This is a genomic window from Salinimicrobium xinjiangense DSM 19287, from assembly GCF_000423585.1.
Classification (GTDB): domain Bacteria; phylum Bacteroidota; class Bacteroidia; order Flavobacteriales; family Flavobacteriaceae; genus Salinimicrobium; species Salinimicrobium xinjiangense.
The window spans coordinates 1-43,563 of sequence record NZ_AUIG01000031.1 but is presented as its reverse complement, the minus strand read 5'-3'; the positions used below and the strand labels follow the sequence as shown (position 1 = coordinate 43,563).

The following is a 43,563-nucleotide window of genomic DNA, read 5'->3' as shown; positions in this document are numbered from 1 at the left end:
CCAAAACCTTCTTTTAAAGACATCATCCCCACCAAAATCTTCACCGAAGCATTGGGACGACCGGTAGACGAAAAAAGAATAGCAAATTTTTCTTCATCAATCCTGGAAATAAAATACTTATAAAAAATATTGTACCAGGCCTTTGGATCGTTTAGCTTCTTATCTTTCTTGTCATCAAGCAATTGGCCAAAACCAGAAAAGAGATCTGATTGAGAAGAATTCTGAGTTTTTCTAAACATGATAGTGAGTTGGAAAGTGGTTTAAAGATAGTCCATTCTTAGTATTATTCGAGTAATTTTGTTTTTAGAGTGGACTCATTATTCATTATACAATCCACTAGCTTTCTTCCTCTTCTTCAAATTCTTCAAGCTCATCTTCCAGGTCGCTCACCAACACCAGGATCTCTTCGGGAGAGAGATAAAGACGGACTTTCCTTTTCTTGTATGAATCGGATAATTTAGAGTGGTTGAGAATAAAATCTTTTGTAGCAAAAATATAATTGCCCATCCCTTGATTCACGGCATAAGTATCTGCTGTGCGTTCAGCTTTCTTTATAAATCTTTCTGAAGTGATGTATCGTGTTCCAAAGGTCAGCAGCTCCATTGCTGATCTTTCGCGGTAATCCATAATATGTCCCAGTTCGTGACCCAACCAGCCAATGAGCACTTCAGAAGGAACATCGGCCATAGAGAATTCTTCGTTTTCAATGAGAAATTTACTACTCATTAGAACATAGTAGCTACGCTTCTTTTTTCCTTTGAACATATCAGCCACCTTGGGCTGTGCCTGCATGAATGCATTATTTATATTGTTCTTATATCTGAACTCGATTGCGACATCTTCAAGTTCAGGATAGTGGGATAGGGCGATCTTAGCCTCCTCTAAAATGTTTTCGGGGATTACCTTGTTGCCCAGGTGGACGATCTTTTTCTCTTCAACACTTTTATTTGCAGCACAGCTCCAGTTACCTGCGAGGAAAGGGAAAATTAAAATGAGAGCAAAAATCTTTGCTGATCTGATCACTTTTAATTTTAGTACCTCCTGAAAAAACTGGAAATATAAGAAGGGGTATTTTTTAAGACTTTTCATAAGAAGGAGCTGTTCGGTTGAATTTGAGAAAATTAAAGGATGCATATAAATCAACCAGCATGCCATTAGTTTCAATAATCAATTAACAGTGATAAATTAACATTGAAAATCATTTCTTAGATAATATTCTTTATTAATTATCATTGTTGTCCGGGAGAAGAACCTGGATCGCTCCACTTCTAGAATCTAGAACCAAGACTTGTTCTTAATAATTTGATTCTTAGCAGCATATATTTAACCTATTTTATGAAAATGGGCGCAAATCCGGTTATATTTAATCGGACTACAATAGAATCAATATACAATAGACCTTATACAATTTACAATGGATCAGCTTTCCTCTTTCTCGGCTTCTTCGAGTCTTTCTTCCAGCTCATTTACAAGTACCAGGATCTCTTCCGGAGACAGGTAAAGTCTCGCGATCCTTTCCTTATATGATTCCGATAAATGAGAGTGGTTAAGGATAAAATCCTTGGTGGCTATTATATAATCTCCCATTCCGCTGTTTACAGCATAGGTGTCGGCTGCCCGTTCAGCTTCTTTAATATATCTTGAAGAGGTAACGTATCTCATTCCAAATATCACCAGACCCATGGCAGATTTCTCCCTGTAATCCATAATATGGCCCAGTTCGTGTCCCAGCCAACCTATAAGAACATCTGAAGGAACATCGGCCATTGAAAATTCTTCTTCTTCAATGAGGAATTTGCTGCTCATGAAAATGTAATAGCTCCTGCTATCCTTACCCTTAAAAAGATTAGAAACCTTCGGCTGAGCCTGCATAAAGGATTTTTTAATGTCTTCCTTGAACCTGAATTCAATTTCTATGTCTTCTAGATCGGGATAATAGGAAAGTGCAATTTTGGCTTCATTGAGTATACTTTCAGGTATGATCTTGTTGTTCTGGTAAACGATCTTTTTTTCTTCCATATCTAATTTTGCTGCACAGCTCCAGGTTCCCGCCAGTAGGGGAGCAATAAGGAGAAATATATAAATTCTTTTCTTCAAAATTCTTTGATGTATCTGTACGCTAAAAAAGATAAGGTTTCCTGCAAAAGATTATTTGAAACTTTTCTTAAATTATCGTGTAGCAGGTTGATTTTAATTAATTTGAAGGAAACTGATTAAAACACAGACTATGCCAGAACTACCTGAAATTAGCCTTTTCCGTGATTACGTAAAAGAAACATCTCTGCAAAAAACCATTAAAAAGCTCGAATTTCCTGATGCTTCCCTGCTACAATCTCCCGCCTCGAAGTTCGAGAAGGCTCTCAAAGGAGAAAAATTTGATTCGGCAGTAAGACTGGGGAAATATCTGGGGATCTCAACAAGCGGAGGTACCTGGCTTATTTTTCACTTCGGAATGACGGGAAAGCTGGAGTATTATACCAATCAGGACCTGCCGAAGTATTCTAAAATGGTGATTTTCTTTGATGATGATTACCGCCTGGCTTATACCTGCCGAAGAAAACTCGGAAAGATATTTTTAGCAGAAAGCCTTCAGAAATTTCAGGAGGAAAATGAGCTGGGAAATGATGCGCTGGAGCTTTCCGAAAAATATTTTCTGAAGTTGCTGGAAGATAAAACCGGAAGCATCAAAGGTGTACTCATGGATCAACATGTGATGGCAGGAATAGGGAATGTATATTCAGACGAGATGCTGTATCAGGCAAAAATTCATCCAAAGAGAAAAACAAATAATTTATCGATTTCCGAAAGGAAACAATTATTTAAGAAGATGAGATCTGTTTTGGAGATGGCGATCAGGAAAGAAGGAGTGCGAAAGGATTTTCTCAAGTCTTACTTGATAAGTCATCGCGAGGAGGGAGCAGACTGCCCGAAATGCGACGGGAAAGTGAAACAGATTAAAGTATCAGGCAGGAGCACCTATTTTTGCCCTTCCTGTCAAAAAGAGGAGAAATGAAGGTGCACATTGGATGTTCCGGATATAATTATAAGGAATGGCGGGGAGCATTTTATCCGGAGAAAATGGCGCAACGAAAATGGCTGGAATATTACGCTTCAATTTTTGACACGGTAGAGATAAATAACACCTTCTACAGGTTTCCGCGGGAGGAGAATCTTCATAAATGGGCTGAAACTGTGGGGGATGATTTTCAATTTACCCTTAAAGGCCACCGGTTCATCACCCACCGCAAAAAACTGAAGGAAGCCGCACGCCCAATCAGGGATTTTGAAATTTTAGCGAAATTACTGCAGAAGAATCTGGGTTGCATACTCTGGCAATTGCCTCCCAATCTGCATCGTAACGATGAAAAACTGGATAATTTTTGCGAAACCCTGGACCCTTCGTTTAAAAATGTGCTGGAATTTCGTCATGAATCCTGGTATGACAAAGAGGTCTACAAAATATTGAAGAAGCACAAGATCATTATTTCTTCGATCTCAAGTCCGGAGTTTCCGGAGGAACTTATCACAACAGGAAAAACCGGTTATCTGCGCTTTCACGGAACAGGTAAAGACTGGTACGACCACCTTTACTCTAAAGGCGAGCTTAAGGAGTGGCATAAACAGATCATTGATAGCGGATTGGAAGAGATCTATATCTATTTCAATAATGACATCCATGCCCACGCACCCAGAAATGCACAGGAATTATTGGAACTTTTTGGATAGAACTAGATTTCAAGCTCCATCCCGTCATGAGCCGGAATTAATTGCACATCATCTTCCAAAGATTTGATTTTCGCTTTACTTTTTTCAGGGGCATTTTCGAAGAACCATTCTCCATAGTGACAAAATGCGATCTTTTGCGTGTGCGGACTCAGTAGCCGGATAAGGTTCGGCACTCCTGTATGTCCAAAGATGCGATCTTTTTTCCGGTTTATTCTGCCGCCTTTGTTGATAAAAGATGCCTCGGTGATCACGAGGTCAAGTTTAGGAATTTCAGCCAGGTTTGCCTTTTCTATCCAGGCCACATCTCCTGTAATAAAGATCTTTTTTTGTCCTTTTTGAATAATATAACCGAGAGATTTCAGCTTTAAGGCATGAATCACCGGAATAGGAGTGAAGCTGTATTCTCCAATCCTAAATTCTCCATTGATCACTTTTAGCTCCGGTATCAACTCATGAGCTTCGGGGCCAAAAAGGGGAATTTTGGGAGTGAATTTTTGTTTTTCAGGTACAAAGAAAGCGTGGTCCGGGTGAAAATGAGTGAACACCACAGCTTCGGGACGATACTTCATATATTCCGGCTCCCCAATATCGATGAGGATCCTGTCATCGAGCAGAAAGCCGGTATGATTTACATGATCTTCAGCTTTGGGTTCAATTTTTCCGCGGGTACCGAATATCCTAATCTTCATAGCTTCAGATTAAATTCCGAAAGGATATGTTTCGGGAGTTTTACTTCCGTCGGGTTTGAGATGCAGCGGATGAAGACCCTGAGTCTTGTCAATGTAAAGAAAAGCATCATATCTTTTTGCCATTTTTGAGGGTACATAATTGCCTCTTTCCCGGTGAGGGTCGTAGACTACACCTACGGCTCGATGCCCAATCTTATCCTTTAGCTTCTTGTATAATTCTGAACCTTCTTCAAACAGGAGTAACTTATTTTCTGCTCCCATGGTGTGCAGGACTTTTTCTATGCTTCCCTCAATAGCTTTTGGGAGTTCCATATTTTGCATTGGGGCACCCCAAAATTCTCCTGCCATAACAGATCCTTCATAAGATCCAAAACCTACCAGGACTACCCCATCCTTTTTGTGCTGCTGGCGCACCAGTTGCCCTACATTATGTAAACCTGAGGCTGCCATATCTGTGGCGCGGGCGTCTCCAATGTGCGTATTGTGCTCCCAAACAATAACTTTTGAATCTTCACCGTGATAATCCATTAAAGTGTTTAAGGTTTCAACCATATGGCTGTCCCTTACGTTCCAGGAGGAATGGTCAAACAGCGCCATTGCCTCATAATATTTTTCAGCATTTTGGAGTACCAGGGAATTTAATTCGGCATTGAGACCCGCTTCAGGTTCATTCTCGTACTGATCTGTTCTTTGGCGGACTTCCTTAAGCAGCTGAACTACCTCATTACGACATTTCTGTTTAAGTCCGCGATAGGCCGTTACATAGGAGTCGTTTTTTCTGTATGGCTCGAAACATTCGGCGGCCTGTCGAGCAAGAGCAGCAGTTGCCGGATCTTCCTTTTCCAGATATTTAACTATAGTTTCCATAGATTCCCAAAGGCTGTAAACGTCGAGACCATAGAATCCAACTTTCTTTTTAAAATCTAGTTTGCTGTTGTGGTTCTTTAGCCATTCTGCAAAAGCGGCGATTTCCCAGTTAGCCCACATCCAGGTTGGCCAGCGACTGAATTCCTGCAGTACTTCAGAAATACCCTGCGGTGTTCCCGGAAGATCCTTGATCCAGCGGTTGATCTTAAAGCAGTCCGGCCAATCTCCCTCTACCGCTACAAATGAGAATCCTTTTTCTTCAATAAGACGTTTAGAGATCTCTGCCCTCCAGGTGTAATATTCATGAGTGCCATGACTGGCTTCTCCAAGTAGAACATATTTTGAATCTCCAATCTTCTCCAAAAGCGGATCCAGGTCTTTTGCATTCTGAAGGGGTTTTATATAATCCCTGTCTTTTTCTTTTTCCATGTTCATAATCAGCTTTTTTTTGGTGTATTATAATGTACAAAAATCAAAGGCTGAAAAGGAAATTTTGAGCTGAAGCTTTAGAAAAGTTTAAGTTGATATTAGAAATTTTTAAGGAGCTTTTAATTAATTTAGAATTTATGCAGACGGTTCAAATAATTTTAGGTCTTACTATAATTGTCCTAATCTTTCTTGATTTTTTTCACACCACACTTTCCGGGAATGGTTTTGGGATTTTCTCAAGAATTTTAAATCAACTTCTCAACCGTCTCATTTTACAAAACAGGAACAGGAGTATCTTCTTATATTCCGGAACCATACATCTGCTGATAACGACTTGTATATGGTTACTTCTTCTTTTCCTAGGAGCTTTCATTGTCTTTAGCGCAGACGATGATATGGTTATACATGGAGCTACAGGATTACTCGGAAGTAATGTGGATATATTTTATTTTACTTCTTATGTGCTTTCAACATTGGGGATAGGGGATTTTGTTCCAGGCAATGATACTTCCCGTGTCCTTACCGGAATTCTTTCCTTCTCCGGATTTATATTGATCACAACAGGTCTTACATATCTTCTGAGTGTTATAAATGCTGTTTTGTCTAAAAAGGAGCTTTCCTTCTTTATTTCTTCAATCGGGGAAGATGTAGAAGAGATTTATGATTATTTTACAAATCAGGATGCACTTTCTGCTTTCATTTCCGACGCCGGAGAATTGAGGCAGCAAATTCTCAAAAATGCAAGCAGTTACCTGGCCTTTCCAATGGTGAGTTATTTTTTAACTAAGAATGAGAAAGCTGCGTTGATTCTCCAGCTGGCCCGTTTATATGAAGTTCTAATGGTTATTCGCCAGGATTGGGAAACGCAGAGCATTCAGTATAATAAACTTAGCTCTACAATATGTGCCATAGAAAAGTATCTTGAATTGGGACTTGAAGAGCCTGAAGCGGGAGATTATCATCCAGATAAACTCTTAACCCTGCGAAGTTACTGGAAGAAGTATGGTTATAATTACGAGGAGAAAAAGTTTACAGATAAACAGTTTACCTCGAGTCTGCAATACGCTGGTTGGGACTGGAAAGAAGTATACAAATTGAAGATAAAATCCTGAGATCAGAAATTCAGCTGAAAATCCTTTTCAAAATTTAATAATATTTTATTACTCTTTCCTTCTCTTTTATATAATTTGATGTGGGACGAAAATTCCGGCGTCGTGTGAAATGTTTCACCTGTTTATTTCAAATAATAATCCGATAAAAATCTTCCATCTTTGGGATCTCCAATAAGAGCTTTTCTGAGAGACATAGGGAAACTCCTGCACATTCCTGCAGGTTTGGCTGTTTTATCTCTCCCGGTTATAATTTATTTTTCGGAATGGTTTGCCATTTGGCCTTTTGCAGGAATGGCATTGATTAGCCTTATCACCGGACAGATATTTTATCATGTTTTCAAAGGAGCTGAAGAGACGAACAAAGGCCTTTCTGTAATATTGGTTGCGCTTGCGTGGTTATTAATTTCTCTTTTCGGCACAATTCCTTTTTATGGAATTGCACTTACAGCACCCCAGGGAATGTTTGCAGAACTTCCGGTCTTTTTCATTCTGGAAAACAGTATTTTTGAATCTATTTCGGGCTTTACCGGCACCGGTCTCACCATGCTGGAGGATCCATCTCAAATTCCGCATACTCTGCAATGGTGGCGTACTTTTTCAGAATGGATTGGAGGAATAGGAGTGATCATGCTTGCTTCCTTACTATTAAAACTTAATCACGATGATAAACGCTTATATGAAGCTGAAACCCGTAACTGGCAAATAGATGACGCACCTCTCAGTGCTACTATTCATAAGATCTGGTGGATATACATTGGCTATACGCTCATATCAATTTTGCTTTATTTCCTGGCGGGGATGCCTTTTTGGCAAGCTCTTAATCACGGTATGACGGCTTTGGGTACCGGAGGTTTTTCAATAACTCCCAACAGTTTTACAGATTATAATACTAACATAAAAGCACTTACTGTTGGCATAATGATAGCCGGAGCTATTGCTTTTAAGATACATTATATTCTAATCTTTAAAATTGACCTCAGACGATTTTTAAAGCAAACGCAGCTGCACTACTTTTTTTTCTTTCTGATTGCTGGATTTTTTCTGCTATTCTGGATTTATCCACAAGTGAATTTTATTGATCTTCTTTTCCAGGCTACTTCAGCCCTTGCCACCTGCGGATTAAATACTGAAGATCTTAGTACCTGGCCAATGTCTCCTGTTTTTGTACTGATTATTCTCATGCTTTTAGGAGCTAATGGCGGATCAACGGGAGGCGGTATAAAAACTATAAGATTCGCATGGTTTACCAAAGGAATCTGGAGGAGTATAAAGCAAGTCTGGAATCCGGAAGAAAAGGAAGCTACCGTAACTTTCAACGGGAAACCCAAGGATGCCAGAGAGGTAAGAAATCACATTCAGCAGGCTGCCAATATTTTGTTCCTATGGGTTATTACATTGGTTATAGGAACTTTCCTTCTCACAGTAATGGTTGGAGAACAGTATACTTTTTACCAGATCCTGTTTGATACTGCCTCCGCCTTAAGTAACGTAGGACTCAGCACCGGAGTTACGGGATCGGATATGCCCCGAAATGCAAAGTATCTCCTTTCACTATTGATGTGGCTGGGAAGGCTGGAGATTATGGCTGTGGTGATCACCCTGATATCTCCTTTCTACCTGGCCCAAAACCGGCTTAAAGCAATAGCAACTTGAAAAATGGCTAAACGGGTAGATTAAGCTCCACCTGAAGCTGTCCTCTTGTGATATCTTCAAAAGTTTCCCTTTCTCTAATCAGATATGCCTCTCCCTGATACCATAATACTTCCGGGGGTCTAAACCTTGAATTAAAATTGCTGGACATTGAGAAGCAATAGGCTCCTGCATTATCAAAAGCCAGAATATCACCTTCTTTTATTTCAGTGATCCTGCGGTTGCCCGCAAAGGTGTCGGTTTCACAAATGTATCCTACTACAGAATAGAATCTCTCTTTCCCTTCAGGATTAGAAATATTGTGGATCTCATGCCGGGAACCATAGAACATTGGCCTGATTAGGTGGTTGAATCCGCTGTCTACCTGGGCGAAAACAGTGGAAGTCGTTTGCTTGATCACATTTACTTTGACCAGGAATTTTCCGGCTTCACTTACCAGGAATTTTCCCGGTTCAAAGGCCAGGGTTAGATCCCGTCCATATTCCTTGCAGAAGGAATTAAATTTTTTCGTCAGTTTTTCTCCCAGTTCTTCTATGTTAGTTTCTATATCACCTTCTTTATAAGGAACTTTAAATCCGCTTCCAAAGTCGATAAACTCCAGTTCTTTAAAATGACGGGCCGTATCAAAAAGAATTTCAGAAGCATACAGGAAAACTTCGATATCAAGAATATCACTTCCGGTGTGCATATGGATCCCGTTAATGTTCATGCCTGTATTTTCGACTATTCTAAGAACATGAGGAATCTGGTGAATGGAAATGCCGAATTTTGAATCAATATGTCCTACAGATATATTTGTATTTCCTCCCGCCATCACGTGTGGGTTTATTCTGATGCACACAGGAACCTGTGGATGTTTGGTCCCAAATTGCTCCAGAATGGAAAGATTGTCAATATTGATCTGCACTCCCATTTCTGCCACCTTTTCTATTTCTTCTAGAGAAACACCGTTAGGAGTATAGATGATCTGTGAAGGATCTACGCCGGCTTTTAAACCGAGTTTTACTTCCTGAATTGAAACTGTATCAAGACCGGCACCGAGGTTTTTAAAAAGACTTAGGATTGAAATATTGGACAAGGCTTTTACGGCATAATGTATACGCAAATTTTTTACCTTACTAAAAGCCCCGGTTAACCGCTTGTATTGCGAAATAATTTTTTCGGCATCATATACATAAACGGGGCTTCCGAATTTTTCTGCTATTGTCAATAGGTCCTGATTGTTCATTTCTTGTTCAGATTAAAAGGGCAAAAGTAATAGGGAATTTCCAATTTCAGGCAGTGCAGTAGAGAAAATAACGAATTGTAACAAATTGTTATTTCTGTAAATGAGCAGGGGCAGAAATTTAAGAAAGGAAAATGTAGCAGATAAAGTTTATTTTGTAATTTAACACTGTCAATCAATCACTTATGAGCTCCCGGTTGCCTTTATTTCCATTACAAACTGTAGTTTTTCCAGGAGAACAACTGCCGCTGCACATTTTTGAAGAGCGATATAAGCAGTTGATCCAGGACTGTGAAACAACGGGAGCTACCTTCGGGATTCCGGTATATATGGAAAGCCGTCTCGATTATGGAACCGAAATGGAACTGCTCGAAGTAAGAAGAAATTATAATTCGGGTGCAAAGGATATCATTTGCAAAGGTCTTCGGGTTTTCAGGATCAGGGAATTTGAACACAATGAAAAAGGAAAGATGTATGCCGCAGGGGATGTAAGATTTTTGCAGGACAGGGATGATGCGACAGAGACCTTAAAAAATCAGCTTCTGGAGCTCATTTTTGAGTTGTATTTTCACCTGGAGGTGCCCCCTCCCAAACTTGACATACCTTCCTTCAGGAGCTTTACGCTCGCGCATAAGATCGGGCTTTCCCTTCAACAGGAGTACGCCCTGTTGAAGCTGATTTCAGAAAAAGCACGGCAGGAATATCTCGTCAATCATCTGCTTATTACTATTCCAATAGTTCAGGAAATGAACCGTACTAAACAGGTTATTGAACTAAACGGACATTTCAGAAATTTTGATCCGCTCGATTTCCGGGAATTCAGGTTAAAGAGCAAAAAGTGAGGAATTTGTGAAACAGGCCTTCATTGCTAAAAAAGATTGGCAGAATCCTATTACATTTGTTACTTTTGTGGACCATAACTAATACTGAAGAAACACCTTATTATGAACATACACGAATATCAGGGAAAAGAGATTTTAAGCAGTTTTGGAGTGCGCATTCAGCGTGGGATCGTAGCCCAGGATGCTAAAGAAGCAGTAGAAGCTGCAAAAAAACTTACTGAACAAACCGGCACCGGATGGCATGTTATTAAGGCCCAGGTTCATGCCGGGGGGCGTGGAAAAGGTGGAGGAGTAAAACTTGCTAAAAATCTTCAGGAAGTAGAAGATCTTGCAGGACAAATTATAGGTATGAACCTGGTAACCCCACAGACCTCTGCGGAAGGTAAAAAAGTTCATCAGGTACTTATCGCCGAAGACGTTTACTATCCGGGAGATAGTGAACCTGAAGAATACTACATGTCTGTTCTTCTTAATCGTGGTACAGGTAGAAATATGATCATGTATTCAACAGAAGGTGGTGTGGATATAGAGACTGTAGCCGAAGAAACTCCGCATTTGATCTTTAACGAAGAAATTGATCCTGCAGTTGGTTTATTGCCGTTCCAGGCGCGTAGAATTGCTTTCAACCTTGGATTGAGCGGGAATGCTTTTAAGGAAATGACAAAATTTGTTATGGCTTTATATGAAGCCTTTACAAAATCTGATTCTTCCCTGTTCGAGATCAACCCGGTATTAAAAACCAGTGATGATAAGATACTCGCAGTAGATGCAAAGGTAACTCTTGATGATAACGCTCTTTTTCGTCATAAAGATTATGCGGAAATGAGGGATGTTCGTGAGGAAAGTCCCGTAGAAGTTGAAGCTCGTGAGGTAGGTCTTAACTATGTTGATCTTGACGGAAACGTTGGATGTATGGTGAACGGTGCAGGTCTTGCCATGGCGACTATGGACCTTATCAAACAGGCAGGGGGTGAACCCGCAAACTTCCTTGATGTTGGAGGTACTGCCGATGCTAAAAGAGTTGAAGAGGCCTTCCGTCTCATTTTAAAGGATGATAAGGTAAAGGCTATTCTTGTCAATATCTTTGGAGGTATTGTACGTTGTGATCGTGTAGCCCAGGGAATTGTTGATGCTTATAAAAATATGGGTAACATCCATGTTCCTATTATTGTTCGTTTGCAGGGAACCAATGCAGATATTGCAAAAGAAATAATTGATAACAGCGGACTCGACGTTTATAGTGCAGTAGAATTTCAGGAAGCTGCAGATAAAGTTCAGGAAGTACTTTCTTAGACTAAAATTATATTTTAATGACAGACCCCGGAGCGATCCGGGGTTTTTTATTTTCTTCTCCGGTCATTTGATTTCCTTGCTTCTTCTCCAGAAGGATCGGAATAAACTTTTTTAGGGTTGAAATTTCACAAGGCGCACAAGTCCTTCTGTAGCAGTTGATAATCAAGACGTTTTCTGAGTTACCGGCAAGGCTGGAGACACCTGCTGAAAACTTTTCTGTAAACGAAGGATGTTAAAATCCTGTTATTGGAAAATGTTTACTGTAACAAAAAATCTTCCGTGACAGTCTTTAGGGTAGAACATCAATCAATAATCATTAATTTAAAACGAACCATCATGAAAAAATTCAGACTTATCTTAGCCGCTTTTGCCCTTGTATTGACAAGCTCAACTTTTGCAAACTCTAATGCCGGTTATCCCGCCGCAAATGAACCAATTCCTGTTGAAATTGAGAAGATGCTAAAGGATTCAAATCTTATTATCGAAGACAGTTTTACTGTGACAGTAATTTTTAAAGTCACAGCAGATAAAAGAATTGAAATTCAAAACGTAAGTTCTCCCAATGAAGAGGTAAATACATTTTTGGAGAGAAGATTAGACAACCAGAAACTACATGGAAAAAACTGGTTCTCCAATAAAATTTATGAATTACCAGTAAAGGTAGAATCCAGGAAATAAATTTTTATTTTCTATAGAAACCCGGCTCATCACCGGGTTTTTTTATCCTTACAATTTAAATCATAATAAAAAGTTAATTTTCCTCTATACCTGTAACAACTACTTCTTTCAGAAGTCTTTAAAGTAAATCATCAATAATCAAATCGCATTAATTAATTTAAAAACGAACATCATGAAAAATCTAAAATTGTTGCTAGTAGGATTTACAATTATCCTTTCCTCAGCTGTAAAAGCTGAAACTTTTAAGACTCCAGATTCAGTTTCTGTGGAGATTGAGAGAATGTTGACAGATATAAAGGTCTGCGATAACAAAGATGTCGAAGTAACTGTATTCTTTTCGATTTCTGAAGATCAAAAAATCCAGAACTTATCTGTAGCTTCTTCTAACCGGGAAGTGGGTGAATACATCCAGAACCGGCTTGAGAACAGGAGACTGCCTGCAGATTGGATGAAAGGTAAGATTTACGAACTTACTGTAATTAAGAAAGTGGGTTAAGAAGAATGTCTTTACAAATCAAAATCCGGAACTCATCACTCCGGATTTTTTTTATTTTAAAGATGTAGTCCGCATTCTGTTTTTGGATTATTGTTCCAGCGGCCGCTGCGCTCATCGCCTGCTACAGTACAATGGGAGCAGCCAATTGAATTATAACCTTTTGCAACTAGGGGATGAAAAGGTAATTTATGAGTTTTTATATATTCATCTCTTTCCTCTCTGCTCACATCCAGTAGCGGGTAAAATTTCAGGATCTCACCCCGGTTTTCAAAAATATTTAGGGAGGCTCTGTGATCACTTTGCCACTCCATCAAACCACTTACCCATACCGTGTATTTCGCTTTGATCACATCAAGAGGTTTTACTTTGTTGATGTGGCAGCAAAAATCAGGATTTTTCTTCCAGGTCTCATCCTTTGTAGTGAATTCATGTTCTTCTTTAACCGCGCTAATTGATTTCACCTTCAGGCCATAAAGATCTGTAAGGCGCTGCCGGTATTCCATGGTTTCTTCAAAATGGTATCCTGTATCAATGAAATAAACCAGTTGATCCCTGTTAACATCCGAGAATAACTTGAGAAGAAAAGCGGAGGTGGCAGCGAAGGAGCTGGTAAGCATAATTTCTGCCTGATTAAAGTCTGTGTAAATTTCAGCTATCCTTTCAGATAAACTAAGATTCTTATATTTTTCATTTAACCGGACTACTTCTGCAGCTGTGACCTCTCGTTTTTCAGCAATGATCTCCATCAGCTACTTTTTCTCTTCTTTTTTGGGCATAGGTCCTCTTTTGTAAATGACCAGCCCGTTGAGAAAATTCCGAAGAAACTGATCTCCGCATTCCATGTACTTTGGGTGATCTTCACTGCGGAATATTGCACCGATCTCACTTTTGGTGACCTTGAAATCTACAAGAGAACAGATGTGTACGATATCCTCATCGCGTAGTTTAAGTGCTACCCGGAGCTTTTTGAAAATATCATTATTTGATAATGGCATATTTTGGTTTGAAAGGCTAAAAATAAACAATCATAAGGAATAAAAGAATTCCAGGTCTTAAAACTAACCCGGGGATTTAAAATATTTCTTCAGAATGACATCTTGGCGGTTGTTTTAGATAAATTAATGTCAAAAAGTCTTGAAATTGGGAGTGGTATTTAATTTGACTAGGTTTTTTAGAAAAATAAAATGTTTAACCCAAAATATTATAGCTATGAACCTTGTGAAGAGAAACACAGACAACTGGCTTCCATCCATTTTTGATGATATGTTTAAAACCGACTGGATGGACAATGGGAATTCAGGAATGAATCGTATTGGAACCTCTGTTCCCGCGGTAAACATCTCCGAAAATGATGATGCTTTTCACCTGGAAGTTGCCGCTCCGGGAAAAACAAAAAAAGATTTTAATCTGGAACTTGACAACGGAGTTCTGACTATTTCTTCTGAAGAAAAGAGAGAAGAAGAAAAAAAAGATAACAATGGAAGATTTACCCGTCGTGAATTTAGTTACAGCAGCTTCAAGAGAGCCTTTAGTCTGCCGGATAGTGTAGACAGCGAAAAAATCTCAGCTGAATACAAAGACGGAGTGCTTAAGATCGATCTTCCTAAAAGAGAAGATGCCAAAATACAGGCGAAAAAAATGATCGATATTAAATAATCTTTTACAAAGGAGATTTTTAAAGACGCGCCCTTCGGGGCGTTTTTTTTTAGAAGACCTGTACCCGAAAATATTCCTTACACATTTTTCAAAATTTACTTTTAGAAACATATTTAACTACTGCTGTTACCTAATCTCAGACAATGCCGACCTGTGCTGTTGATAGCAATTGGGCATGACCTAGATCATACTTTTTTTGTGCCGAACCTTTTAATTTGGTTGCACAACTACAACGTTTTAAGGGATGGTTGGGAAGATCGAACCATTGCCTCATACGCATATCAAATTTAAACAGATGAAAAGTTTATTATTAGGTAATGAAGCACTTGCTCAGGGTAGTATCGATGCGGGATTGTCCGGAGTATATGCCTATCCCGGCACCCCTTCAACTGAAATTACCGAATACATTCAAAGGTCAAAACTTGCAAAGGAGCTAAAGATACATACCACATGGTCTGTTAATGAAAAAACGGCCATGGAAGCGGCTTTAGGCATGTCTTATGTCGGCAAGAGAGCAATGGTAGTTATGAAGCATGTGGGATTAAATGTAGCTTCAGATGTTTTTATGAATATGGCTGTTTCCGGAGTGAACGGCGGACTTGTAGTTGTAGTAGCAGATGACCCTTCAATGCACTCTTCCCAGAACGAACAGGATTCCCGCTACTATGGGAAATTTGCAATGATCCCAATCCTTGAACCATCAAATCAACAGGAGGCTTATGATATGATGTTTTACGCCTTTGATCTTTCAGAAGAGTTGAAATTGCCGGTGTTATTAAGAATGGTAACCCGTTTATCCCATTCCCGGGCAGGTATAGTGGTAAAAGAAAGACGTGATCCAAATGAAATCAACTTACCATCAGATACCTCTCGATTTGCTTTACTTCCCATGAATGCCAGAAAGCAGTTTGATCTGTTAATCGGTAAACAGGATGCTTTAATAGATCATTCCGAAAATTCGTTCTTAAACAACCTGACTTTAGGGAAAAATAAAAATATTGGGATTATAGCATGTGGGATAGCCTATAATTATGTGATGGAAAATATTGGAGAAGATGAAAGTTCGTATTCAGTTTTGAAAGTGTCTCAATATCCTTTGCCCAGGGAAAAGGTGAAAATATTGCACCAACATTGCGAAAAGATCCTGGTTGTAGAAGACGGTTATCCTTTAGTAGAGGAGTTGCTGCACAATTATTTTGATTCAAATGACAAAATAAAAGGAAAATTATCAGGGGATCTTCCAAGAACAGGAGAACAGAACCCTAATATAGTGGGAAAATCCCTGGGGCTTTTCGGTAATAAGATAGAACCTGTTCCATCTATAGTTACTCCCAGGCCGCCACAACTATGTGAAGGTTGTGGTCATACAGATCTTTTTAATACTATAAATGAGTTAATTCCTGAGATAGGAAACAAGAACATTTTTGGAGATATTGGCTGTTATGCCCTGGGTGCTTTACCACCTTTGAATACTATCAATACCCTTATAGATATGGGAGCATCCATAACGATGGCAAAAGGAGCTGCAGATGCGGGAATGGAGAATGCTATTGCGGTTATTGGCGATTCAACTTTCACCCATTCCGGTATGACAGGACTTTTGGACGCCGTATCTGAGAATACTCCAATTACGATCATAATCTCAGATAACTCTGCTGTTGCGATGACCGGCGCCCAGGAATCGACTGCAGTAGGAAGATTAAAAAAGATCTGTTTAGGAATCGGTGTTGATCCCGATCATCTGAAAACTATAGTGCCTCTTAAAAAGAACCATGAAGAAAACGTAGAAGTACTGCGAAAGGAACTTAAATATAAAGGGGTTTCAGTCATTATTTCTGAAAGACCTTGTGTAAGATTATCCAGGGATCAAAAAGAAGAGATAAAAGCCAGGATTGCGGCATTGAATTAGGATTCGAGACCTTTTAAGAACAGGAAAATTAAATAAGATGACAACAAATATTATTTTATCAGGTGTTGGTGGCCAGGGGATTCTAACCATTGCTGCGGTCCTGGATACAGCTGCTCTAAACCAGAATTTTTTCATTAAACAATCAGAAGTTCATGGGATGAGCCAACGCGGCGGTGCCGTGCAATCACATGTAAGGATATCTGATAAACAAATATTCTCTGATCTCATTCCGGAGGGAAAAGCTGATTTGATCTTATCGGTAGAACCTATGGAATTGTTGCGATATATTCCCTTTTTGAAAAAGGATGGCTGGCTGGTGACAGATTCAGAATCTTTCATAAATACCCCTAATTATCCCAAAAAAGATGATCTGATTGAGGAAATCAAAAAGCATCCGAATCACGTGATTGTAAATGCTACAGAAATTGCCAAAAGCATTGGGAATTCAAAAGTTGCGAATATGGTATTGTTGGGAGCGGCATCTGCAATTATTCCTTTATCGGAAGAAAGCCTGGTCCAGGCGATTAAGACATTGTTTCAGCATAAAAGTGAAAAGATCATAAGGTTAAACCTGGAAGCTTTTTCTGAAGGTAAAAAAGTAGGTGAAGCCATAATCCCTCTTCCTGCCGAAAAATGATCCGGAAAAAAATGGAATATTGGAACACAACTTTTAATTCATTTTCAACCTTTTTCTGAAAGGAGCATTTCAGAATCCTGAAGTACCTTTTTTATTGCTTCAGACAAGATCATGACCCCTTTTTCAATTTGGGCCTTTGGCATATTGGAATAGGACAATCGTAATCTGTCATCCTTTTTACCGGCGGGATCAAAGGTTCGACCCGTTACGAATACAACTCCTTTAGTGACACTTTTATTGAATATATCAGTGGACTTAATATGAGGCGGTAATTTAAGCCAGATATAGAAACCTCCTTTGGGTTCATTCCAGGTGATTTCCTTTGGCATATAGGTATTCAAATATTTCTGAAGCAAATCCCGGCGTTCCTGATATTCACTTCTCAAAAATGTCAAATAAGGCTCCAGTTTATTTTGTACCAGAAATTCATTTGCCAGTATTTGCATAAAACTGGAGGTACAGGCATCCAGGGCTTGTTTAACAGATTCCGCTTTTTCAAAGATCTCTTCCGAAGAAAGCATGTATCCCAATCTAAATCCCGGACCCAGGATCTTTGAAAATGATCCTGTATAAATTATTTCCACATCCTCAACTCCATAAGATTTCATGGCTTTTGTCAGGTATTTTTCCTCTTCACTGAAATACAGGTCACTGTAGGCATCATCTTCGAGCAGAATTATTCCTGTACCGGATAAAACTTCCAGAAGTTCCTTCTTTCTTTCAGGGGAGTAAATAATTCCCGCGGGATTATGGTAATTGGGCGTAACGTACAAGAATTTAGGTGTTCTGTCTAAAGAATCAATTTTCCTTTTTAAGGCTTGAATATCTATACCATCTTTATCAATTGGTATGCTGTGGATTTCGGCTCCAAAAGTCTCAAAAACTGAAAGGGCTCCCACAAAACAGGGATTCTCTGTTAATATGATATCTCCTTCATTTACAAATTCCTGGGTAATAATGGAAATGGCTTGTAGGGAACCGGTAGTGATCAGGATCTTATTGTTGCCAACAGTCAAGCCTTTTTGTTCCAATAAGCTTCGAAGGGAATTCACCAGAGGAGGGTAACCGGAAGTGGGCCCATATTGAAAACATAATTTTTTAATGTCATCAGGCAAAGAATTATAGATCTCATCAATCTGGTTTACCGGAAAGAGATCATTATTGGGCATACCTCCGGCAAAAGAGATGAGGTTCTTTCCGGAAGCCTGTTTCATTAATTTTTTAACGTCCTCTGAATGCATGGAATTGACTGCTCTCGAAAATGCATACATAGTCTAAGAAGTTTTGACTGTTTTATCAAAATAACAAAGAGAAAATCAAATATATCGTGATGAATATCAGCTAAACTCCTATTTTAAATTTCTTCCTTTACATTCATTATAATTCCTTATTTCTTATGCTTCACTCCAAATTAATTCAACCTGAAAGTATTGTCGTTGTTGGAGGATCTGATAATATCCATAGTCCCGGGGGCAGAGTATTGAAAAATCTGATCCACCATAATTTTCCGGGACGATTATTTATTGTCAACCCCAGGCAGGACATTATACAGGGGATGAAATCTTATACCGACATTAATGATTTACCCGATGTAGATCTGGCGATAATTGCCATTGCTGCAAAATATGTTGTTGAAACTGTCAAAGTTCTTGCGCAACAAAAGAATACAAAAGGGTTTATCATTTTCTCGGCAGGTTTTAGTGAAAAGGATGAAGCCGGTGCAAAGCTGGAAAGGGAAATTGTTGAACTGATCACTGACGCAGGCGGTAGTTTATTAGGTCCTAATAATATTGGATTGATCAATAAGAATTATGCCGGAGTTTTTACGACACCCGTTCCTAAGCTGGACGAAAAAGGAGTGGAATTCATATCAGGTTCAGGCGCAACAGCAGTTTTCGTAGTTGAAGCTGCAAAAAGTTTTGGTCTCAGGTTTTCGGGTATTTATACCGTGGGAAACTCTGCCCAGATAGGAGTGGAGGAGATCCTGGAATATCTGGATGAGTTTTTTGAAAAGGAAACAAGTTCAAAAGTGAAACTTCTTTATATCGAAAGCATTAAAGATCCGCTGAAGTTTTTAAAACATACAGCTTCGTTGATCCGGAAAGGCTGCAAAATTGCGGCTATAAAGGCCGGTAGTTCAGAAGCAGGAAACCGCGCGGCTTCATCACATACAGGGGCTATAGCCAATTCAGATGTTTTTGTAGATACACTATTTGAAAAAGCGGGAATACTCCGCTGCTATGGCAGAGAGGAGCTTATTACTGTTGCCGGTATACTTCAGCAGAAAGAATCTGAAGGTAAAAATATTGCCATCATCACGCATGCCGGAGGCCCGGCTGTAATGCTGACGGATGTTTTATCAAAGAACGGATTAAAAATTCCTCGGCTTGAGGGAAGAAAAAGTGAAATTTTATTAAGCAAGTTATTCGACGGATCATCAGTATCCAACCCTATCGATTTTTTAGCAACAGGCAACGCTCAGCAATTAGGCGACATTATCGATTATTGCGAAATCTCTCCTGAAATTGATGCAATGGCTGTCATTTTTGGAAGTCCCGGTTTAACCGAAGTGGATGATGTGTATGACGTGCTGGATGAAAAGATCACAACTTCTAAAAAACCCATTTATGCTATTTTACCTTCAGTGGTTAATGTGAAGACAGAAATTGATGATTTTATACATAAAGGTAATATTGCATTTCATGATGAAGTTTTATTCGGAAATGCCTTAGCCAAAGTTTATAATCATAAGCTGGTGTATCAAAAAACCGGAAATTCTGACACCAGGAGTCCCCGAGAAATCCGGAAATTGATAGAAACCCTTCCAAATGGATATATGCCCACAGCAGCGGCCATTTCCTTACTGGAATATGCCGGAGTAAAGTTTGCAACTCCATACTACATTAAAGATGAGGTAGAACTAAAAAATGTTTCGAAGTCTGTTACTTATCCTGTAGTCCTTAAGGTTGAGGGACCTTTGCACAAATCTGATGTGGGTGGGGTGCTTCTGAATATTTCTAATGTCGGCGATCTGACTGAAGCTTTCCATAAACTAATGCAGATCGAAGGAGCAACTTCTGTTCTGGTTCAGCCAATGATCAAAGGAATGGAACTGTTTATAGGGGCAAAGAAGGAAACCAATTTTCCTCACGTGATCTTATGCGGATTGGGAGGGATCTTTGTGGAAGTACTAAAAGATATTAAGGCTTCTATGATTCCTGTTTCATACGAAACGGCTTTATCCATGATCAAAGACCTAAAGGCCGCTCCGATTCTAAAAGGTATAAGAGGTCAGAGTGGTATAAACATCCCATTGTTTGCTGAAACTATCGTAAAAATTTCTGATCTCCTGATGATGGTTCCCGAAATTGCAGAACTGGACCTCAATCCTCTTATGGCAACTGAAAAAGATCTTATAGCTGTGGATGTAAGAATTCGGTTGGAAAAATCATTTAAGAAGCTACAGACTAGCGCGACCTTTCATCTGGGTTGAGGATTTACAAAAAAATAGGAAAGACAGCCTTTTAATCTTAAGCCTAAGACCCGGTGGGAAGATAAATGGATCAAGATGAATTGGCTCCGGATTTATCCGGAGGTTTAAAAGATTTGTACAAAAACAGGGCTTTAGCCCAACAATACTCAAAATACCATTTTTTTACCCTTTTATTTATCCAGCAGGATCCATCTGTTTCCGGCACTTTGAATAAGATACTTGGTTCCGGGATTGATTTCTGTAACGGTGGAATTTGTTGTAATATCAAAAAGGTCATTATTGTTCAGGAATTCTAAGGTCTTTACGGAGTTTCCGGGCCAATTGATGAGATAAAGAATTCTTCCTTTGTTAGTAGCGGCATCAGGGAGAATAATGCTGCTCACCTGGTTATTTATTCGCAAAGTATAGGTGTCATCGGCAATAGGAAATGCGCCGGTAGAGGAAGTGGTGGAGGAGTAGGTCTGAAAATTCGGATATTTCCAGTTCACAATACCTGCTGCATCTGTTACCAGTACCTGGTCTGCAGTTCCCCGGGTGGCCGGCAGAATGTAATCATTACCGGCAGTTCCAATTCCTACTCTACCTGCAAAGTAGCCGGCAAATACCTTTTTTGGATCATTTCCCAATGCCGTGCTGTAAATCCCATAGACAAAACCGGTCCCTGCTGTCGTACCTATTTCGTTGTAAATTCCATAATGATTTTTAGTAGAGCCAAAGGTCTTTCCTACGTCATTATAAATCCCATAGATCTCTTCATTGGTGTTTTGGTTCACTTCATTAAAAATACCGTAGTGTATTCCTGTGCCGTGGGCACTGACGGAATTTTTTATGCCGTATTTTTTATCTGCCGTAGCTGTATTGTTACTACTTAAAATTCCATAGGTGACATTTTTGGTAGTGGAACTTGAATTCACAACTTCCAGTCCGGTACGGGTAGTGTGCTCTTCCTGTCCATCAATCATTACTTTTAGCTTAACATTTGAAGAGGAACCTCCAATATTAACATTCCCCCGGCGGAAGATGATATCCTCAGTATTACCTGCCGGTGCTGTGGTTCCAACTTTATAAAAGTCAGATGCAGCTTTGCCTCCCAAACCGTCCCAGGATTGAGTAGAAGAATTCCACCAGTAAAATCCGGGTGAAAAATCCCCTTTTTGAGAGGTAAGGAAAACCAGCATTCCATGTTGATCAACACCGGGATTGGCGACAGGAAAATTTAAAATCCGGGGAATAAGGATGCCATCTGTGGGTTCCGGTGCCGCAGGATTTATAATGTTGACATCCAGCTGGGCCTTTGGATCTGTGGTATTAATTCCAACTTGCCCGAAGGTTGTCGTTATGACAAAAACAATCATTGTCCCGGTTATGAGAAGCTTATTCACATTTTAAAATTTAGGGGAGGGCACTGATGAATTTGAATAAATATAGATAATTTATCCTGCTGATGTACAGTCTCCTATGTAAATTTTAACACTTTAAGAAGCTTCCTTGACCCTTTCCTGCAGCATCTTTATTTCATCACGCAATTTGGCCGCGGTCATAAAATCCAGCTCTTTTGCAGCCGCTTCCATAGCTTTTCGCTTTTCTCTTATTCGCTTTTCGAGCTGAGGTTTACTGAAGTATTCGGTTTCAGCTTCAGCAGCTTTTAGATCAGGCGCTACTTCGTAGGTGTATGGCTCCGGTTTTTTGCGCACCAGCATGTTCTCGAATGATTTTTTTAGGGCAGTAGGAGTGATGTTGTTAACTTCGTTATACTTCAGTTGCTTTTCTCTCCTGTACTCTGTTTCGTCAATGGTCTTCTGCATACTGTCTGTGATCTTATCGGCATACATAATGGCCTTTCCTTCCAGGTGGCGGGCGGCCCTACCAATCGTCTGGGTCAGGGAACGGTTACTTCTCAAAAATCCTTCTTTGTCGGCATCGAGAATGGCAACTAAAGAAACTTCTGGTAGATCGAGTCCTTCCCTCAATAGGTTAACACCCACCAGTACGTCAAAAAGACCTTTTCGAAGGTCCTGCATGATCTCCACCCGTTCCAATGTATCCACGTCACTGTGGATGTAGCGGCAGCGAATATCTATTCTGGTAAGGTATTTTGTAAGCTCCTCTGCCATCCTTTTGGTTAAAGTGGTCACCAGGATTCGTTGGTCCTTATCGATGCGCTGCTGCATTTCTTCAATGAGATCATCGATCTGGTTAAGACTGGGTCTCACCTCAATAACCGGATCAAGTAAGCCTGTGGGACGAATAACCTGCTCGATATACAAGCCTTCTGTCTTCTGAAGTTCATAATCTGCCGGGGTAGCACTTACGTAGATCACCTGATTCTGAAGTGCTTCAAATTCCTCAAACTTTAAGGGTCGGTTGTCCATAGCTGCCGGAAGCCTGAAGCCATATTCTACCAAAGTTTCTTTCCGCGAGCGGTCCCCACCATACATGGCATGTACCTGCGGAATGGTCACATGACTTTCATCCACTACCATTAGATAATCATCCGGAAAATAATCCAGCAGGCAGAAAGGCCTGGTTCCCGGAAGCCGGCCGTCAAGATAACGGGAATAATTTTCAATTCCGGAGCAATAACCCAGCTCCCGAATCATTTCAAGGTCAAAATTTGTGCGCTCATCCAGGCGTTTCGCTTCCAGGTGTTTTCCTATATCCTGAAAATAATCTACCTGCTTTACGAGATCATCCTGTATTTCCCTTATAGCTCCCTGCAACACATCCGGAGAAGTAACAAACATGTTTGCCGGATAGATATTCAGGCGGTCGTATTTTTCTATAACTTCATTTGTAGCGGGATCAAAGGCTTCTATCTCTTCGATCTCATCTCCAAAAAAGTGAACTCTGTATGCATTATCGGCATAACTCGGGTAAATATCCACTGTATCCCCTTTAATGCGGAAGTTTCCGTGGCTGAACTCGGCCTCGGTCCGGGAATATAAACTCTGCACCAACCTGTGAAGCAGCTGGGTGCGGGAGATGACCATATCCTTCTGGATGGAAACCACATTCTTCTTAAATTCGACCGGATTCCCAATACCGTACAAACAGGAAACGGAAGCCACCACAATAATATCCCTTCTACCCGAGAGTAGGGAAGAGGTGGTGCTTAACCTCAACTTTTCCAGCTCTTCGTTTATAGACAAATCCTTTTCTATATATGTTCCTGAAGTTGGAATAAAAGCTTCCGGCTGATAATAATCGTAGTAACTCACGAAGTACTCCACCGCATTATCCGGAAAGAACTGCTTAAATTCCGAATAGAGCTGGGCGGCAAGTGTTTTATTGTGAGCCAGGACAAGAGTAGGTTTCTGCACCTCTTCGATCACATTGGCTACCGTAAAGGTTTTTCCCGATCCCGTAACCCCGAGCAGGGTTTGGTACCGGTCATTATTTCTGATTCCCTTTACCAGCTGATCTATAGCCTGAGGCTGATCTCCGGTAGGTTTAAAATCAGATTTTACTGTGAATTTCATAGCTTTTTTTCTGACCTGCAAAAGTAGCTAATTCTATGGTTTTCGGCAAATTATGCCGACTTCAAAAAAACTGATCAGAGTTCTTACAGATCGCGTTTTTTAAGAAGGAAATAGGAGAGGTACACAAAAATGGCTATCCATGCCATCACAATTAATAGCTGGTACCAATAAACCCCGTAATCCTTGGAAAATTCAGATCCCAGTTGTGTAGCTGCAGACTGGATGATGTTGAGACGCGAAAATGGTTCCTTAACCAATAGACTCATGGACTCCAGCGGGAAAAATTGTGCTATATTTTCTGCAATGTTGGAATCTCTAAAGAGTTTGTATTCCATAACTCCCCTTGCTATGCTTTCCAGGATCCACCAAACAAAAAGAAAGCCGAGGGCGAATGCAGACCGTTTCACCAAAATTCCCAGAAACATACAAAAGGCAAAGAATCCGGTAAGTTTAATAAAATAAGCCAGCAGGTATTCAAGATCAGAAAAAATAATAGAGAATTCTGTATAATCTGAAAAAGAAAGTCCGAGGATCAAAGAAACAACAAACAGGAAAATCGTGGAAAAGAAAGCAAAGGAAACAACGGTAAGGAATTTGGAAAAAATAAATTCTTTTTTACTAAGTCCGTCGATGAGATTTTGTTTTATCGTGCGGTTGCTATATTCATTCGACACCATCGAGACGATGACAATGGCAAGGAATAATTTGAGAATTGCAGCAATATAGCTGTTAAAATGCCAGATGTAAGGGAAATTGAATATTCCCTGGTCTGCTACGCGAAACTGAACTCCTCCAAATTTAAATTCTATGGAAGCAATCAGTGCAATAAAAGTGATAAGGATGAAATAAGTTGCTATCAGGACCTTCGAGGATTTGCTGTATCGCAGTTTGTGGTATTCGATATTTAGTAGACGTAGCATTAGACAGACATTTCGTTGGTTAGCAGTAAAAATTGTTCCTCAAGGCTTTCTTTGCGCTTCACTAGCTGGGACAGCGTAAGACCCTTTTCGAAGAGGTAAGTATTAAGAGCTTCAGGCTCGAGGGGTTCTTCCAAAAAAGCAGTGATTATTTCCCCTTTTTGAATCACCTTTCCAAATGCGGGATGAGCATGCAAAAGTGCCAGGAGTTTTTCTTCATTGGCAGCCTTTAATTCGAAGAATCCGAAGCTTGCATTCATTTGATCTACGGGGCCGCTATACAATTTTTCTCCTTTTCTAATGATCACTACATGTGTGCATACTTTTTCCACTTCATCCAGCAGGTGAGAAGCCAGCAGAATAGTTGTTCCATCTGCCGCGATCCTGGTGATAATCTCCCTGATCTGGTGAATTCCCTGTGGATCCAGACCATTGGTTGGTTCGTCCAAAATGAGGATTTCGGGATCGTTTAGCAGGGCCGAACCTATCGCCAGCCGCTGTTTCATACCTAAGGAGAAAGTCCGAAATTTGCTATCCTTCCTGTCCAGTAGACCTACAAGGTCCAGTTTTTCATCAATCTTATCTGGTGATACATTTTTGATCTTGCAAACAAGCTTAAGGTTCTGGGCTGCGGTCATGTAAGGATAAAAGTTAGGACGCTCTATTATGGCGCCTACTTTTTTCAATGCTTCATGAGTACTTTGTGTCCCGTCAAACCACTGGAAGTCTCCACTGGTCTTATTCACTACATTGAGAACAATTCCTAGGGTGGTGGATTTACCACTGCCGTTAGGACCCAGGATACCGTAAACATTTCCTTTTTCTATAGAAAAAGAGAGGTCTTTGACTGCGGTGACAGGACCAAACTTTTTGGTGAGATTATTTAAACGAAGTATCGTATTCAAAATTAACCGGTTTTAACATACGACGCCTAAGTTAACGTTTTGTTACAGGCCGAAATAAAAAGAAGTCTTATTTTTGAGGAAAATCAAGGTATGCAGGAAAAATTAATGTCAAAAAAGAAACCGTCTTTTCCGGTTAATGAACGCTTTCATAAATACCTTGCAAAATATAATCGCAACACAAAAATTCCTGTTTTTTATGATGACCTGCTGAGGTTTTCAGGTTCTATCGTGGTCTATGATCAGCATGAAGAGGACACCTATTGGGTAAGATGTTATTATCCAGATTATGAAAGGGATGATATTGATAACAGCCTGAAACAGGTTTATACCATCCTGCATTCCGACGGAAGTGATGATTCTCTGGAATTCCTTAATGTTGATGCCATTGACTACTGTACCTTCGGAAACTCCAAACCTTTTAGGATAAAGATCCGGAACATTCTGAATGATAGTTTCACCTACTTTTATGTGAAGAAAGCAGATGCTTCCCGAATCTATGGTCTGGAGTTCGAACATATACTTTCTCCGCACAGGATCAATTTCCTGGTTTACCGTGACACGCTAATTGAAGAACATATCGCCGGCATTCCGGGTGATGTATTTATAGATGATGAATTGCCTTTATGCGATAACCGGGCAAAGACGCAAATCGCGAAACAGTTTGTAAAATTCAATGAACGCTGCACTATCCGGTTATTAGGTGATATGCGTTCTTATAACTACGTCATCATTCCTACGCACGATTTCGACCATGTGGAATACCAGATAAGAGCAATAGATTTCGATCAGCAGTGTTTTGAGGGAAATCTGAAGGTGTACCGCCCTCAGTTCTTTAAGGAGAACTATAAAATGGTACAGTTGGTTGCCGAAAAACTGCAGGAGTCTTCCATTGAGCAATATCGCAGGGAAGAACGATCCCTGTTGGCGAAAAGGATCATTAATGCCCAATCACGCTATAAGGAACTTATGCGATGTATTCTTAATGACCAGATTTCCAATGAGAATAATGTGAGGCAATTAAGGAAGGAACTTTATGAATTCTCCAATGACATGAAATTCAAAAGAGCCCGCTCTATGGGACAGATCCTGCGAACAGCTCTGGAATTTGTAAAGCGGAATTATGAGGACGTGAATATGAAAAGACTTATATAAATGAATAAGGTGTAAGGAATAAGGAATAATAAAGAAGGAGCCTCAAAAAGGTCATTTTTGAGGCTCCTTTTTGGCTTTAAACCTTGAACATTAAACTTTGAACCAGCGTTAGCGTTAGCTTTTTTGTTCCTTATTAAAGTACACCAGGTAATAGTACATCTGCTTTTCCTCATCCCAGCCTTTTTCCACAAATTTTGCAGCCGACTCAGGATTGATGAAATCCATTTTGATCTGGATGTTGGTGTCGAGGTTGATAGTGTTCTTAATTGATTTTCTGGCTGCAGTTACCGCAGTGTTTGAAATAGGAAAGCTCGTTAGATCTTCGATCTTATATTTAGGAGCTTTTTCAGTTTTATAGTTCTGGAATTCCGGAATAAGATTAGGATTGTCAATTACCGAATTTAAAAAAGCACTTTCTTCGAAATCGTCGTTCTTGGCAAAATAATCCACACTTCTGTTCATGAACATAACTTCTTCTTTCTTGTCTTCCGCAGGAAGAACCACATCTTTGGCGAAGTTCTGGCAAAACTTCAGGTATTTTTTGGTGTGGAAATTCTCATCGGCCAAAACATCAACTCCCAGGAAATTCTCCAGCCAGTATTTTGTGTCGTATTTATTGGAATCTACAGAAAGGATCTTGTAGCCTTCTTCACGATTCTTATTAAAGATGATTGCCCCTTTATCTAATTTATTGAGGTTGATTCCCTGCTGAATGATCATTTCCAGAATACTTTCCTTTTCCCTGAATTGAAGGAAATCATGCTTTAGTTCAGATTTAAAGATCCCAATGGCATTGGTCTTCTCATTGTCCAGCATCATGTTGTCAAAGTAAACAACATACACTTCCCCGCTTTTGATGTGTGGATGTGCAGATTGTTCAAAAAGGAGCGTAGTGATCTTCTTTGATTGCTCATGAATGTTCTGTGGGTTGTCAAAGATCTTGTTGGCGATCTCGTAAAGAGGATTGAATTCCACATCTACCTCATTGGCAAACTGAAAGTAATTTTCCTCCTTGTCCCGAAAAGGTTTAAGAAAATACTCCTTGATTAACGGGGTGATTTCATCATTCAGCTGGAAAGGCTGGGCAGAAAGAAAGATGTTTTCATTGCGGCTTTTGTTTCCAACTCTGTGAATAGAAAGCGACTCAATGTGAGCATTATATAGGTTGATCATATTGAAAGGGTGCGGTTAAGTTACCGGATTAATTAAAAGCGAAAAGTAGGGAAATTTGACTTAGTTCCAGTTCTCGTCGAAAGAAAGATCGTCATAATCATCCACGTCGAAATCATCGTCGAATTCTGGACCCAAATCATCTGTTTCTGCCTGGAAGTCCTTTTCAGGTGCGGTGAGTGGCAGCTGTCCGTGAACGAACATTAGATTCGGGTAATCCATTCCCGGCTCGGGTTCTGCAACTTCGGCCAGCTCCACAAGGAAGGTCCACATATTCAGGAAATCATAAACGTAAATTAATTTCGTCTGACTTTCAGAAACGACATCATCAATAGCGGTCTCATTCATCAATCTTACTGATCCTGTACCTTCGGTTATATCAAACTGAGAAATTTCTTCCCCCTGGTTCCAGTCATCATCAGAAATATAAAAAGAGGCCATTTCGGTTCCGTCAAAGCCAAAAGACTGCAGGATAGTGTTGTGCAGGTCTTCAAGGGTATCATCGGCCATGATCTCTATATCACGGAAAACATCTTCTTCGGCATCAAGTATTATTCGGAATCTGTAAAGCATAACTTCAAAAAATTGGATTGCAAAGATACATTTTTAGATGACAATTCCAGTTTATCTGCTAAATCTGTGGAGGGTAAAAGTCATTGCTGTAAGCAGGAAAAATGCCCCCACCTGGTGTGCAACTCCCAGCCATAAAGGCACCGCATAGATAAGGGTAAGCACTCCTAAAATAAATTGAAGAAACACTAATCCCACCAGCCATTGGAGTCCTCTTTGCTGCGGAAGGGTAAGCTGAAGGTTTCTTGACCTGTACCACATGTAAAGGATAATGGCTACAACCACATATGCGAGATAACGATGTACAAACTGAACTCCACTTTTTCCTTCTATGAAATTTCTCCATAGTGGCTCCTGCTCTATGTATACCGTCTCATGTACCCATTCACCTCCGGTCATTTGAGGCCAGAAATTGTGAATCCAGCCGGCGTCAAGTCCGGCGACAAAAGCGCCCCAGATGATTTGCAACATCAAAACGATCATTCCTACCCAAACAAGATTTCTGAAGCTTTTATTGATCTCTTTTTTCTTGGGATATTCCAGGTCCATTGCCACCCAAAAGCAGTAGGCAAAAGTTATAAATGCTGTGGTAAGATGTGCGGCAAGACGGTAGTGACTTACTGCAGGCATGTCAACCAAACCGCTCTTCACCATGTACCAGCCCAGAAAACCCTGAAAGCCGCCAAGGAAAAGCAGCACCAGAGATTTATAAATAGTAGGTTTGGTAAGTTGTTTGGTAATAAGGAAGTAGAGAAATGGTATGATAAATACCAGGCCTATAAGTCGGCCAATAACCCTGTGAAGCCATTCCCAGAAATAAATACCTTTAAAGTCTTCCAGGGTGAAGTGGTAATGCAACTTCTGATATTCGGGAAATTGCTTATAGAATTCAAATTCTTCGATCCATTGTTCCTCAGTCAAAGGAGGAATGGTGCCGGTAATCAGTTTGTAATCTGAAATAGATAATCCGGAATTGGTGAGGCGGGTAATTCCCCCGACCACAACCATAATAAATATTAAAAAACAGCCGGTATACAGCCAGTACACTACTTTCTTATTGTCTTTCATGGGGGTAAATGTGAAGGTGTAGCATAATTTATTGAGGAGTTAAACCAATCTCCTTTCCTTTTCGAAGCATGAATTCTCTTGCTGCCTCGTATTCATTCGGGATCACTCCCTCCAGAATAGCTTCTTTGATAGCATCTTTTATAATTCCTATCTCCCGGGATGGCTTCAGATTAAAAGTATCCATTATCTCCTCTCCGGAAACAGGAGGTTGAAAATTCCGCACATGGTCCCGTTCTTCAACTTCTTTGATCTTTTGCCGAACTACCTGGAAGTTGTTGTGGTATTTTTTATATCTGCGGGGATTCTTTGTTGTAATATCCGCCTCGCAAAGGGTCATGAGATCTTCAATGTCGTCACCCGCATCAAAGATGAGCCGTCTTACGGCCGAATCTGTAACGTCCTGGGAAAGCACAATAGGTCTGGAACTCATGTACACCAGCTTCTGAACGAATTTCATCTTTTCGTTCAGTGGCATCTTGAGGCGCTTAAAGATCTTATAGACCATTTTGGCACCAACAAATTCGTGGCCATGGAAGGTCCAGCCAATATTTTCATCAAATTTTTTGGTTGGTTCTTTTCCAATATCATGGAGCAGGGCAGCCCAGCGCAACCAAAGATCATCTGTATTTTCAGAGATATTATCAACTACTTCCAGCGTGTGCCAGAAATTGTCCTTGTGTCGCTGACCTTCAATTTCGTCTATGCCTTCCAGAGCAGTCAATTCCGGCAGGATAAGCCGAAGCATCCCGGTTTTGTGCAGAAGGCTGAATCCTACCGAAGGTTTTTTAGACAACAGGATCTTGTTTATTTCATCCACTATGCGTTCCCGGGAAATAATTTTAATCCGGTTTCTATTGCGGGTTATTGCCTGCAGGGAATCCTTTTCAATTCGGAACTCTAATTGTGAAGCAAACCTGATTGCCCTTAACATTCGCAAAGGATCGTCAGAATAGGTGATATCCGGGTCAAGCGGGGTCCTAATGAGTCCGGTGTTTAGATCCTGAAGACCGTTGAATGGATCGAGCAGGTCTCCATAAGTATCCTCATTTAAACTTAAAGCCAGGGCATTAATGGTGAAATCACGCCGGTTTTGATCGTCTTCCAGAGTTCCCTGTTCTACAGCAGGATTTCTGCTTTCTTCGGAATAACTCTCTTTCCTGGCACCAACAAATTCCACCTCCATGTCATAAGCTCGTAGCATGGCAGTGCCATAGGTTTTGAAAACCTGCACCTTAGGCTTATGGGGTAAAAGCTCAGCAACCTTTCTCGCCAGTTCAATTCCGCTGCCAACAGCCACTACATCTATGTCTTTATGATCTCCTCTTTGAAGTATATAATCCCGCACAAAGCCGCCAATGACATAGCTTTCCAGCTGCAGTTCTTCTGTCGCAAGAGAAATTACTTTAAAGATGTTATTGGTGAGGGCCTGTTTGTAGTTATTCACTTTTATTATTTCTTATTGGGTGTTTTCTTCCATGAATATGCGAATTTCTTCTGACTGAAAACCCGACTAAAGACCTCACAGGTTTTCAAAACCTGTGAGGTCTAATTTTATTTTTTATTTCCGAATCACCTTAACTTTCCCATCGTTACTTAGCTTAATAATAGCTGAAGGTTTCGGGGTTTTTATTGACTGTTGCAAATTTACCACATAGTCCACACCTTTTAAAATTTGAGGAGAGATTTGGGCGAAAGATTCAGGAGTAGGTTCCAGGCTGATATTGGCAGAGGTCGAGACCAAAGGACGTTTCAATTTCTTGAGGAGTCTTTGACAAAATTCATCCTTGGTCACCCGGATGCCGAGAGTATTATCCTTTCCTACCAGATTTTCTGCCACCCTAATAGGTTTATCATAAATAATGGTAGTAGGCTTGGCAGCATACTTCAGGATGTCGTAAGCTACTTCGGGCACTTCTTCTACAAATTGGTTGAGCATCTTAAAGTCTGAAACCAGGCAAATAAGAGCTTTTTCTTCGCTCCTCTTCTTTAGTGCGTATATTTTGTCAATGGCGTCGGCATTGGTGGCATCACAGCCAATTCCCCAAACCGTGTCTGTTGGATATAAGATTATTCCCCCTCTTTTTAGAGCAGCGTACGCATTATTTACTTCTTCAGTGATATCTACCATTTGTCGCTTTTTTATATTCTTTCAGGGTTTTTTCTGCCATAATTTTGCTTGTGAAATGTTTAAATAGCTTTTCCCTGGAAATTTTTGCAAAGTTCGGGATTACCTGCGGATTTTCAATTAAAAAGAGCAGGTTTTCGCCTATGCCTTTATGATCGTAAGCTTCGCTTAATAATCCATTTATCTTATTTTCGATGACTTCAGGAATTCCGCCTACGTTTGTACTCACCACAGGAATGTTATAGTAAAAGGATTCATAGATCACCTGCGGAATTCCCTCATTTTCGGAAGTGATAAGCATGATATCGAACTGCGGAATAAAAGCTGAAGCCTCCGGAATATAGCCGGTGAAGGAAAGATGCTTCTCCAGATTGTATTCTTTAACCATCTCTAACAATGCTGCCGTTCTTTTACTGAAATTCCCTATTTGCAGAAAATAAAAATCTTTCCGCTGTTTTACATTAACCAGCTGGTGCGCGGTTTTTATAAAGGTTTCCAGATGTTTAGCCTCAATGTGATTGCCAATATTGCCAATTAGAACTGCCTCCTTGGGAATATTATATCTATTCCTAAGTGAAAAAGGCGATTTTTCAGACTTGTTATCCAAACGTGTTCCGTGGTAGATCACTTTAAGTCGTTCATTCCGGCTAAGGGTTTTAGAGCTAATTTGTTTTGTCGCTTCTGAAACACAGAGAATGCTCCTGATCTTCGGATAATTGTATTTGAATAAGGTTCGCCGTCTTGGCCGAATAGGGAAAGAAGTTTTCTTGCTGAGGATAAAGGTCGGGAGGTCCGTAAAATGATCAGCCATTACCGCCAGCGTCAGGGCCGTGCTATCGTGAATGTGCAATAGATCAAACTGCTCTTTTTTACAGATCCTGGAGAGTTTAAGAAAGAACCGGGGATCCATTTTATTGGCAAGAGGCGCAGGGATAACCCGCACTTCTTTTTCTTTTAATCTTTCATGCAGCATCCCACCGGCGACACAAAAGACTGTATTTTCTATCTCTTCTTTCAATTCATGGCACAGGTTCTCCAGATGGTTTTCACCACCTCCCCATTTTTGCGCCGCAGAAAGATGAAGGATTTTCATTTTAAATATCTATAACAGGTAATAAATTTGAGATCTTTCTATCTTTTGCCCGTCCAGTGGGTGATTTTCCGAACAGAGTTCATATAGTAAAGCTCCTCTTCTGAAGGTGCATTTGAATCAATATACCAGGGGAGATGCCGGCATTCAAAAGGGGCACCAATCCTTAAAATTTCGTCACTTCCATCGCGCTTGCCTCTTCGTGCAAAGGGTCTGTAAAGTGCAAAGGTGGTATCAATTGGGGCAATAAATACATTTTCTTCCTTTTCTTTTAAATAGAATTTCGATTCCCAATCATAAACTTCCTGCTTCCGGTAATAATGATCTGGCAGATCATCAATTTTCAGGGAGAAACCGACTTTAAAAACTTCAGGATATTTTTTGAGAAGCTTATAAAAGACTTCCAAAAAATTATCGGGACATTCCGGCACTATGGAAAGATCTGAATCTGTATAACAATAATATCCTCTAATGAATTTATACCATAATCCACTTTTCCACAAAGCCTTGAAGCCGATATTCTTCTTTAATCTGTGAACTTTATATTCACAGGTTTCATAGAATTCCAAAAGTGGGGGATAAGCGGAGTTATTATCAATGATGTGGATGTTGTAATAACCACGGCTTTCCAGGTCTGAGATCAATTGCTTTAAGGTGGTTAACCTGTTGTAGTTGTTTATGATGATCGGAATCTTTTTAAAATCTGAGGGTTCCTTCCCCAGTGCCGATTCCAAAAAGCGCCTGAATTTATTTTTAAAAGGAGTGGCCATGATTAATCTGTTTTCCGGAATTCCCGTTCAATTATTGGTTCCCAGAAATTTTTAACCTTGGGTTTGTCTATTCCGTGACATCCAAAAGGAAGCTGATTATTATTTAATTTCAAAGCTAATTCCGGCTTTCTATCTATGGCAAAACCCACTGCTTCCTCATACCCCGGAATTTTGAATTCCGGAAAGAATTCAGGCACCTTTAAAGACCAGAAGACATCTTCAATGGAATAGATCTCATCCTGCTTTTCATCAAGCTGCTCTTTTATTTCCTGTTTCAGCTTTTCAGAAATTTCGTAAAAGGCTTTTGTTTTTCTGAGTGAAAATCCACCATTACCTACTTTATAAAAGATAGGCTCTCTTTTCTTCAGACTTTTAGATTTAAAAGGTCTTAGAAGAGAAGAGGTGAGATTTCTTGTGGCAATCCAGGGAGCACCTATATAATCATAGCCCTTTTGACACCAGGATCTCAATTCATCCCTAAAAACAAAAGCGTCAAGTTGATAGATCAGGACATAGTCGTAACCAAGAAAGCGTTTATAAAAATCAGAGGTCAGCATGAGTTTATTATAGCCCGAAATATTTTTGAAATATTCTTTGTCAAACTCCTCTGTCTTTATGAAAGAAGGCTTCTGCTTTACTTCAAGACCTTCAGGAATTGCAAATATCACCTTGTAATCCTTAAGAACCTTGAGGCATTGATTGAGAGAACGTTCTTCAAGTGCATTAAGTTCATTTTTATAACAGGGGATTACAACGGCAATGCGCATTTACTTGTTCATGATTAGGTTACAAATATAATATTAAATTTGTGGAAGAATTCCCGCTAATGAAATTAACCAGGACCAAAATGCATCAACTCCCAACTGGAAAAACAAGCTTCAAACCGGTCAACCTTATAAAGGAACTTTGGTGGGAAAACATCAAATTTGATATGGCTTTCTCTTCCCCACCAATATGCAGTACGGTTCAGGCAAAAAGTATCCGGAAGTAAAATGAAAATAGTAATCTCAGAAAATTTCCAAAACTCAAAAGAGGAGATCCTGGAACTCGTAAGGCATTTCGAAGAGGGGGGAACCCTGTTGGGACCAGGGAAACGTAACAAGATAAAGCTGTTTGAACTGCAGGGAATCACCGTTAATGTTAAGGCCTTCAAGATGCCCAATTTGATCAACCGGATTGTATATCGGTTTTTCAGGAGATCCAAGGCCGAACGTTCCTACACTTATGCGCAAAAACTCCTTGTAAAGGGTATAGGAACCCCGAGACCGATCGCTTATCTTGAAGAAACAGGTGCCACAACATTTAGAAAGAGTTATTATATCAGTGAACAATTAGGTTATGATCTCACTTACCGGGAGCTGGTGCAGCAGGCTGACTATCCCCACCACGAGGAGATACTCAGGGCATTTACCAGGTTTACTTTCAGGCTGCATGAAGAAGGGGTGGAATTTCTGGATCATTCTCCGGGCAATACCCTTATACAGCTTAACAGTGGAGATTACAGATTCTTTCTGGTTGATCTTAATCGTATGAATTTTAAAAAGCTTTCACTGGAGGAACGTATGAGAAACTTCTCCCGTCTTACTCCACGCAAGGATATGGTGAAAGTGATGGCATCTGAATATGCTAAATTAATTTCTATGCCCGAAGAACTGGTCTTTCAGAAAATGTGGGGCTATACCAGTGATTTTCAAAGAGATTTTCAGCGGAAAAAAGCACTTAAGAAAAAAGTGAAATTCTGGAAAAAATAGGTGTCAAAAATGTCATTTTCCGGACCTCTTTCTGCGAAACATCCTGTTCATTTTGCGCTTTCTCAGGAAAGGTAATTTTCTTCTTTCAGGAACCCCGTTTTCTTCAATATAATCTTTAACAGCCGCCACCATTCTTTCTGCACTGCGGCCGTCATCATAGGGATGATATTCTTCTATGACCACCTTTCGCTCGTCCCGGAATGGATCCTGTTCGAGGTTTCTTCTTACTTTTCTGGAAAGTCCGGTATATTCTGTGGCATTGTCCCAAACCTTTACTTCAGAACTGCTTTTAAATGTGATCACTGGTTTATCGAGTAACAGGAATTCATAGACCACAGAAGAGGTGTCGCTTATCATAAGATCTGCCATCAACAGGTATTTTACAATATTCGGTTCCTCTTCCAGAAGGATGTTTGGCGTATTAGCGGCAAGTTTCCGGTAATCTTCTACGACTTCAGGAGCCATGAGGTCGTGGAATTTGACCTGGATAAGGTAGTTCTCATCTTTGGCAAGATCCTTTATTTCCTTCAGTAAATGCGGGGCCGAGGTTAGGGAAGGAGAAAAAGTTGGAGCATATAAAATGAGATTTTCTGCATGATGTTCTTTTAGCAAAGCTTCTTTTTCGGCATCATACTTATTACGATCATTGGCATAAACATCGAGTTTTGGCCAGCCGGTCTCTACTACTTCAAAATTCTTATGTCTGCGTTTGGAGCGCCTGAATTTCCTGGTGAAATAAGGACCCTGGGTAAGATACAGGTCGAAATAATGCCTTATCCTGAAATGTCCTTTTTTTTCACCTGCCAGTCCGTGAAAGACCTGAACCTTTACACCCCGCAGGTAATGAGGAACTTCATTTCCGGGACAAAATATGACGTCGCTTTGCCAGGCCACCAATTCTTCCAGATCATAAGTGTAAGGCTCCTTTTCAAAGGGGAATTTCCCTCTCAGTCTTTCGGTAAGAAACCATAGATATTCCTCGTTTTGATCTTTCAGAACCTGCATGATAGGTTCTAATATTCCAAAAGCGTAAGGGTTTTGGCAAAACAAGACGAATTTCATGCTTTAAAAATTTTATTAGCTGCTTCCAGGTCTTCCTTGAAATCTACTTCCATACAGCGAAATTGAGAAATATCTACAGCTTTAACATTCATTCCCGATTCCTGAATTGCGGTTTCGATTCCCCTCTCAAAGTAGTCATTCTCACCGCATTTTTCAAGGTGCTCTATTAACAGGCCTACATCATTCTGAGATACATAATTGATGCCCACTGCTTCTCCCAGTCCATTTTCCACGGTTTTAGAAAGTTCGTGAATACTTCCATTTTTAAGACTGTATTTCACTTCTTCTTCAGCCACCCTGTTAGTGTTAACTGATACGAAGGAATTCTTTTGCCGGATTTCCTCCTTTAGAACATCCAAAATTGCAGGTTCATAGATCACATCCCCATTCAACCAAAGTACATCCTCCTTCTGATTTTTCTTTAGAGCCTTTAAAAGACTTTTTGAGGTATTTGTTGCATCAAAATACTGGTTGTAGATATAGGTAAGATCGGGAAATCGTTCCATTATGAGATCTTTCTTGAATCCTACCACTATGGAAATATCATGTACAGAAAACGCTTCAGAAAGGCTTTCTACCTGTCGTTCCATTATGCTTTTTCCGTCTTTTAAAGGGGTAAGGGGTTTGGGGAAAGGATTGCCAAGGCGGGAACCTATCCCTGCCGCAAGAATAATGATCTTCATGTATTAATTTTTTGATGCTAAAGCTTCATTCATGAAATGCTCCAGCTTTGCGAAGATAAGGTTTGGAGGCAGCAGTTCATAAAATTGTACCGGATTTTTTGCAATCTCACGTCCTGTGTGCCCTTCTAATTCCTGAAAATTGAAGTCTGCAACATGCACAGAAATATTAGTCGTACCATTCTCGTACAAGCTCCAGTTTTCCTTTTTTATTTGTGGGGAAAAAATAGCAAAAGTGGGAATATCCAAAGCCTTGGCCATATTTACTGCTCCTCCCTCATTACCCAGGAGTCCGTCACAATGAGAAGTGATGGACATAAAGTCCCGAAGAGAGGTTCCAAAAATGTCAAAAAAGACCTGTTTTTGAGTTTCAGGTTTGCAAAGGTCATACAGCTTTCCGGCTTCTTCTACCTGTTTTGGGATGTAATTGAAGAGTAACTGTGCCCCTGTTTTCTTCACTACAAAATCCAGAATTTTTGCCATATAGGGCAGGGGATATGTCTTGGCTTCTGAACTTCCCAGGATTCCGCACATAAAAAGTGGTTTTTCCAAATTGATCCCATCAGCCAGCAGGCGCTGTTTAGCTGCCCCGGTTTCTTCTGAAGTCAGATATATTTTCGGCTTGATCTCCACCGGGAATTCGGGAGAGATCGCTTTTAACAGCTGCATCCGGTTTTCAATGGCGAAACCTGCGTTAGTGTCCAAATGCTGTTTGTTTTGAAAAGTGTGGGTGTAGGCTTTTTGGGTATACCATTTATGGTAGGAACTGCGGATCCTGGCACCGGACCAGGCTGAGATGATAGCAGTATTAATTTTTGAATAGACATCGATCACGATATCATAGTGCTGCTTCTTTATTGTTTGTAAAAACCTGAAAAAATTCAGTGGCTTTTCATCCACTTTTGGATCGAAGAGTATAAATTCATCAATATAAGGATTATGGGCCACTACCGGAGCCGTGTGCCGGTGAATAAGAAAGTGCATTTGTGCAGCAGGAAATTTCTCTTTTAGAGCTTCAAAGAGTATAGAGGATGTGAGTACATCCCCTATCATTTTCTGCTGAATTACCAATATCTTCATATCCCGAAAGCCTTCCTGAAAGGAAAGGACTTTTTATTTAGATCTTTCCTAACGGATTAGATTGCCACATTGTGCTCTCTTAAAGCCTCATTTAAGGAAGTTTTCTTATTGGTACTTTCCTTTCTTTTCCCAATGATTAAAGCACATGGAACCTGGTATTCACCGGCGGGAAACTTCTTGGTGTAACTCCCGGGAATTACCACCGAACGGGCAGGAACAATGCCTTTCATTTCAACAGGTTCGTCACCAGTTACGTCAATGATCTTAGTAGAAGCCGTAAGTACAACATTGGCTCCAAGAACAGCTTCTTTTTCCACTTTTACTCCTTCCACAACTATGCTTCGGGAGCCAAGGAAAGCATTGTCCTCAATGATCACCGGTGCAGCCTGCAGGGGTTCCAAGACACCGCCAATACCTACACCACCACTAAGGTGAACATTCTTACCAATTTGAGCACAGCTACCAACGGTTGCCCAGGTATCGACCATGGTTCCTTCATCGACATATGCACCAATATTCACATAGCTTGGCATCAGAATGACTCCGCTGGAAATATAAGCGCCATGACGGGCAACTGCGTTGGGAACCACTCTGATCCCTTTTTCCTTATATCCGGTTTTCAGCGGAATTTTATCATGATATTCGAATATCCCTGCCTCGAGTGTCTCCATTTTCTGAATTGGAAAATAAAGCACCACGGCTTTCTTCACCCACTCATTGACCTGCCAGCCATCGGCTACAGGTTCGGCTACTCTTAATTTTCCGCTATCCAGAAGGTCAACCACCTCTCGAATTGCCGATGTGAATTTCTCTTCCTTTAAAAAATCCCTGTTTTCCCAGGCTTCCTCAATTAATTCTCTTAAATCCTGCATTTGTTATTCTTATTTTCTTTAATGATGAAAAAGGCAAAGTTAAATGTTGTGCTTCATTTTGAACACTAAAAGTGAATAAATAAAATAGCTTAAGCCCAGCATTTCAAGCAGCTCTTCAATTGTAGAAAGTATAAAGGCATCGGGAATGACCAGGAGGCGGGTAAGGTCGAGTTGGTAATATTCGATATACCAGCCAGTAAACATTTCTACTCCTACAGCTCCGGATAAAAATAACAGTGCAGATAAAAGAAAACTCCTGATTGTTCCCTTATCCAGGGAAAAGAGGGGTTTGAAGATGATTACCGCAATAATAATCGCTGCTATTCCGTAGGGAATAACCCAGGAGAATAAAAATATACTTGAGGTCTCAATAGTATGAGAAATTGACTTACCCATTTTTTCATGAAGACGAAGAATTTCATCTAAACCGGTAAAAAGAAAAAGAAAACTTAGGAAGAACCAAAAAGATTTATTCCGTACCACCTTTCGGCCAATGAGCAAAAGTAGAATTGAGGAGGCAAAATGCAGGATGCCCGAAAAAATAGAAGGGAGATTTTTTTCCATGTTGAAATTGGTCTTTCTAAAAAAGAAATCTTCGGGATGACCATTTTCGAAATAGAGAATTAAATAACTCGCGATGTTAAGAAGTAGAAGAAAAAATATAATCGAAAGAAGAGTTATAAAAACTTTTCCCGGTTTTATATGGAACATGCTAATAAGTATGGTAGTAATTGTAAGGTACAAAGAAAGGCAATTTTATTGATGAACTCCAGATGGATTTTTTTGTAAACCGGACAAACCTTTGTCAAATTTCAGTTTTCCGCTAATAAAACTATCTTTGCCAACACAGTATGGGAAGAATATTAGCATTAGATTACGGAACAAAACGTACAGGGATTGCAGTGACAGATGAGCTGCAGATCATAGCTTCGGGACTTACTACAGTTTCCACTAAGGAACTCATACCGTTCCTGAAAAAATATTTTTCAGAAGAAAATGTGGAGCTTGTATTGTTGGGCGAACCAAAACAAATGGACAACACTGCCTCCCAGAGTGAAGTTAATATCCAGGAATTTCTGAAAAAATTTACGGTGACCTTTCCCGAAATGAAGCTGGAACGGGTCGACGAACGATTTACTTCAAAAATGGCCTTTCAATCCATGATCGACAGCGGGCTCAAAAAAAAGCAAAGGAAGAACAAAGCCCTCGTGGACGAAATTAGCGCAACGATCATACTGCAGAGCTATCTTTATAAATGAATAAGGGATAAGGAATAAGGAATAACAGGGAGGGAAAAAGGAATAAGAATTGATGAATATGAAATGATGGAGAGAGATTTAAAAAAACGTTCAAACAGTTTTGCCCACAGCTGTGTAAAGCTTGCATTATCTCTGCCAAAGGGAGTTCTTGAGTTGCATGCGCAGAAACAATTGATAAGAGCTTCTACTTCTGTGGCTGCAAATTATCGTGCTGCGAATCTGGGGCAGACAAAAAAAGGATTCATCTCAAAATTGAGCATAGTAATTGAAGAAGCTGATGAATGCATATTCTGGATTGAATTTCTGATAGAGGAAAATATTCTTAAGAAAGTCAGTTATGAAACTGTATTGCAGGAGGCAAGAGAGTTAACCTCAATATTCATAGCTTCAAGAAAGACGGCATTAAAATCACAACTGAGGTTCAGGGAGGAAGAAGACTTATAGTCGCACGTTACAATTACATTATACATTATTCAATATACATTATACATTTTAAAAAATGGTTTTACCAATAGTCGCATACGGAGATCCGGTATTAAGAAAAAAAGCTAAAGATATTTCTGCCGATTATCCAAAATTAAAAGAACTGATAGATAACATGTGGGAGACGATGTACGGTGCTTACGGGGTGGGGCTTGCTGCGCCGCAGGTTGGTTTACCCGTTAGGATCTTTATGGTAGATACCTCTCCTTTTGCCGAAGATGAAGAGCTTTCTGAAGAGGAAAAGAAAGAGCTGGCCAGGCTCAAGAAGACCTTTATCAATGCCAGGATCCTTGAAGAAAAGGGTGATGAATGGGCATTCAATGAGGGTTGCCTTAGTATCCCGGATATTCGTGAGGATGTTTTCAGAAAACCTGAAATAACCATTGAATATTATGATGAGGATTTCAACAAGCATACTGAAGAGTACAAAGGTTTAGCGGCTCGTGTGATCCAGCATGAATACGATCACATTGAAGGAATTCTTTTCACCGATAAACTGAGCAGTCTTAAAAAAAGACTGATAAAAGGGAAGCTGGCGAACATCTCGAAAGGAAAGATCGAGGTAGAATATCGTATGAAGTTTCCTGAACTTAAAAAAGGCCGTTAATAAGTTTTGTTTTCTTGGCAGTACGTAAGATATTTGCCTTCCTAAAATTTAAAGTATGAAGTTAGATAAAGTCTTGTCCATCTCCGGAAAACCGGGATTGTATGAACTTAAAGCTCAAACCCGTGGCGGATTTGTTGCAGAATCTATGTTAGACGGAAAGAAGATCTCTGTCAATTTGCGTCACAATGTGAGTCTGCTTAGCGAGATCGCCATATATACATATACGGAAGAGGTGCCGCTGAGAGAGGTTTTCCAGAAGATCTATGATAAGGAGAACGGCGGGGAAGCCATCAGTCATAAGGAATCCAAAGCCAAACTGGAAGAATATTTCAGAGAGGTGCTTCCGGATTATGATGAAGACCGTGTTTATGCAAGCGACATCAAAAAGATCTTTCAGTGGTACAACCTGCTGGTGAGCAAAGGAATTACCGATTTCAGTAAAGCTGAAGATGCAACTCCCGAAGAAGAAACTTCAGAAGAAAAGACACCCAAAGAAACCGGCGGCGAAGAAGAATAGTCCCAAAAAATAAACAAAAAACCAACTGTTCTCAGTTGGTTTTTTGTTTCCTTAAAACCTAACTTACCTGCTTTAACTAAAGCCTATGAATTCACGAGAGGAACAGCTAAAAGCTTTCGACCGACTGCTTACCATCATGGATGAATTAAGGGAGCAATGTCCCTGGGACCGCAAGCAGACATTACAGTCCCTGCGGCATCTTACCATCGAAGAAACATATGAATTGGGAGATGCCATCCTGGACAACGATCTGCAGGAAGTTAAAAAGGAGCTGGGAGATCTTTTGCTTCACATTGTTTTCTATTCAAAAATAGGAAGTGAAACCAATGATTTTGACATAGCAGATGTTGCCAATAGTATATCGGAAAAGCTGATTAGCCGTCATCCACATATCTACAGTGACACCAAGGTTAATAATGAGGAAGACGTAAAACGCAACTGGGAACAACTCAAGCTTAAAGAAGGGAAGAAAAGTGTGCTTGAAGGTGTACCGGCTTCTTTGCCGGCATTAGTGAAAGCCAGCCGCATCCAGGATAAGGTCGCCGGTGTGGGCTTCGATTGGGAGGAGCCACAACAGGTTTTTGAAAAACTCAGGGAAGAGCTGGAAGAACTTCAGCATGAAGTGGAAGCAGATAATTCCCAGAAGATCGAGGAGGAATTCGGTGATGTGATGTTCAGTATGATCAATTATGCCCGCTTCTTAAAAGTGAATCCTGAGGATGCCCTGGAAAGGACGAATAAAAAATTCATAAAACGATTTCAATACCTGGAAGGCAAGGCTAAAGAACAAAACAAAAGCCTTAAAGACATGACGCTGGCCGAAATGGACGTTTATTGGGAGGAAGCGAAAAGAATTTAGAATTCAAAATTGAGTCACCTCTAAAAAGCCTAATTTCGAAAAGCTCTGAGAGGCTACTATTTGACGATTAAATTGTTGTTTCTTATTTGCATTATGATAAACGAGAAAATCAAACAATCTTTGATGTTTAAAAGGTGAAAAAGCACAGAAAATGCGGAGTTTTGGCCTTTACCCGGACTCCATGGACACATTTTCTCCATATTTTTGGCTATCCTCACTAGATTTATCCACATTCCGCGGGCAAAGGCCCACATCCGGTTTTTAATAAGACCACGGTATTTAGTCTTTTTATTTCTGATGTTTACCACAAACTGAAAAATAGTGGCTTCTACATTGTTTCTTCGCTGCTTTTCTTCCACAGGTATCTCTTTTATAGCTTTCCTGAGGAAGTAGCACTCTACTGCATTTCGAGTAAAGTACTTTCTTTTACCGTTTTTATTTATTC

General features: G+C 40.1%; 46 protein-coding genes. 19 read left to right on the top strand and 27 right to left on the bottom strand.

All coding sequences use genetic code 11. The features are described 5' to 3' along the window. The 3 genes from G564_RS0111830 to G564_RS0111820 form a co-directional block, all read right to left on the bottom strand. Positions 1-239: hypothetical protein (locus tag G564_RS0111830; RefSeq protein ID WP_029037851.1), on the bottom strand; the 239-nt coding region annotated here is incomplete at its 3' end. A gap of 97 nt (positions 240-336) precedes the next feature. Next, on the bottom strand, positions 337-1,023 hold the full coding sequence (locus G564_RS19195) for a hypothetical protein (protein ID WP_245583690.1): 687 nt from the start codon (positions 1,021-1,023) through the stop codon (positions 337-339). 396 nt (positions 1,024-1,419) lie between these two features. Further along, positions 1,420-2,097, bottom strand: coding sequence for a hypothetical protein (locus tag G564_RS0111820; protein WP_394330245.1), 678 nt, complete (start codon positions 2,095-2,097; stop codon positions 1,420-1,422). Between the two features lie 130 nt (positions 2,098-2,227). On the opposite strand from G564_RS0111820, the gene G564_RS0111815 reads away from it, so the two are divergent. Together G564_RS0111815 and G564_RS0111810 are read left to right on the top strand one after the other, a co-directional pair. Further along, the gene (locus G564_RS0111815; protein WP_029037849.1) at positions 2,228-3,013 is read left to right on the top strand and encodes an Fpg/Nei family DNA glycosylase; all 786 of its coding nucleotides are present in this window, start codon (positions 2,228-2,230) and stop codon (positions 3,011-3,013) included. After that, the gene (locus G564_RS0111810) at positions 3,010-3,726 is read left to right on the top strand and encodes a DUF72 domain-containing protein (RefSeq protein ID WP_029037848.1); all 717 of its coding nucleotides are present in this window, start codon (positions 3,010-3,012) and stop codon (positions 3,724-3,726) included. Before G564_RS0111815 ends, G564_RS0111810 begins: the two co-directional genes overlap by 4 nt. A gap of 2 nt (positions 3,727-3,728) precedes the next feature. On the opposite strand, the gene G564_RS0111805 is transcribed toward G564_RS0111810, so the two are convergent. Together G564_RS0111805 and G564_RS0111800 are read right to left on the bottom strand one after the other, a co-directional pair. Beyond that, positions 3,729-4,415: an MBL fold metallo-hydrolase gene (locus G564_RS0111805; RefSeq protein ID WP_029037847.1), complete on the bottom strand. Its 687-nt coding sequence runs from the start codon at positions 4,413-4,415 to the stop codon at positions 3,729-3,731. Between the two features lie 9 nt (positions 4,416-4,424). Next, on the bottom strand, positions 4,425-5,717 hold the full coding sequence (locus tag G564_RS0111800; RefSeq protein ID WP_029037846.1) for an erythromycin esterase family protein: 1,293 nt from the start codon (positions 5,715-5,717) through the stop codon (positions 4,425-4,427). 131 nt (positions 5,718-5,848) lie between these two features. Here G564_RS0111800 and G564_RS0111795 point away from each other — a divergent pair, with 131 nt between their 5' ends. Together G564_RS0111795 and G564_RS19190 are read left to right on the top strand one after the other, a co-directional pair. Further along, positions 5,849-6,823 (top strand): potassium channel family protein, encoded by a 975-nt coding sequence (locus tag G564_RS0111795; protein ID WP_156879224.1) that lies wholly within the window; start codon positions 5,849-5,851, stop codon positions 6,821-6,823. A gap of 159 nt (positions 6,824-6,982) precedes the next feature. Then, positions 6,983-8,476, top strand: a complete 1,494-nt coding sequence (locus G564_RS19190; RefSeq protein ID WP_051205436.1) for a TrkH family potassium uptake protein — start codon at positions 6,983-6,985, stop codon at positions 8,474-8,476. A gap of 7 nt (positions 8,477-8,483) precedes the next feature. Here G564_RS19190 and lysA read toward each other — a convergent pair whose 3' ends face one another. Then, complete coding sequence (gene lysA / locus G564_RS0111785; protein WP_029037844.1) at positions 8,484-9,701, bottom strand: diaminopimelate decarboxylase; 1,218 nt, start codon at positions 9,699-9,701, stop codon at positions 8,484-8,486. 182 nt (positions 9,702-9,883) lie between these two features. Here lysA and G564_RS0111780 point away from each other — a divergent pair, with 182 nt between their 5' ends. From G564_RS0111780 to G564_RS0111765, 4 genes are all read left to right on the top strand, one after another. After that, on the top strand, positions 9,884-10,540 hold the full coding sequence (locus tag G564_RS0111780; RefSeq protein ID WP_029037843.1) for an LON peptidase substrate-binding domain-containing protein: 657 nt from the start codon (positions 9,884-9,886) through the stop codon (positions 10,538-10,540). 102 nt (positions 10,541-10,642) lie between these two features. After that, positions 10,643-11,833 carry an ADP-forming succinate--CoA ligase subunit beta gene (gene sucC / locus G564_RS0111775; protein ID WP_029037842.1) on the top strand — a complete coding sequence of 397 codons (1,191 nt, stop codon included), beginning with the start codon at positions 10,643-10,645 and terminating at the stop codon, positions 11,831-11,833. A 336-nt stretch (positions 11,834-12,169) separates the two neighbouring features. Then, entirely contained in the window at positions 12,170-12,511 is a 342-nt protein-coding gene (locus G564_RS0111770) for a hypothetical protein (protein ID WP_029037841.1), read from the top strand. A gap of 172 nt (positions 12,512-12,683) precedes the next feature. Further along, a complete protein-coding gene (locus G564_RS0111765; RefSeq protein ID WP_029037840.1) occupies positions 12,684-13,007 on the top strand; it encodes a hypothetical protein in 324 nt (107 codons plus the stop codon). Between the two features lie 56 nt (positions 13,008-13,063). On the opposite strand, the gene G564_RS0111760 is transcribed toward G564_RS0111765, so the two are convergent. Together G564_RS0111760 and G564_RS0111755 are read right to left on the bottom strand one after the other, a co-directional pair. Beyond that, complete coding sequence (locus tag G564_RS0111760) at positions 13,064-13,753, bottom strand: phosphoadenylyl-sulfate reductase (RefSeq protein ID WP_029037839.1); 690 nt, start codon at positions 13,751-13,753, stop codon at positions 13,064-13,066. 3 nt (positions 13,754-13,756) lie between these two features. Further along, positions 13,757-14,002, bottom strand: coding sequence for a DUF1456 family protein (locus G564_RS0111755; RefSeq protein ID WP_029037838.1), 246 nt, complete (start codon positions 14,000-14,002; stop codon positions 13,757-13,759). A 214-nt stretch (positions 14,003-14,216) separates the two neighbouring features. Here G564_RS0111755 and G564_RS0111750 point away from each other — a divergent pair, with 214 nt between their 5' ends. From G564_RS0111750 to G564_RS0111740, 3 genes are all read left to right on the top strand, one after another. After that, positions 14,217-14,663 (top strand): Hsp20/alpha crystallin family protein, encoded by a 447-nt coding sequence (locus tag G564_RS0111750; protein WP_029037837.1) that lies wholly within the window; start codon positions 14,217-14,219, stop codon positions 14,661-14,663. Positions 14,664-14,958: 295 nt separating this feature from the next. Next, positions 14,959-16,572: a thiamine pyrophosphate-dependent enzyme gene (locus G564_RS0111745; RefSeq protein ID WP_037373939.1), complete on the top strand. Its 1,614-nt coding sequence runs from the start codon at positions 14,959-14,961 to the stop codon at positions 16,570-16,572. A gap of 37 nt (positions 16,573-16,609) precedes the next feature. Further along, entirely contained in the window at positions 16,610-17,209 is a 600-nt protein-coding gene (locus tag G564_RS0111740) for an indolepyruvate oxidoreductase subunit beta (RefSeq protein WP_029037835.1), read from the top strand. 44 nt (positions 17,210-17,253) lie between these two features. Here G564_RS0111740 and G564_RS0111735 read toward each other — a convergent pair whose 3' ends face one another. Beyond that, the gene (locus G564_RS0111735; protein WP_029037834.1) at positions 17,254-18,480 is read right to left on the bottom strand and encodes an aminotransferase-like domain-containing protein; all 1,227 of its coding nucleotides are present in this window, start codon (positions 18,478-18,480) and stop codon (positions 17,254-17,256) included. 125 nt (positions 18,481-18,605) lie between these two features. Between G564_RS0111735 and G564_RS19185 the strand changes: the two genes are divergently transcribed. Further along, the gene (locus G564_RS19185) at positions 18,606-20,702 is read left to right on the top strand and encodes an acetate--CoA ligase family protein (protein ID WP_051205434.1); all 2,097 of its coding nucleotides are present in this window, start codon (positions 18,606-18,608) and stop codon (positions 20,700-20,702) included. A gap of 170 nt (positions 20,703-20,872) precedes the next feature. On the opposite strand, the gene G564_RS0111725 is transcribed toward G564_RS19185, so the two are convergent. From G564_RS0111725 to G564_RS0111710, 4 genes are all read right to left on the bottom strand, one after another. Beyond that, positions 20,873-22,084 carry a hypothetical protein gene (locus G564_RS0111725; protein WP_245583689.1) on the bottom strand — a complete coding sequence of 404 codons (1,212 nt, stop codon included), beginning with the start codon at positions 22,082-22,084 and terminating at the stop codon, positions 20,873-20,875. A gap of 93 nt (positions 22,085-22,177) precedes the next feature. Beyond that, a complete protein-coding gene (gene uvrB / locus G564_RS0111720) occupies positions 22,178-24,181 on the bottom strand; it encodes an excinuclease ABC subunit UvrB (RefSeq protein ID WP_029037832.1) in 2,004 nt (667 codons plus the stop codon). 83 nt (positions 24,182-24,264) lie between these two features. After that, a complete protein-coding gene (locus G564_RS0111715) occupies positions 24,265-25,101 on the bottom strand; it encodes an ABC transporter permease (protein WP_029037831.1) in 837 nt (278 codons plus the stop codon). Beyond that, positions 25,101-26,003: an ABC transporter ATP-binding protein gene (locus tag G564_RS0111710; protein WP_029037830.1), complete on the bottom strand. Its 903-nt coding sequence runs from the start codon at positions 26,001-26,003 to the stop codon at positions 25,101-25,103. The genes G564_RS0111715 and G564_RS0111710 overlap by 1 nt, the downstream gene beginning before the upstream one ends. Positions 26,004-26,093: 90 nt before the next feature. Between G564_RS0111710 and G564_RS0111705 the strand changes: the two genes are divergently transcribed. Next, positions 26,094-27,155, top strand: coding sequence for a hypothetical protein (locus tag G564_RS0111705; RefSeq protein WP_029037829.1), 1,062 nt, complete (start codon positions 26,094-26,096; stop codon positions 27,153-27,155). A gap of 114 nt (positions 27,156-27,269) precedes the next feature. Here the strand turns inward: G564_RS0111705 and G564_RS0111700 are convergent, their stop codons facing one another. The 8 genes from G564_RS0111700 to G564_RS0111665 form a co-directional block, all read right to left on the bottom strand. Then, positions 27,270-28,328 (bottom strand): nucleoid-associated protein, encoded by a 1,059-nt coding sequence (locus G564_RS0111700; RefSeq protein WP_029037828.1) that lies wholly within the window; start codon positions 28,326-28,328, stop codon positions 27,270-27,272. Between the two features lie 60 nt (positions 28,329-28,388). After that, positions 28,389-28,898, bottom strand: coding sequence for an IS1096 element passenger TnpR family protein (locus G564_RS0111695; RefSeq protein WP_029037827.1), 510 nt, complete (start codon positions 28,896-28,898; stop codon positions 28,389-28,391). Positions 28,899-28,949: 51 nt separating this feature from the next. Continuing rightward, positions 28,950-29,963 carry a COX15/CtaA family protein gene (locus G564_RS0111690; protein ID WP_029037826.1) on the bottom strand — a complete coding sequence of 338 codons (1,014 nt, stop codon included), beginning with the start codon at positions 29,961-29,963 and terminating at the stop codon, positions 28,950-28,952. A gap of 28 nt (positions 29,964-29,991) precedes the next feature. Then, positions 29,992-31,416, bottom strand: a complete 1,425-nt coding sequence (locus G564_RS0111685) for a CCA tRNA nucleotidyltransferase (RefSeq protein ID WP_029037825.1) — start codon at positions 31,414-31,416, stop codon at positions 29,992-29,994. A 105-nt stretch (positions 31,417-31,521) separates the two neighbouring features. Beyond that, entirely contained in the window at positions 31,522-32,091 is a 570-nt protein-coding gene (locus G564_RS0111680) for an L-threonylcarbamoyladenylate synthase (RefSeq protein WP_029037824.1), read from the bottom strand. Beyond that, positions 32,075-33,181 carry a glycosyltransferase family 4 protein gene (locus G564_RS0111675; RefSeq protein WP_029037823.1) on the bottom strand — a complete coding sequence of 369 codons (1,107 nt, stop codon included), beginning with the start codon at positions 33,179-33,181 and terminating at the stop codon, positions 32,075-32,077. Before G564_RS0111675 ends, G564_RS0111680 begins: the two co-directional genes overlap by 17 nt. 38 nt (positions 33,182-33,219) lie before the next feature. Beyond that, the gene (locus G564_RS19180; protein ID WP_156879223.1) at positions 33,220-33,948 is read right to left on the bottom strand and encodes a glycosyltransferase; all 729 of its coding nucleotides are present in this window, start codon (positions 33,946-33,948) and stop codon (positions 33,220-33,222) included. Between the two features lie 2 nt (positions 33,949-33,950). Beyond that, a complete protein-coding gene (locus tag G564_RS0111665) occupies positions 33,951-34,715 on the bottom strand; it encodes a DUF5672 family protein (RefSeq protein WP_029037822.1) in 765 nt (254 codons plus the stop codon). A gap of 225 nt (positions 34,716-34,940) precedes the next feature. On the opposite strand from G564_RS0111665, the gene G564_RS0111660 reads away from it, so the two are divergent. Continuing rightward, positions 34,941-35,699, top strand: a complete 759-nt coding sequence (locus G564_RS0111660; RefSeq protein ID WP_029037821.1) for a lipopolysaccharide kinase InaA family protein — start codon at positions 34,941-34,943, stop codon at positions 35,697-35,699. Between the two features lie 12 nt (positions 35,700-35,711). Here G564_RS0111660 and G564_RS0111655 read toward each other — a convergent pair whose 3' ends face one another. Genes G564_RS0111655 through G564_RS0111635 form a run of 5 tightly spaced genes read right to left on the bottom strand, consistent with a single transcriptional unit; the run spans position 35,712 to position 40,137 of the window. Beyond that, positions 35,712-36,761 (bottom strand): CDP-glycerol--glycerophosphate glycerophosphotransferase, encoded by a 1,050-nt coding sequence (locus G564_RS0111655; RefSeq protein WP_029037820.1) that lies wholly within the window; start codon positions 36,759-36,761, stop codon positions 35,712-35,714. Next, positions 36,758-37,444 (bottom strand): phosphocholine cytidylyltransferase family protein, encoded by a 687-nt coding sequence (locus G564_RS0111650; RefSeq protein WP_029037819.1) that lies wholly within the window; start codon positions 37,442-37,444, stop codon positions 36,758-36,760. Before G564_RS0111650 ends, G564_RS0111655 begins: the two co-directional genes overlap by 4 nt. A gap of 3 nt (positions 37,445-37,447) precedes the next feature. Further along, positions 37,448-38,521 carry a glycosyltransferase family 9 protein gene (locus tag G564_RS0111645; protein ID WP_029037818.1) on the bottom strand — a complete coding sequence of 358 codons (1,074 nt, stop codon included), beginning with the start codon at positions 38,519-38,521 and terminating at the stop codon, positions 37,448-37,450. A gap of 56 nt (positions 38,522-38,577) precedes the next feature. Further along, positions 38,578-39,393 (bottom strand): 2,3,4,5-tetrahydropyridine-2,6-dicarboxylate N-succinyltransferase, encoded by an 816-nt coding sequence (locus tag G564_RS0111640; RefSeq protein ID WP_029037817.1) that lies wholly within the window; start codon positions 39,391-39,393, stop codon positions 38,578-38,580. 39 nt (positions 39,394-39,432) lie between these two features. Further along, complete coding sequence (locus tag G564_RS0111635) at positions 39,433-40,137, bottom strand: hypothetical protein (protein WP_156879222.1); 705 nt, start codon at positions 40,135-40,137, stop codon at positions 39,433-39,435. A 107-nt stretch (positions 40,138-40,244) separates the two neighbouring features. On the opposite strand from G564_RS0111635, the gene ruvX reads away from it, so the two are divergent. The 5 genes from ruvX to mazG all read left to right on the top strand — a co-directional run bounded on the left by ruvX (position 40,245) and on the right by mazG (position 43,118). After that, positions 40,245-40,652, top strand: a complete 408-nt coding sequence (gene ruvX / locus G564_RS0111630) for a Holliday junction resolvase RuvX (protein WP_029037815.1) — start codon at positions 40,245-40,247, stop codon at positions 40,650-40,652. 63 nt (positions 40,653-40,715) lie between these two features. Continuing rightward, on the top strand, positions 40,716-41,096 hold the full coding sequence (locus G564_RS0111625) for a four helix bundle protein (protein ID WP_029037814.1): 381 nt from the start codon (positions 40,716-40,718) through the stop codon (positions 41,094-41,096). A gap of 55 nt (positions 41,097-41,151) precedes the next feature. After that, the gene (gene def, locus G564_RS0111620; RefSeq protein ID WP_029037813.1) at positions 41,152-41,742 is read left to right on the top strand and encodes a peptide deformylase; all 591 of its coding nucleotides are present in this window, start codon (positions 41,152-41,154) and stop codon (positions 41,740-41,742) included. A gap of 55 nt (positions 41,743-41,797) precedes the next feature. After that, positions 41,798-42,259, top strand: a complete 462-nt coding sequence (locus G564_RS0111615; protein ID WP_029037812.1) for a DUF5606 family protein — start codon at positions 41,798-41,800, stop codon at positions 42,257-42,259. 85 nt (positions 42,260-42,344) lie between these two features. Then, positions 42,345-43,118: a nucleoside triphosphate pyrophosphohydrolase gene (mazG, locus tag G564_RS0111610; protein WP_029037811.1), complete on the top strand. Its 774-nt coding sequence runs from the start codon at positions 42,345-42,347 to the stop codon at positions 43,116-43,118. A 56-nt stretch (positions 43,119-43,174) separates the two neighbouring features. On the opposite strand, the gene G564_RS19175 is transcribed toward mazG, so the two are convergent. Next, positions 43,175-43,563, bottom strand: a 389-nt coding sequence (locus G564_RS19175; RefSeq protein WP_037373928.1) for a hypothetical protein, incomplete at its 5' end; no start/stop codon positions are given.

Excerpts from the sequence above, each read along its gene's own strand:
- G564_RS0111815 (WP_029037849.1), top strand. The coding sequence starts at position 2,228 with ATGCCAGAACTACCTGAAATTAGCCTTTTCCGTGATTACGTAAAAGAA.
- G564_RS0111810 (WP_029037848.1), top strand. The coding sequence starts at position 3,010 with ATGAAGGTGCACATTGGATGTTCCGGATATAATTATAAGGAATGGCGG.
- G564_RS0111805 (WP_029037847.1), bottom strand. The coding sequence starts at position 4,415 with ATGAAGATTAGGATATTCGGTACCCGCGGAAAAATTGAACCCAAAGCT.
- G564_RS0111800 (WP_029037846.1), bottom strand. The coding sequence starts at position 5,717 with ATGAACATGGAAAAAGAAAAAGACAGGGATTATATAAAACCCCTTCAG.
- G564_RS0111795 (WP_156879224.1), top strand. The coding sequence starts at position 5,849 with ATGCAGACGGTTCAAATAATTTTAGGTCTTACTATAATTGTCCTAATC.
- lysA (WP_029037844.1), bottom strand. The coding sequence starts at position 9,701 with ATGAACAATCAGGACCTATTGACAATAGCAGAAAAATTCGGAAGCCCC.
- G564_RS0111780 (WP_029037843.1), top strand. The coding sequence starts at position 9,884 with ATGAGCTCCCGGTTGCCTTTATTTCCATTACAAACTGTAGTTTTTCCA.
- sucC (WP_029037842.1), top strand. The coding sequence starts at position 10,643 with ATGAACATACACGAATATCAGGGAAAAGAGATTTTAAGCAGTTTTGGA.
- G564_RS0111770 (WP_029037841.1), top strand. The coding sequence starts at position 12,170 with ATGAAAAAATTCAGACTTATCTTAGCCGCTTTTGCCCTTGTATTGACA.
- G564_RS0111765 (WP_029037840.1), top strand. The coding sequence starts at position 12,684 with ATGAAAAATCTAAAATTGTTGCTAGTAGGATTTACAATTATCCTTTCC.
- G564_RS0111760 (WP_029037839.1), bottom strand. The coding sequence starts at position 13,753 with ATGGAGATCATTGCTGAAAAACGAGAGGTCACAGCTGCAGAAGTAGTC.
- G564_RS0111755 (WP_029037838.1), bottom strand. The coding sequence starts at position 14,002 with ATGCCATTATCAAATAATGATATTTTCAAAAAGCTCCGGGTAGCACTT.
- G564_RS0111750 (WP_029037837.1), top strand. The coding sequence starts at position 14,217 with ATGAACCTTGTGAAGAGAAACACAGACAACTGGCTTCCATCCATTTTT.
- G564_RS0111745 (WP_037373939.1), top strand. The coding sequence starts at position 14,959 with ATGAAAAGTTTATTATTAGGTAATGAAGCACTTGCTCAGGGTAGTATC.
- G564_RS0111740 (WP_029037835.1), top strand. The coding sequence starts at position 16,610 with ATGACAACAAATATTATTTTATCAGGTGTTGGTGGCCAGGGGATTCTA.
- G564_RS0111735 (WP_029037834.1), bottom strand. The coding sequence starts at position 18,480 with ATGTATGCATTTTCGAGAGCAGTCAATTCCATGCATTCAGAGGACGTT.
- G564_RS19185 (WP_051205434.1), top strand. The coding sequence starts at position 18,606 with ATGCTTCACTCCAAATTAATTCAACCTGAAAGTATTGTCGTTGTTGGA.
- uvrB (WP_029037832.1), bottom strand. The coding sequence starts at position 24,181 with ATGAAATTCACAGTAAAATCTGATTTTAAACCTACCGGAGATCAGCCT.
- G564_RS0111715 (WP_029037831.1), bottom strand. The coding sequence starts at position 25,101 with ATGCTACGTCTACTAAATATCGAATACCACAAACTGCGATACAGCAAA.
- G564_RS0111705 (WP_029037829.1), top strand. The coding sequence starts at position 26,094 with ATGCAGGAAAAATTAATGTCAAAAAAGAAACCGTCTTTTCCGGTTAAT.
- G564_RS0111700 (WP_029037828.1), bottom strand. The coding sequence starts at position 28,328 with ATGATCAACCTATATAATGCTCACATTGAGTCGCTTTCTATTCACAGA.
- G564_RS0111695 (WP_029037827.1), bottom strand. The coding sequence starts at position 28,898 with ATGCTTTACAGATTCCGAATAATACTTGATGCCGAAGAAGATGTTTTC.
- G564_RS0111690 (WP_029037826.1), bottom strand. The coding sequence starts at position 29,963 with ATGAAAGACAATAAGAAAGTAGTGTACTGGCTGTATACCGGCTGTTTT.
- G564_RS0111680 (WP_029037824.1), bottom strand. The coding sequence starts at position 32,091 with ATGGTAGATATCACTGAAGAAGTAAATAATGCGTACGCTGCTCTAAAA.
- G564_RS0111675 (WP_029037823.1), bottom strand. The coding sequence starts at position 33,181 with ATGAAAATCCTTCATCTTTCTGCGGCGCAAAAATGGGGAGGTGGTGAA.
- G564_RS19180 (WP_156879223.1), bottom strand. The coding sequence starts at position 33,948 with ATGGCCACTCCTTTTAAAAATAAATTCAGGCGCTTTTTGGAATCGGCA.
- G564_RS0111665 (WP_029037822.1), bottom strand. The coding sequence starts at position 34,715 with ATGCGCATTGCCGTTGTAATCCCCTGTTATAAAAATGAACTTAATGCA.
- G564_RS0111660 (WP_029037821.1), top strand. The coding sequence starts at position 34,941 with ATGAAAATAGTAATCTCAGAAAATTTCCAAAACTCAAAAGAGGAGATC.
- G564_RS0111655 (WP_029037820.1), bottom strand. The coding sequence starts at position 36,761 with ATGAAATTCGTCTTGTTTTGCCAAAACCCTTACGCTTTTGGAATATTA.
- G564_RS0111650 (WP_029037819.1), bottom strand. The coding sequence starts at position 37,444 with ATGAAGATCATTATTCTTGCGGCAGGGATAGGTTCCCGCCTTGGCAAT.
- G564_RS0111645 (WP_029037818.1), bottom strand. The coding sequence starts at position 38,521 with ATGAAGATATTGGTAATTCAGCAGAAAATGATAGGGGATGTACTCACA.
- G564_RS0111640 (WP_029037817.1), bottom strand. The coding sequence starts at position 39,393 with ATGCAGGATTTAAGAGAATTAATTGAGGAAGCCTGGGAAAACAGGGAT.
- ruvX (WP_029037815.1), top strand. The coding sequence starts at position 40,245 with ATGGGAAGAATATTAGCATTAGATTACGGAACAAAACGTACAGGGATT.
- G564_RS0111625 (WP_029037814.1), top strand. The coding sequence starts at position 40,716 with ATGATGGAGAGAGATTTAAAAAAACGTTCAAACAGTTTTGCCCACAGC.
- def (WP_029037813.1), top strand. The coding sequence starts at position 41,152 with ATGGTTTTACCAATAGTCGCATACGGAGATCCGGTATTAAGAAAAAAA.
- G564_RS0111615 (WP_029037812.1), top strand. The coding sequence starts at position 41,798 with ATGAAGTTAGATAAAGTCTTGTCCATCTCCGGAAAACCGGGATTGTAT.
- mazG (WP_029037811.1), top strand. The coding sequence starts at position 42,345 with ATGAATTCACGAGAGGAACAGCTAAAAGCTTTCGACCGACTGCTTACC.